Source organism: uncultured Roseobacter sp., from assembly GCF_947501835.1.
Taxonomy (GTDB): Bacteria; Pseudomonadota; Alphaproteobacteria; order Rhodobacterales; family Rhodobacteraceae; genus Roseobacter.
The window spans coordinates 114,751-172,421 of record NZ_CANMXR010000003.1 but is presented as its reverse complement, the minus strand read 5'-3'; the positions used below and the strand labels follow the sequence as shown (position 1 = coordinate 172,421).

The 57,671-nt window shown below is 59.5% G+C and carries 50 protein-coding genes and 1 riboswitch (2 of these 51 only partly in view); of the genes, 28 read left to right on the top strand and 22 right to left on the bottom strand.

Annotated features, from left to right (window positions below; all coding sequences use genetic code 11):
- Positions 1 to 7 carry the final stretch of an ABC transporter permease gene (locus Q1A20_RS07550; protein WP_299402653.1) on the top strand. 788 nt of this gene lie to the left of the window's left edge, so 7 of the gene's 795 nt are visible here — the last part of the coding sequence; its start codon lies off the left edge, out of view; its stop codon occupies positions 5 to 7.
- A gap of 169 nt (positions 8 to 176) precedes the next feature.
- On the opposite strand, the gene Q1A20_RS07545 is transcribed toward Q1A20_RS07550, so the two are convergent.
- Complete coding sequence (locus Q1A20_RS07545; RefSeq protein ID WP_299402652.1) at positions 177 to 2,024, bottom strand: hypothetical protein; 1,848 nt, start codon at positions 2,022 to 2,024, stop codon at positions 177 to 179.
- A 231-nt stretch (positions 2,025 to 2,255) separates the two neighbouring features.
- On the opposite strand from Q1A20_RS07545, the gene Q1A20_RS07540 reads away from it, so the two are divergent.
- The 9 genes from Q1A20_RS07540 (at position 2,256) to Q1A20_RS07500 (ending at position 11,324) form a co-directional block, all read left to right on the top strand.
- Positions 2,256 to 3,383, top strand: a complete 1,128-nt coding sequence (locus tag Q1A20_RS07540; RefSeq protein ID WP_299402650.1) for an MHYT domain-containing protein — start codon at positions 2,256 to 2,258, stop codon at positions 3,381 to 3,383.
- Between the two features lie 113 nt (positions 3,384 to 3,496).
- A complete protein-coding gene (locus Q1A20_RS07535; RefSeq protein ID WP_299402647.1) occupies positions 3,497 to 4,351 on the top strand; it encodes a xanthine dehydrogenase family protein subunit M in 855 nt (284 codons plus the stop codon).
- A gap of 12 nt (positions 4,352 to 4,363) precedes the next feature.
- Positions 4,364 to 4,858: a (2Fe-2S)-binding protein gene (locus Q1A20_RS07530; protein ID WP_299504451.1), complete on the top strand. Its 495-nt coding sequence runs from the start codon at positions 4,364 to 4,366 to the stop codon at positions 4,856 to 4,858.
- Entirely contained in the window at positions 4,855 to 7,284 is a 2,430-nt protein-coding gene (locus tag Q1A20_RS07525; protein ID WP_299916637.1) for an aerobic carbon-monoxide dehydrogenase large subunit, read from the top strand. Before Q1A20_RS07530 ends, Q1A20_RS07525 begins: the two co-directional genes overlap by 4 nt.
- Positions 7,285 to 7,338: 54 nt before the next feature.
- Positions 7,339 to 8,214 carry a MoxR family ATPase gene (locus Q1A20_RS07520; protein WP_299916635.1) on the top strand — a complete coding sequence of 292 codons (876 nt, stop codon included), beginning with the start codon at positions 7,339 to 7,341 and terminating at the stop codon, positions 8,212 to 8,214.
- Entirely contained in the window at positions 8,211 to 9,392 is a 1,182-nt protein-coding gene (locus Q1A20_RS07515) for a VWA domain-containing protein (protein WP_299916633.1), read from the top strand. The genes Q1A20_RS07520 and Q1A20_RS07515 overlap by 4 nt, the downstream gene beginning before the upstream one ends.
- On the top strand, positions 9,389 to 10,171 hold the full coding sequence (locus tag Q1A20_RS07510; RefSeq protein ID WP_299916631.1) for an XdhC family protein: 783 nt from the start codon (positions 9,389 to 9,391) through the stop codon (positions 10,169 to 10,171). Before Q1A20_RS07515 ends, Q1A20_RS07510 begins: the two co-directional genes overlap by 4 nt.
- Positions 10,164 to 10,769: a nucleotidyltransferase family protein gene (locus Q1A20_RS07505; RefSeq protein ID WP_299402637.1), complete on the top strand. Its 606-nt coding sequence runs from the start codon at positions 10,164 to 10,166 to the stop codon at positions 10,767 to 10,769. Before Q1A20_RS07510 ends, Q1A20_RS07505 begins: the two co-directional genes overlap by 8 nt.
- Positions 10,770 to 10,871: 102 nt before the next feature.
- Positions 10,872 to 11,324: a CoxG family protein gene (locus Q1A20_RS07500; protein ID WP_299402635.1), complete on the top strand. Its 453-nt coding sequence runs from the start codon at positions 10,872 to 10,874 to the stop codon at positions 11,322 to 11,324.
- Between the two features lie 304 nt (positions 11,325 to 11,628).
- Here the strand turns inward: Q1A20_RS07500 and Q1A20_RS07495 are convergent, their stop codons facing one another.
- The 4 genes from Q1A20_RS07495 to Q1A20_RS07480 form a co-directional block, all read right to left on the bottom strand.
- Positions 11,629 to 12,618: an ABC transporter substrate-binding protein gene (locus tag Q1A20_RS07495; RefSeq protein WP_299402633.1), complete on the bottom strand. Its 990-nt coding sequence runs from the start codon at positions 12,616 to 12,618 to the stop codon at positions 11,629 to 11,631.
- A complete protein-coding gene (locus tag Q1A20_RS07490) occupies positions 12,615 to 13,370 on the bottom strand; it encodes an ABC transporter ATP-binding protein (protein WP_299402631.1) in 756 nt (251 codons plus the stop codon). The genes Q1A20_RS07495 and Q1A20_RS07490 overlap by 4 nt, the downstream gene beginning before the upstream one ends.
- Positions 13,367 to 14,155: an ABC transporter permease gene (locus tag Q1A20_RS07485; RefSeq protein WP_299402629.1), complete on the bottom strand. Its 789-nt coding sequence runs from the start codon at positions 14,153 to 14,155 to the stop codon at positions 13,367 to 13,369. Before Q1A20_RS07485 ends, Q1A20_RS07490 begins: the two co-directional genes overlap by 4 nt.
- Before the next feature lie 4 nt (positions 14,156 to 14,159).
- The gene (locus Q1A20_RS07480) at positions 14,160 to 14,768 is read right to left on the bottom strand and encodes a YkoF family thiamine/hydroxymethylpyrimidine-binding protein (protein WP_299402627.1); all 609 of its coding nucleotides are present in this window, start codon (positions 14,766 to 14,768) and stop codon (positions 14,160 to 14,162) included.
- Positions 14,762 to 14,874: riboswitch (TPP riboswitch) on the bottom strand. It overlaps the preceding gene by 7 nt.
- 311 nt (positions 14,875 to 15,185) lie before the next feature.
- On the opposite strand from Q1A20_RS07480, the gene Q1A20_RS07475 reads away from it, so the two are divergent.
- From Q1A20_RS07475 to Q1A20_RS07460, 4 genes are all read left to right on the top strand, one after another.
- Positions 15,186 to 19,040 (top strand): TIR domain-containing protein, encoded by a 3,855-nt coding sequence (locus Q1A20_RS07475; RefSeq protein WP_299916628.1) that lies wholly within the window; start codon positions 15,186 to 15,188, stop codon positions 19,038 to 19,040.
- 224 nt (positions 19,041 to 19,264) lie between these two features.
- Complete coding sequence (locus Q1A20_RS07470; protein WP_299402624.1) at positions 19,265 to 19,927, top strand: peroxiredoxin; 663 nt, start codon at positions 19,265 to 19,267, stop codon at positions 19,925 to 19,927.
- Positions 19,928 to 19,948: 21 nt separating this feature from the next.
- Positions 19,949 to 20,863, top strand: coding sequence for a sulfurtransferase (locus tag Q1A20_RS07465; protein WP_299916626.1), 915 nt, complete (start codon positions 19,949 to 19,951; stop codon positions 20,861 to 20,863).
- A gap of 380 nt (positions 20,864 to 21,243) precedes the next feature.
- Complete coding sequence (locus Q1A20_RS07460; protein WP_299402622.1) at positions 21,244 to 22,776, top strand: winged helix-turn-helix domain-containing protein; 1,533 nt, start codon at positions 21,244 to 21,246, stop codon at positions 22,774 to 22,776.
- A gap of 37 nt (positions 22,777 to 22,813) precedes the next feature.
- Here Q1A20_RS07460 and pcaC read toward each other — a convergent pair whose 3' ends face one another.
- Together pcaC and pobA are read right to left on the bottom strand one after the other, a co-directional pair.
- Positions 22,814 to 23,218 carry a 4-carboxymuconolactone decarboxylase gene (pcaC, locus tag Q1A20_RS07455; RefSeq protein WP_299402621.1) on the bottom strand — a complete coding sequence of 135 codons (405 nt, stop codon included), beginning with the start codon at positions 23,216 to 23,218 and terminating at the stop codon, positions 22,814 to 22,816.
- 84 nt (positions 23,219 to 23,302) lie between these two features.
- A complete protein-coding gene (gene pobA / locus Q1A20_RS07450) occupies positions 23,303 to 24,472 on the bottom strand; it encodes a 4-hydroxybenzoate 3-monooxygenase (protein WP_299402620.1) in 1,170 nt (389 codons plus the stop codon).
- A 90-nt stretch (positions 24,473 to 24,562) separates the two neighbouring features.
- Here pobA and pcaQ point away from each other — a divergent pair, with 90 nt between their 5' ends.
- From pcaQ to Q1A20_RS07395, 11 genes are all read left to right on the top strand, one after another.
- Positions 24,563 to 25,495 (top strand): pca operon transcription factor PcaQ, encoded by a 933-nt coding sequence (gene pcaQ / locus Q1A20_RS07445; protein ID WP_299402619.1) that lies wholly within the window; start codon positions 24,563 to 24,565, stop codon positions 25,493 to 25,495.
- Positions 25,496 to 25,653: 158 nt separating this feature from the next.
- The gene (locus Q1A20_RS07440; protein WP_299403227.1) at positions 25,654 to 26,238 is read left to right on the top strand and encodes an ANTAR domain-containing response regulator; all 585 of its coding nucleotides are present in this window, start codon (positions 25,654 to 25,656) and stop codon (positions 26,236 to 26,238) included.
- Positions 26,235 to 27,395, top strand: coding sequence for a CmpA/NrtA family ABC transporter substrate-binding protein (locus Q1A20_RS07435; protein WP_299402618.1), 1,161 nt, complete (start codon positions 26,235 to 26,237; stop codon positions 27,393 to 27,395). The genes Q1A20_RS07440 and Q1A20_RS07435 overlap by 4 nt, the downstream gene beginning before the upstream one ends.
- Before the next feature lie 254 nt (positions 27,396 to 27,649).
- On the top strand, positions 27,650 to 29,017 hold the full coding sequence (locus tag Q1A20_RS07430; protein ID WP_298974163.1) for a CmpA/NrtA family ABC transporter substrate-binding protein: 1,368 nt from the start codon (positions 27,650 to 27,652) through the stop codon (positions 29,015 to 29,017).
- Positions 29,018 to 29,089: 72 nt separating this feature from the next.
- The gene (locus Q1A20_RS07425; protein ID WP_299916623.1) at positions 29,090 to 30,163 is read left to right on the top strand and encodes an ABC transporter permease; all 1,074 of its coding nucleotides are present in this window, start codon (positions 29,090 to 29,092) and stop codon (positions 30,161 to 30,163) included.
- Positions 30,164 to 30,168: 5 nt separating this feature from the next.
- Entirely contained in the window at positions 30,169 to 31,860 is a 1,692-nt protein-coding gene (locus tag Q1A20_RS07420; protein WP_299916621.1) for an ABC transporter ATP-binding protein, read from the top strand.
- Between the two features lie 3 nt (positions 31,861 to 31,863).
- Complete coding sequence (gene nirB, locus Q1A20_RS07415; RefSeq protein WP_299916618.1) at positions 31,864 to 34,302, top strand: nitrite reductase large subunit NirB; 2,439 nt, start codon at positions 31,864 to 31,866, stop codon at positions 34,300 to 34,302.
- Positions 34,299 to 34,634: a nitrite reductase small subunit NirD gene (gene nirD, locus Q1A20_RS07410; protein ID WP_299402612.1), complete on the top strand. Its 336-nt coding sequence runs from the start codon at positions 34,299 to 34,301 to the stop codon at positions 34,632 to 34,634. The genes nirB and nirD overlap by 4 nt, the downstream gene beginning before the upstream one ends.
- A complete protein-coding gene (locus tag Q1A20_RS07405) occupies positions 34,631 to 37,207 on the top strand; it encodes a nitrate reductase (protein ID WP_299916616.1) in 2,577 nt (858 codons plus the stop codon). The genes nirD and Q1A20_RS07405 overlap by 4 nt, the downstream gene beginning before the upstream one ends.
- A 69-nt stretch (positions 37,208 to 37,276) precedes the next feature.
- Positions 37,277 to 38,698 (top strand): siroheme synthase CysG, encoded by a 1,422-nt coding sequence (gene cysG, locus Q1A20_RS07400; protein ID WP_299916614.1) that lies wholly within the window; start codon positions 37,277 to 37,279, stop codon positions 38,696 to 38,698.
- Positions 38,699 to 38,759: 61 nt separating this feature from the next.
- Entirely contained in the window at positions 38,760 to 39,176 is a 417-nt protein-coding gene (locus Q1A20_RS07395; protein WP_298974176.1) for a heme-binding protein, read from the top strand.
- Between the two features lie 3 nt (positions 39,177 to 39,179).
- On the opposite strand, the gene Q1A20_RS07390 is transcribed toward Q1A20_RS07395, so the two are convergent.
- The 5 genes from Q1A20_RS07390 to Q1A20_RS07370 form a co-directional block, all read right to left on the bottom strand.
- Positions 39,180 to 39,911, bottom strand: a complete 732-nt coding sequence (locus Q1A20_RS07390) for a cytochrome b561 domain-containing protein (protein ID WP_298974178.1) — start codon at positions 39,909 to 39,911, stop codon at positions 39,180 to 39,182.
- On the bottom strand, positions 39,911 to 40,783 hold the full coding sequence (locus Q1A20_RS07385; RefSeq protein ID WP_298974180.1) for a carbohydrate ABC transporter permease: 873 nt from the start codon (positions 40,781 to 40,783) through the stop codon (positions 39,911 to 39,913). The genes Q1A20_RS07390 and Q1A20_RS07385 overlap by 1 nt, the downstream gene beginning before the upstream one ends.
- The gene (locus Q1A20_RS07380; protein ID WP_298974182.1) at positions 40,783 to 41,700 is read right to left on the bottom strand and encodes a carbohydrate ABC transporter permease; all 918 of its coding nucleotides are present in this window, start codon (positions 41,698 to 41,700) and stop codon (positions 40,783 to 40,785) included. Before Q1A20_RS07380 ends, Q1A20_RS07385 begins: the two co-directional genes overlap by 1 nt.
- Positions 41,701 to 41,772: 72 nt before the next feature.
- Entirely contained in the window at positions 41,773 to 43,110 is a 1,338-nt protein-coding gene (locus tag Q1A20_RS07375; RefSeq protein WP_299402602.1) for an extracellular solute-binding protein, read from the bottom strand.
- A gap of 34 nt (positions 43,111 to 43,144) precedes the next feature.
- On the bottom strand, positions 43,145 to 44,227 hold the full coding sequence (locus tag Q1A20_RS07370) for an ABC transporter ATP-binding protein (protein ID WP_299916612.1): 1,083 nt from the start codon (positions 44,225 to 44,227) through the stop codon (positions 43,145 to 43,147).
- 196 nt (positions 44,228 to 44,423) lie between these two features.
- Between Q1A20_RS07370 and Q1A20_RS07365 the strand changes: the two genes are divergently transcribed.
- Positions 44,424 to 45,461: a LacI family DNA-binding transcriptional regulator gene (locus Q1A20_RS07365; protein WP_299402599.1), complete on the top strand. Its 1,038-nt coding sequence runs from the start codon at positions 44,424 to 44,426 to the stop codon at positions 45,459 to 45,461.
- Here the strand turns inward: Q1A20_RS07365 and Q1A20_RS07360 are convergent.
- The 3 genes from Q1A20_RS07360 to Q1A20_RS07350 form a co-directional block, all read right to left on the bottom strand.
- Complete coding sequence (locus Q1A20_RS07360) at positions 45,458 to 46,468, bottom strand: cytochrome d ubiquinol oxidase subunit II (protein WP_299402597.1); 1,011 nt, start codon at positions 46,466 to 46,468, stop codon at positions 45,458 to 45,460. The genes Q1A20_RS07365 and Q1A20_RS07360 overlap by 4 nt on opposite strands.
- A 2-nt stretch (positions 46,469 to 46,470) precedes the next feature.
- Positions 46,471 to 47,859 carry a cytochrome ubiquinol oxidase subunit I gene (locus Q1A20_RS07355; protein WP_299916610.1) on the bottom strand — a complete coding sequence of 463 codons (1,389 nt, stop codon included), beginning with the start codon at positions 47,857 to 47,859 and terminating at the stop codon, positions 46,471 to 46,473.
- A gap of 128 nt (positions 47,860 to 47,987) precedes the next feature.
- Positions 47,988 to 48,389: a rhodanese-like domain-containing protein gene (locus Q1A20_RS07350; RefSeq protein ID WP_299402594.1), complete on the bottom strand. Its 402-nt coding sequence runs from the start codon at positions 48,387 to 48,389 to the stop codon at positions 47,988 to 47,990.
- Positions 48,390 to 48,528: 139 nt separating this feature from the next.
- Between Q1A20_RS07350 and Q1A20_RS07345 the strand changes: the two genes are divergently transcribed.
- Positions 48,529 to 49,278, top strand: a complete 750-nt coding sequence (locus tag Q1A20_RS07345) for a sulfite exporter TauE/SafE family protein (RefSeq protein ID WP_299402592.1) — start codon at positions 48,529 to 48,531, stop codon at positions 49,276 to 49,278.
- Positions 49,279 to 49,283: 5 nt separating this feature from the next.
- Here Q1A20_RS07345 and Q1A20_RS07340 read toward each other — a convergent pair whose 3' ends face one another.
- The 7 genes from Q1A20_RS07340 to Q1A20_RS07310 form a co-directional block, all read right to left on the bottom strand.
- Positions 49,284 to 50,429 carry an iron-containing alcohol dehydrogenase gene (locus Q1A20_RS07340; RefSeq protein WP_299916607.1) on the bottom strand — a complete coding sequence of 382 codons (1,146 nt, stop codon included), beginning with the start codon at positions 50,427 to 50,429 and terminating at the stop codon, positions 49,284 to 49,286.
- A 4-nt stretch (positions 50,430 to 50,433) separates the two neighbouring features.
- Positions 50,434 to 51,807, bottom strand: coding sequence for an aldehyde dehydrogenase family protein (locus tag Q1A20_RS07335; RefSeq protein ID WP_298974207.1), 1,374 nt, complete (start codon positions 51,805 to 51,807; stop codon positions 50,434 to 50,436).
- A gap of 3 nt (positions 51,808 to 51,810) precedes the next feature.
- Positions 51,811 to 53,175: a glutamine synthetase family protein gene (locus Q1A20_RS07330; RefSeq protein WP_298974209.1), complete on the bottom strand. Its 1,365-nt coding sequence runs from the start codon at positions 53,173 to 53,175 to the stop codon at positions 51,811 to 51,813.
- 150 nt (positions 53,176 to 53,325) lie between these two features.
- Positions 53,326 to 54,360 carry a TRAP transporter substrate-binding protein gene (locus tag Q1A20_RS07325; protein WP_298974212.1) on the bottom strand — a complete coding sequence of 345 codons (1,035 nt, stop codon included), beginning with the start codon at positions 54,358 to 54,360 and terminating at the stop codon, positions 53,326 to 53,328.
- A 47-nt stretch (positions 54,361 to 54,407) separates the two neighbouring features.
- On the bottom strand, positions 54,408 to 55,730 hold the full coding sequence (locus tag Q1A20_RS07320; protein ID WP_299402587.1) for a TRAP transporter large permease subunit: 1,323 nt from the start codon (positions 55,728 to 55,730) through the stop codon (positions 54,408 to 54,410).
- Positions 55,720 to 56,298 (bottom strand): TRAP transporter small permease subunit, encoded by a 579-nt coding sequence (locus Q1A20_RS07315; RefSeq protein WP_299402585.1) that lies wholly within the window; start codon positions 56,296 to 56,298, stop codon positions 55,720 to 55,722. Before Q1A20_RS07315 ends, Q1A20_RS07320 begins: the two co-directional genes overlap by 11 nt.
- On the bottom strand, positions 56,295 to 57,068 hold the full coding sequence (locus tag Q1A20_RS07310; RefSeq protein ID WP_299916604.1) for an N-formylglutamate amidohydrolase: 774 nt from the start codon (positions 57,066 to 57,068) through the stop codon (positions 56,295 to 56,297). The genes Q1A20_RS07315 and Q1A20_RS07310 overlap by 4 nt, the downstream gene beginning before the upstream one ends.
- A gap of 120 nt (positions 57,069 to 57,188) precedes the next feature.
- On the opposite strand from Q1A20_RS07310, the gene Q1A20_RS07305 reads away from it, so the two are divergent.
- Positions 57,189 to 57,671, top strand: the 5' portion of a protein-coding gene (locus Q1A20_RS07305) for a MurR/RpiR family transcriptional regulator (RefSeq protein WP_299402583.1). The gene runs 390 nt beyond the window's last position; 483 of the gene's 873 nt are visible here — the first part of the coding sequence; the start codon lies at positions 57,189 to 57,191; the stop codon falls past the right edge of the window.

Genomic DNA, 57,671 nt, shown 5'->3' with positions numbered 1-57,671 from the left:
TGCATGATCAACCCGGAGCGGCCCGGCTTTGGCCTGCGGATATCCTCCAGGCGACTGATCGATTTTCGACCTGAGCAGCATCCGGTCGAAGCAAGAGCTGTGCGAAGAAGTGCATCTGAACTTGGCGTAGCGCCAGACATAGAGGCCTGAGCCAGAGATGAACGGCCAACACACACTCAAGCTACATGTGCCAGCTTAACCAGTAGCCAAACGTATGTCGCGAGCAGGACTGTGCGCAGCCACTCCGCGTAGGGAAGAGACCAGATCCACCAACCGATGGCGCAAGCGCCAACTGCCAGAATAACCCAGACCAGAGGCGCAACGCTTCCGACGACATGAACCAAGGTTTTGCTGCCTGCCGCGACCGGACTCAGGTTTTTACCGTCAATGCTGTCAGGTATCTTGGGAGTTCTGCCGAGCAGTGCAAATGTCGCTATGGCGTCCCAGTTTTGCTCCACCAGCGCGGCTCCATGCGCCCCACGGCAGATCGGCTGTGCAACCACGATATGCTGCCCGGGCGTGAAGCCATTGTGCCCCGCAGAACCGATGTCCTGCAGTCGCAAATCCTGAAATGCCTTGGGGAAGAAGGCCACAACCCAATCCGCTGTCGCCCTGATGTTTAGCAGGCGCTTCACCTGATCTGGTCTTGCCGACCAGTCGAACCTCCTGCTCACGACGCTGCCCGCAAACACCACGTTCTCAAACCGACATAAGGGATATGATGCCAGAGCCTTGGCCAATAGATAGGTTCCGTTTGAGTGGCCAATATAGGAAAATGAGGCATTGGGATAACGAGCCACGGCCTCACCGTATTGATCCATCAACCACTCGACCTTGCTGCGTCTGCCAGCGGGGCGTAAGAACTCGGCGATGGGGAAGTAGCCGTAGCTGGACGTTTCGGTCGCCACGCGCGCTTTGCGTTTTTCGCGCTTAGCAAGCTCCACCACTCGGCGCGCAACCTTATGGGTCCAATACCCTTTGTCGCGAATACCGTGAATGACGAAGACGACGTCGGTCACAGAATTGTCCTGATCAAATGGCATCTCATCTGAGGGTATAATCTCTACATCGCGGAGCCTCTCGCGCGACCAGGTAAGCGCTTTGGCTAAAACGGCTCGGCGCGCTTCACCCATGGTTTGGGGTCCGTCAGGCGCAGCGTCAGGAACCGGACGACTGCCACTCGCGGAGGTTCCCATTTCTATGACGTTCGCGTGCCCGGAAAACGGAACATCCAGATAGACAAAATCGCTGCCGGCAACGAGGTCGATGTTGTCTTCAGGGGAGACCATGTCGTCGACCGAACCGAGCAGTTGAATAGTCAGCGCCGCCCCCGGATAGTCGCCAGGCTGGCGAGCCCATTGCCGCATCCAGAGCCACTGAAGTCGAAGATTTGTAATGAACGGAGCGCCTTTCCTGATCTGGGCGATGAGCGGTGTCAGTCCGAAAAGCTGCAGGAGTTGTATAAGGATCACCCCGGGCACCCACATCAGCGCCGTTGTTATGGAAAGGTGATGGCTCAGCCTCCAGCCTCGATTCATCCCGGCCAGCAGCACAATCCGCGAGACTTTGTCAGCCCAGTCCAGTGGCTTTTTCCGCCCATGCCTCAGGGAAGTTTCACTATGCTCTTCGTCGCGGCCATCTTCTTTCGGCCTGGGTGCTCTGTCGTGATCACCACATGCAACTATATAGGCATGACGTGCAATAAGACCGCCAAGACTATGCCCAATGAAGGTGATATCTTCGTAGCCTCCGTTCTTGTCCCAAGCCGCGGTTACCTCGCCAATGACCTGCTTTGTGATATCTTCGACGCGCGCAAACGAAAGCAGTCCTGCTGGCATAGCCGGGATCAGGATGTCCGCCTCCGCGAAGGTATCCTCGACGCTCTCTGCATGGTCTGTGAAACACCCGCGAATGGTCCTGGAAACATCGCGTACGCTGGATGTCGTTCCGTTGTAGGAATGCAAGATCACAACAAGCCTACGCGATCGGCTGGAACTGGTCAGAAACTTTGATACCCCTGCCATTAAATAGTTCCTTGTGATTAAATGATCTTTCTCAATTCATATGAATACCGCTAACGTTAGCGTACTGGTGCCGCGTTTTCTACGGCGCAGTGCATTCCTAACCAATCCGCATTCAGAGAAACTCCCTGATCAAATCGACCTAAGCTGCCCCATTGGTGCGCACGTCAGACACCCGCAATGTGCGGCGCGCCCTGTTTGCAAAAAGAAACGGTTTTGGTCATCTTTGCACATATGGAATTTCTGGACGCTACCCATAACGGTTTTCTGGTCGCAATGTCTTGCGTTGTCGCCCTTGTGGCCGGCTTCACCGGGCTTTCGCTCACCCGTGACCTGTCGGAAAAGCCGATGTTTCAAAAAAAGATGTCTATTGCGCTTGCGTCGATTGCTTTGGGTGGCGGCATCTGGGCAATGCATTTCATCGCGATGTTGGGGCTGCAGCTTCCAATCCTGTTCTACTATGACGCCGCGATTACGCTTGTTTCGGCATTGTCTGCGATTTTGCTTGTCGGGGCGGCCTTGATCTTGATGCACTTTGCCGAGCGGACCCCTGCCATCATTTCAATTGCCGGCGGGATTGTGGGCATCGGCATTTTGGTGATGCACTACATCGGCATGGCAGGCTTGGAGTTGTGCCGGGCGATCCACACGACATCAGGTGTCATCGTCTCGTCATTTGTCGCCATTGGGCTTTGTGTTCTGGCCTTCTGGATTGCCTATGGCCAAAGGACAAACCGCAATATCGTCTTGGGCACGCTGTGCTTTGCCATTGCCGTGTGCTCGGTGCACTTTTTGGCGATGGCCGGAACCCGCTTTGTTGCTGACCCCAGCCTCTCGGAGTTTGGCCCATCCATGAGCAATGAGACCCTGGCGCTTGGGGTCATCTTTTTCAGCTTTGTCATCTTCGGTGCGTGCCTTTGGGTCAGTGTTACCTACTTGGTTGTTTCGCCTGAGAGAGAGACGGGCCTTCCGGAACCGTCAGCCTTGCACGAAGCGGATCCGACCGCGATGTTGCAAATCCCCTGCGAGCGGGACGGCAGCAAGGTTTTCATCGCGCCCAACGATGTCTCGTTTGTCCGTGCTGACGGCCACTATACACAAGTCTACACGGAGAAAGAGCGGCTCTTTTGCGTCTGGCCAGTGACCGAAGCGACGAAGCGACTGGTCCCAGCTGGATTTCTGAAAACCCATCGCAGCTATCTCGTGAACCCGCGGCGCGTCGCGCGATTTGAGCGGACTAAGGACAAGGGGCGCTGCGTCTTTGAGGGCCCCGATTTGCCACCGGCACCTGTAAGCCGTTCGAAGCTGAAGGCGATACAGGACGCCCTGGCATCGCAGGTCGGCGCAGTTCGTGCGACCTAGGGCGCATTTCGTGCAAAATACCTGTTTTTCATTGATTTTCTAAAGCCGCCGCACGCCGGCGTATGCACTACTTCCCTCAAGCCAGATCAATCGCTTTTTAGGGAGGAGAGCCGATGATTCCAGCGGCATTTGAATACTATCGACCAAAAGATATGGCCGGGGTTCTTGCCATTCTTGAGGAGCATGGTGACGACGCCCGTGTCATGGCGGGCGGGCACAGCCTGATCCCGATGATGAAGCTGCGCATGGCCGAGGTGCCGCATCTGATCGACTTGCAGGACGTCGGTGGCATGTCGGGCATCGAGGTTGGTACCGACAGCATACGCATCGGCGCGATGGTCACGCAATCGGACATCATTGAGGACGCAGGCCTGGCCGCTGCCGCCCCGATCCTGCGCGAAGCCGCCTTGCAGATTGCCGATCCGCAGGTCCGCTACATGGGCACGGTTGGAGGCAATGTCGCAAACGGCGATCCGGGCAATGACATGCCCGGCCTGATGCAATGCCTTGACGCGCGCTTCACTTTGGTCGGTGCCGATGGTGAACGCGACGTTCCGGCACGCGAATTCTATGAAGCGGCTTATATGACCGCGCGGGAGGACGAGGAAGTTCTGACCGCCGTGACGATCCCCCTGCCCAAAGGCGGCTATGCCTACGAAAAGCAAAAGCGCAAGATCGGGGATTATGCGACGGCTGCCGCAGCGGTGCAGATCACCAAAGAGGGTGATGTTTGCGCCTCCGCCGCGATTGCGATGACGAACCTCAGCGACACGCCGGTCTATTCCGAAGCTGCTGGCGCGGCGCTTGTTGGGACTGCGCTGGATGATGCTGCGTTGACAGCCGCGGCCGCCGCGATGCTGAACGACATCGACCCGACCGAGGACAATCGCGGCCCCATCGCATTCAAGAAACACGTGGCTGGCGTCATCCTGCGCCGCGCCATCCTGCGCGCCTGGTCGCGCGCTTAAGGGAGGGATCACATGCCTGACAAAATGCACATCAAGCTCAACGTGAACGGCAAGGATGAGGAGTTCCTCGCCGAACCGCGCGAATTGCTGATCTACACGCTGCGCGAGCGGCTGAACATCACCGGTCCACATATCGGGTGCGAGACATCGCATTGCGGGGCCTGCACCGTGACCATCGACGGCAAATCGGTGAAATCCTGCACCATGTTTGCAGCCCAAGCCAGCGGCAAGTCGGTCACCACCATCGAAGGTATCGGCGGCCCGGATGACCTGCACCCGCTGCAAGAAGCGTTCAAGGAACATCACGGGCTGCAGTGCGGCTATTGCACCCCCGGCATGATCACGCGAGCCACAAAACTTCTGGAAGAAAACCCGAACCCAACCGAGGAAGATATCCGTTTCGGCATGGCGGGCAATATCTGCCGCTGCACCGGCTACCAGAACATCGTGAAATCCATTCAGGCCGCTGCCGCTGAGATGAACGCCGCCAAGGAGGCCGCAGAATGAAAGACGAAGTAGACAACCGCGAAGATCGCGTCGCCAACCTCAAGGGCATGGGCTGCTCGCGCAAGCGGGTCGAAGACGCCCGGTTTACCCAGGGCAAAGGCAACTATGTGGACGACATCAAGCTCGACGGCATGTTGTTTGGCGATTTCGTACGCTCCCCTTATGCACACGCTCGGATCAAGAGCATCGACACTGCCGCCGCGTTAGAGGTGCCCGGCGTCCTGGCCGTGTTGACCGCCGCCGATCTGGAACCCTTGGGCTTGCACTGGATGCCAACGCTTGCGGGTGACAAGCAGATGGTGCTGGCAGATGGCAAGGTTCTGTTTCAAGGCCAGGAAGTGGCCTTTGTTGTGGCCGAAGACCGTTATGCTGCCGCCGATGGCATCGAGCTGGTTGAGGTTGAGTATGAAGAACTGCCGGTCATTGTCGATCCATTTGAGGCTTTGCAATCCGATGTGGTTTTGCGCGAGGATCTGGTGGGTGAGGATGGTTCGTTGCCCGATGGCGCACACGGACCGCGCAAGCACCCCAACCACATCTTCACCTGGGAGGCAGGGGATAAGGAACCGACCGAAGAAGTCATCGCCAACGCTGAGGTCGTGGCCGATGAGTCCATGTACTACCACCGCACCCACCCCTGCCCGCTGGAGACCTGCGGTTGCGTGGCCTCGATGGATAAGGTCAATGGCAAGCTGACGCTGTGGGGTACGTTTCAGGCACCGCACGCAATCCGTACAGTTGTGTCCCTGATCTCGGGGATCGAAGAACACAATATCCGAGTGATCTCTCCCGACATCGGGGGGGGCTTCGGCAACAAGGTGGGCGCCTATCCGGGCTATGTCTGCTCGGTCGTGGCCTCCATAGTCACCGGTAAGCCGGTGAAATGGATCGAAGACCGCATGGACAACCTGATGACCACTGCCTTTGCGCGGGATTATCACATGACGGGTAAAATCTCCGCCACCAAAGAAGGCAAGATCACCGCGTTGCAATGTCATGTGACTGCTGATCATGGCGGGTTTGACGCCTGTGCCGACCCGACCAAATTTCCGGCAGGCTTCATGAACATCTGCACCGGGTCCTATGACATCCCGACCGCCTACCTGGAGGTCGATGGCGTCTATACCAACAAGGCCCCTGGCGGCGTCAGCTATCGCTGTTCTTTCCGGGTGACGGAGGCGGTGTATTTCATCGAACGTATGATCGAAGTGCTCGCCATTGAGCTCGACATGGACGCGGCAGAGCTGCGCCGGATCAACTTCATCAAGAAGGAGCAATTTCCCTATACCGCCGCCCTCGGCTGGGAGTATGACAGCGGCGATTATCACACCGCATGGGACAAGGCGCTTACGACGGTCGACTACGAGGGGCTGCGCGCCGAACAGGCGCAGCGGGTCGAGGATTTCAAAGCTGGCAAGACCCGCAAGCTCATGGGGATCGGTCTCAGCTTCTTTACCGAAATTGTCGGCGCGGGGCCGGTCAAGAATTGCGACATCCTTGGGCTGGGCATGTTTGACAGCTGCGAAATTCGCATCCACCCGACAGGGTCCGCGATTGCGCGTCTGGGCACCATTTCCCAAGGTCAGGGGCATGCCACGACGTTTGCGCAAATCCTGGCCTCGGAGATCGGCCTGCCTGCAGATAGCATCACCATCGAGGAAGGCGATACCGATACCGCACCCTACGGTCTGGGCACTTACGGGTCTCGCTCCACGCCCGTCGCCGGCGCGGCGACAGCCATGGCCGGGCGCAAGATTCGCGCCAAGGCGCAGATGATCGCGGCCTATCTGCTCGAAGTCCACGACAATGATGTGGAATTCGACGTGGACCGATTTGTCGTCAAAGGCGCGCCGGAGAAGTTCAAGACAATGAAGGAAATCGCCTTCGCCGCTTACAATCAGGCGATCCCGGGGATTGAACCGGGGCTGGAGGCGGTCAGCTACTATGACCCACCCAACATGACCTACCCGTTCGGTGCTTACGTCTGCGTCATGGACATCGACGTCGACACCGGCGTGCCGGAAATCCGCCGCTTCTATGCGCTGGATGACTGCGGCACGCGGATCAATCCGATGATCATCGAAGGTCAGGTGCATGGCGGTCTGACCGAAGCGCTTGCCGTCGCGCTGGGACAGGAGATCGCCTATGACGACATGGGTAACGTGAAAACCGGCACGCTGATGGACTTCTTCCTGCCGACCGCCTGGGAAGTGCCCAACTACGAGACCGACTTCACCGTCACCCCAAGCCCGCATCACCCGATCGGGGCCAAGGGTGTCGGAGAAAGCCCGCATGTGGGCGGGGTGCCGTGTTTCTCGAACGCGGTGCAGGATGCCTTCCGCCCCTTCGGCAACCGGCACACCAACATGCCGCATGACCATTGGCGGATCTGGCGGACGGCGAATGAGCTGGGCTTGCACGACTGAGGAAACCAATGTGGGCATCCAGGCCTGCGGGTGCCCACCGCGCGGGATTTGAGAATGACTTGGACCGATCTACAGACCGCTCTGGCAGCGGATGGGTATGTTGCATCTGACGATCTGACGGTTGCGATGCATCTGGCATTGACGCTTGACCGGCCCTTGCTGCTGGAAGGGGCCGCGGGCGTGGGCAAAACCCAACTCGCCAGCAGCATGGCAACGCTGCGCGATACCAAACTGATCCGCTTGCAATGCTATGAGGGGTTGGATGCCGCGCAGGCGATCTATGAGTGGAACTACCAACGGCAGCTTCTGACGATCCGCGCCGCCGCTGAAGACGGCGAAACCGGGCAATCAGTCGAAGCGCGCATCTTTTCGCGTGAGTTTCTGCTGGAGCGCCCCCTGCTGGCCGCGATCACGCAAGACATACCTCCCGTTCTGCTGATTGACGAGATTGACCGCGCCGACGAGGAGTTCGAAGCCTATCTGCTGGAAATCCTGTCCGAATTTCAAATCACGATCCCGGAGCTTGGTACCGTCTCGGCGACAACCAAACCCATCGTGATCCTCACCTCCAACGGCACGCGCGATTTGTCGGATGCGCTGCGCCGCCGCTGCCTTTACGCATATGTGGACTATCCCGACCGGGAGACCGAACTCGCGATCCTCAACGCCCGCTGTCCAGGCGTTGAGGCACGGTTGGGCGAACAGATCGTGGGGTTTGTGCAGAAACTGCGCGCGGAAGATCTGCAGAAAACACCCGGTATTGCCGAAACGCTCGACTTCGCCGCCGCTCTCATGGGGCTTGGCATCGCAGACCTGACGGCGGATCCGGCGGCATTGCAACACACGCTCAGCACCTTGCTGAAGACCCAAAGCGACCGCGCCCATATCACCCCAGAGGTCGCAGGCCGCATCGCCGGGCGCGCCGCATGAGCCGCGTCACCCGCTTTGCCAGTCGTGATCCCGGCCCGGCAGCGCGGGTCGTCGGGTTCATGGCGCATCTGCGGGAAAACGGATTGCGCCTTGGTGTGTCCGAAACTGATCTCGCGCTGGCTGCCTTATGCGAGGTGGACGCGAGCCTGCCGGAACACAGCCGTCAGGCTTTGAAAGCGGTCTGTACGGGGTGCAAAGAAGAGATCGACCAGTTTGACGCGCTTTTTGACAGCTATTGGTTGGACGCGGGCCGCGTGAAACAGAAGATCGTGCAAACCCCAGCTGGCAAGGGCGATGACGGCGTGCATTCGTCCCGCGAAGCGCAAGGCGACGACGCCAGTGGAGCCGGGTCGGCGAATGCGCCCGATGGCGGTGACGGTGAGGCAGAAAGCGAGGGCGAAGGCCGGTTGATTGCGACGGAGGTGCGCAATCTGATGCGCAAAGACCTTCGGGATCTGGTCCGTCCCGAAGACATCGCAGAGGCGGAAGGGGTTGCGCGCCGGTTGGGCGCCGCCCTGCGCGACCGCCGGTCCCGCCGCCGGATCGCCGCGCGCAAGGGGGACCGGTTGCATTTTCGCAGGACCATCCGCGCCAGCCTTGCGACCGGAGGCGAGCCGGTACGGCTGCTACACAAACACCGCCCCGACCGACCCCACAAGATCGTGGCGCTGTGTGATGTCTCGGGCTCGATGACGGTCTATGCGCAGGTGTTTTTGGCGTTTCTGGCCGGGCTCATGCGCAGTGATCCCACGGCAGACGCCTATCTCTTCCACACCCGTCTGGTCCGCATCACCGAAGCCCTACGCGACAAGGATACCCTGCGGGCAATTGGACGCATGTCTTTGATGGCGGACGGTTTTGGTGGCGGATCCGAGATTGGGCCGTCTCTGGCTCGCTTTGCCAGAACCTACGCCAAGCGCTTTGTCGATGGGCGCAGCGTCGTCATGATCCTTTCGGACGGCTACGACACGGCCCCGCCCGACGTTCTGGACGCGGCCCTCGAGGACTTGAAAAAGCGCGGCTGCAAGATCATCTGGCTCAACCCGCTGAAAGGGTGGCGCGATTACGCGCCCGTCGCGGCAGGCATGGCGGCGGCGCTCCCACATCTTGATCTCTTTGCCTCCGCCAACACGCTGGACGATCTGGCCGCCCTTGATCGGGAGCTGACAGCGCTATGACACCGGCAGAAATCCTTTCCTCTGATCTGGCCGAAGCGGCGGAAACCCTGCGCGCACAGGGTGAGCCCTTTGCCTTTGCAACCATTGTGCGCACCGCCGGGGCGACAGCGGCCAAGCCCGGCGCAAAAGCCCTGTTGAGCAGCGATGGCACCATTCTGGAGGGCTGGCTTGGCGGCGGCTGCACGCGCGGCGCTGTCAAACGCGCGGCTGTCGAGGCCTTTAAAACAGGGGCGCCGCAACTGGTGTCCGTCGCCCCGGAAGAGCTGCTGGCCGAGAAAGGGATCACCGCCGGGGAGGAGGTGGACGGTACGCGCTTTGCCCGCAATGGCTGCCCCTCGCGTGGCAGTGTCGATATTTTCATCGAACCTTGCCTGCCGATGCCGGTGCTGACGGTCGTTGGAAACTCGCCGGTGGCCAACGCTTTGTCAGCACTCGCGCCCAGTTTTCACTGGGACATCAAAAGCGTGCTCGGAGACACCATTACCCACCAACGCCATGCGGTGGTCGTTGCGACACAAGGCCAAGGGGATCTGGACGCGCTCCTGGCCGCATTGCAGGTCAAGCCGAATTTCATCGCCTTTGTCGGCAGCCAGAAGAAATTCGCGGTTCTGGCGGACAAGCTGCGCAAGGCCGGTGTCGGTGACGCGCCGATTGCAACCATCAAAGCGCCTGCCGGCATCGACATCGGAGCCGTAACGCCGGAGGAAATTGCACTTTCGATTTTGGCCGAACTGGTGCAACAGAGACGCCGCGTCTTTCAAGGCAAAGCCGATGACTGATGTCGCCGCGATCATTCTGGCAGCGGGTCAATCGCGCCGTATGGGCGATCAGAACAAGCTGCTCCTGCCCGTCTCCGGCATGCCGATGATCCGACATGTTGTCCTGCAATATCGTGCGGCAATCGCAGGGCCGATTGTTGTCGTCACGGGCCGTGACGCAGCCAGGATTGTAAGCGCGCTTGAAGACATCGACGTCACTTTTGCGTTCAATCCTGACCACGAGATGGGCCAGCAAACCTCGGTTGCCTGCGGGCTGCGTGCCTGTCCGTCGGCGGAACTGGTGCTGATCGGATTAGGGGATCAGCCGCTCTTGAACGCAGGTGACATCAGCTCACTCCTTCGGGCGCATATCGCGGGCGACCCCGCCAAAATCTCCATACCCATTAACGGAGACAAACGCGGCAACCCCATCGTGATCCCGAAGGCACTTCGGCCGCGTCTACTGGAAGACCCTGACCGTCCCGGGTGCATGCGCTTCACCCGTGAAAACCCGGATCTGGTGCAGCGACATGCGCTGAAAGCACAAGGGTTTTATGCCGATGTAGACACACCCGACGCCTATCAGGCGCTGCTGGCCCGAAAGGAAACCGTGCAATGAAAAACTGGATGAACATCCTGCGCCGCCTGCGTCAGAAAATCGCTTTGACGCCGGAACAAGCAGACCACATCAGATTCCCCTGTTGTTAGCAAAGGAAATATCATGGAACTCGCCGACGAAGTCATCATCAACGCCCCAAAAGACCGCGTCTATGCCGCGCTGAATGATCCGGAAGTCTTGCAGCAATGCATCCCCGGCTGTGAGGAGTTGGTCAAACACTCTGATACCGAGCTTGCCGCCAAAGTTGTCCTGAAGGTGGGGCCTGTGAAGGCGCGCTTCAGCGGCGACGTGCAATTGGACACAGCGGGCGCGCCAGATGCGTTTTCGCTCACTGGCCAAGGCAATGGTGGCGCTGCGGGCCATGCCAAGGGCGGCGCAGATGTCACGCTCACCGCTGACGGAGATCAGACCATCCTGCGATATGAAGCCAAGGCCGAGATCGGTGGCAAGCTTGCCCAACTGGGAAGCCGTCTGATCCAAGGCACAGCCAAAAAGCTGGCCGCGAAGTTCTTCAAGTCATTTGCTGACGTGGCCAATGAAGACGCAACTGTCTAAGCGATTGGCTAAGCCGACCACGCGTCGGATATCCTTGTCATGACAGCCCGCTTCGGTCGCAATACCTGCTCCTTCGGCGTTGACTTCCTCGCTTTTGGTTGAAAGGGAGCCAAGCGCAATGTTGGCTCCCTCGCGTTTGTTGAAGCAACGGGGGCGATGGCCAGATACCCATCAAATGAATGGGATGATCGCGATATCCATCTTCACGCGACGCGGGTTTCCAGTCGCCATCTGGCGGCGCGTTGGTGACCCTGGTTGATGCAACCCTCAAGATGAATGCCACTCACCATCTTGATGTTAGCGGTCAGTCTAAAGGCAAGAGGTAGTCATTTGTGAACCAACTTGAGACATCCGGCCTTTCGGTCAGTTGTCTGCCGTCCTCGCCACGCAAAATGCCCGCCTCGAACAAAAACTGTGTGATATTCACGAACATCTCTTCGTCGATCAGACCTACCGGTTCGCCGGGGTCTTGCAGAAATCCGCCCTCGACCAGCGCCACCATCGAGGCGTGTACAAGGTCGGGATTCGACATCATCCCGGCGGTTTCGGCAATCAGTATATCAGCAGCCTCTGCAGGGTTGTTGGCGGCGAATTGATAGCCACGCTGCGCGGCTTGAACAAACGCGCGGGCGGCGTCGGGGTTTTGCTTTAGCCAAGTGCCATTGCCGCCCAAAAATGTCGTATGCTGGTCCGGAACGCCGAAGTCGGCATAGCGAAAGGCGCGTTGCGGACGATCCAGCAGCACCGAGTTCACGCCTTCCCACGTGCTGACCTCCAGCGTGAAATCCACGCTGCCATTGGCCAACGCTTCATAAGCCGACGTCCCCAATGTAACAGTATCGAAAACCCCTTCGCCGCCGTCGTTGCGGATGATGGTTGAAATCAACGCCTCCTCCCACGCGCTGCCGAAACCCGCATAGGTCATCCCGTCCAGATCTGCAGGGCGCTGAATGTCCTCGCGTTCGCCGTTAAAGACCAACCGCCCGGTCTCATGCTGCACGACTGCCAAAACGACAGTCATATCCGCACCGCTCGCCCGCTGGCTGTGAAAACCCACGGCACTGAGAATCCCAAACTCGGCCACTCCGGTGGCCACAAGGGTGCCGGAGGATGTATCCGTATAGGGCAGGATATCGACAACAAGACCCGCGTCCTCAAACCAACCTTTGGCCTGCGCCACATAAAGACCGACGTGATTGGTGTTTGGTGTCCAGTCGAGGGCAACAGTCAGGCGTTCCTGCGCCCAGGCAGGCAAACTCACACAAAGCAAGGCGGCTGCAATCAGGTGTTTCATATCTGGTCTCCGGTTTGATTGAGTAAAATGTCGAGAAGATGCGCCTCCAGGGCGTGGGCTTCGGCTGTGATAGCGCGGTCCATGCGCGGGCGTGCGGTGGACACGGCAACTTCGGCGATCACGCGTGCAGGCCGGCACGACAGCACATAGATGCGGTCGGAAAGTGCTACGGCCTCGCGGACATCATGGGTGACCAGCACCGTGGTCCAGCGCGCAGCACGCCAGCGCTCTTCGAACCACTTCTGCATCCGTGTACGCGTCAGCGCGTCCAGCGCGCCAAAGGGCTCATCCAGCAATTGCACGGGCCGCGCCTGCACAACGGTGCGCAAAAGAGCCGCCCGCTGTCGCATCCCACCCGACAGTTGTGCCGGGTAATGCTGCTCAAACCCGATCAGCCCGAAGTCATGAAGAAACGGCATAACGCGGTCGCGCGCATCCTTGCGGGTCATGCCCTGCACCTCCAGCCCCAAGGTCAGATTGTCGAGGATCCGCCGCCAGGGCATCAGCGCGTCACGCTGCGGCATAAACGCAAAGCCCTGCTGATTTTGCGCCAACGGATGCCCGTTGCAGGTGATCGTGCCGCGGAAGTGCTGCAATGCCCCGGTCAACAGTCGGAAAATGGTGGACTTCCCGGCACCGGACGGGCCAAGGATTGATACGAATTCGCCTTCGGCCACCCGCATCGAAATGTCGTCCAGCACTGCGGTGTTGCCCAAGGTGACAGCGACGGTTTTCATCTCGAGAATGCTCATCTGCCATCTCCCAGGTCGCGCCAGCGCAGGAAGATGCGTTGCAGTAGGGCAGTGACAGCGAACAACACCAGCGTCAGGGCCGAACTGATGACAACGGCCGCCAGCACGAGGTCAGGTCGAAAGCTGTTCTTGGCGTTCAGGATCACAATGCCCAGGCCCGCGCGGGCGCCGACATATTCCGCAAAGATCGCCGCCACGACCGCATAGGTGATCGAAATACGCAGCCCTGCAAAGAAATACGGCATTGCAGATGGCAACCGCGCGCGGCGAAACACTGTGCGGCGTGAGGCGCCCATGGCGCGCAGCAAGTCTTCAATTTCGGGGTCGGTGGCGGCGTATCCATCCAGCAGGGCCACCAACATCGGGAAGAACGTCACAAGCGTCACCAGCAATATTTTTGGTGTCAGATCGAAACCGAACCACAACACGACCAAAGGAGCGATGGCGACAAGCGGCAACGTCTGGCTCACGACAAAAATCGGAAGCAGCGCACGGCGCACGCGCGGTGTGAAATCCAGCACAACGGAGAAGACAAAGGCCACCGTAAGCGACAGGGAAAACCCGGCAAGCGTGGCCTTAACGGTCGGAACCGTGTTGTGCCACAGAATGGCGCGGTTCAGTACCATCTGATCCAGCACCCGCGAAGGTGCAGGCAGCACGAGCGGGGATATCCCCGAGACGCGAACGTAAAGCTCCCAGATCGCGAAGGCGCTGACCAGACTCAGGACGGCGGGAAAGCTACGGGTAAGACCTTCGCCGGGACGGCGAGGCAAGGGGCGATGCATCTGTTCAGCGCTTGGATGGGCTGTTGGCGGATACCGTCAAATCAATCGTGACATGCCCATTGGGGGGGCCGAACTGGCAAAATGCCTGCTCCAGAGTGGCAAAGACCGGGCCTGCATCACTCGCGAGGCGCGTGCAGAAGTTTTTCGACCGATCAAAGGTACCGCTTTGCTTGAGGAATTCGATACAGCCCATGATCTCAGCCATGTGATCGCCTGCCCCCATCACATACAAGGAGAACTGCGCATCCGCCATCTGGCCCTTTTGCGGTGTCGCAGCGATGGCCGTTAGCGCGTTCTGTTGGCGTGACGCCAGCAGCTCTGACGGATTGGCAAGCGCTCCTGTCTGGCAGATCGGGTCATCAGGCTCACCGGGACAGCCGCGTGACAGGGTAGCGCGCAACACAACATGCTGGCCTGAAGCCGCCGCCGCTGCGTAAAGGTCACGCAATGCCGGAAACAGCACCTCGGGCGGTCCGACGATCAGGGTTGAAATATCATCGGTTTCGATCCGCAATCTGTCGCGCCACGGATCAAGGGCGTTGAGCGATGATAGAATGAGATCAACAAACCCGTCTGTCATCGGGTAAAGGGAAACTTGCGCGCCTGCAAACATTTCTGTCCTCCTTGCTACGCTGGCATTATCCAGATCAGCTTTGAGGGTCCGAGGGCATGCGCCCGCATCTCAGCCGCGGCTCTACGCGGCTCCCCTGTGGTGACTTTTTCGTGTCAGATCGACGGAAGAAATGCAAGACCGACCAACCGGCTGGGCTTGATGTCTATTTCTGTAAAAAGAGTTGCCACATCATCAAATGGGGCCGAGCCCCATGGTGCTGCCGTTGAGGCTGGCCTCATAGACAGCAACAAAATCCACCTAAGACCGCATCAACGCCCACGTTTTGTGGTAGCGTTGGGCGGCAAGGCCTTCATCTAAGTTATATTGCTCCAACTTTATTCATCCAGAAAGACGAATTGGTCGCGATCAACTAAACCAGATTTACCGAATAGAGTCCTTTGGGAGAGGACGTTTTGAATGAAACGCATTTTTCTGAGTTACGGACACGATCACACGGCGCTTTTCGCCGCAAAGATAAAATCTGACCTCGAAAACGCCGGGTACGAGACCTGGTTTGACGCGGAACAACTGTGCCCAGGCGGCGACTGGGAGCGCTACATCGAGGAAGGTCTCGAGTGGGTCTCTGAACGCCCGGAGATGGGCTATTTCATCCTCCTGATGACCCCACATTCCGTCAGGCGACCTGATGGCTATTGCCTGAACGAACTGGCGCGGGCGATGGCCCGACAGCTCAAAATCATTCCGGTTCTGGTAGAAACAGTTGAACCACCACTTTCGATTACCCGCATTCAATGGCTTGATATGCGCGATGCGCGGCACGTCGATGAAGACGTATATCAGGTGAAATTTCAACGGCTCCTGCACGCGATCAAAACCGACGATCTGGACTTTGCCGGCACAACACAACGTCTGATCCAACGGCTGGATCCGCTGTCTTTCCAAACCGACATTGCACGCCATCTTGATGGGTTTACGGGCCGCACCTGGGTTTTGGATGAAATCAAGGCCTGGCTGCAAGGGGACGAGCGCGCATTTTGGCTCACGGGAGGGCCAGGTACGGGTAAAACTGCGCTGTCTGCCTGGCTCACGGCGCAGTTGCCCGAGCTTGCAGCCGTCCATTTTTGTCAGCATGGCCATGCCCGCAAGAGTGACGCGCACCGGGCTGTGACGTCTTTGGCCTTTCAACTCAGCATGCGCCTGCCGGACTATCAGGCGCGGTTGAACGCTTTACCGCTTGAAGAGATTCTGTCCGAACAAAGCGCTGAAACTCTGTTTGAAGAGTTGTTCATTCAACCCTTGGCGGGCATCACCTTGCCAGACGGCGAAAGTCTTTTGATCTTGATCGATGCACTCGATGAGGCGTCTCACAACGGTGCAAACCCACTGGTCAACATTGTCGGAAATGACATCGAAAGAACACCTGACTGGCTCCGGTTTCTAGTCACCAGCCGCCCGAATGAACCCGAGGTTTCATTGCCGCTTCAACACTTGTCCCCTTTTCGCCTTGAGGCGCAAAAGCCGAACGGAACGGACCTGGCGGCCTTTCTGCGGAGCAGACTGGAGCAAATACTGGCCACGCCACCCGCCCCGGCAACCATAGATAAAATCGAAAGCCGGTGCGAAGGGTCGTTCCTCTACGCACTTTGGGTTTGCCGCGAAATTGCGACCAAACGCCTTGACCTTGAGGCGACAGATGCCTTGCCTTCCGGCTTTGCAGCCATGCTCTTGCAAACGTTCAAACGCCAGTTTCCAGACATAGGCATCTACAAATCAGCGCAACGCCCGCTGTTTGAGGTTTTGACCACGGCCCGCGAGCCCATGGCCCAGTTGGAGTTGGCACAGATCCTGAACTGGACCGATTACGACGGAGACGAGATCATCGAAAGCTGCGGATCAATTCTCTTTACCGAGGGCGACAAGCTGGCGGTGTTCCACCTATCCGTTCTGGAGTGGTTGTTGGATCGAAAGAAATCCGGCCCCTATGCGGTCGCAGAAACCGCAGGACATCGCAGGCTCGCAGACTATGGCTGGGGGCTGTTTCAATGTAATCCAGCCGTCATGACATCCTATGCCATGACGGCAACCGCCCACCATCTGATGCAGGTAAACCGCATTGAAGAGGCCTGTGCGCTGTTGTTTGATTTCAGCCTGATGCAAAGGCGCGTTGCAGCGGATTTTTTCGGCTTCATCGAAGATTTGCGCATGATGCAAGGGCAGAACGACCTCACAGCCGATGATGCGAAGGCAACCGAAGATATCATAAGCATCTTTGACATGGCCTATGGTCTGCTTTTGGCTGAACCGGATCACTTGGCCTCTCAACTGCAGGCAAGGCTGGTCAATCATGCCAACCCAAGGCTGACGCAACTGGTCGCGCAAGCCTCGGCCAGCGCCAAATCATCGATCTTGCGGGCTCTGACCCCGGCATTGCGACAAGCCGGCGATCCCCTGCGACGGGTGCTGCCCGGCACCGCCGAAAGCCTCGATAGTGATGAGGTCTTTGCGATGTCTGCGGTCGCAGTGGATGAGGCACGTGGCTTGGCAATGGCAGGTGGAGAGATGGGTGTGCTGCATGTTTGGCAGACCTCTACCGGCACCCCCCAATACAAAGAGGCGCTTGAGGACGCGTCATTTTCTTGCTCGGCCTACTGCCAGCAAAGTGGGCGCTGGTTTCTGGGCGATTGGGAGGGCCGCATCACCGTCTTTGATGTCGACGCAATGACGCTGCGTACCGTCCGGGATTCATCGGGCAAGCAGGTGGTCAATATGGCGATCTCGCGGTGCGGAACAAAGCTTGCCGCGATCATAGAAGCAAAAACGGGAGAGACCAGCGCGCTCCAAATATGGAACATTTCGGATAAAGACCCCAAAGCCGTTTCTCTCACCCAAAATGCCGAGTCGCAAGCGATCAGCTTTCTGCCTGACCAACCAAAGCTCGTACTTGCCAACGACAAGACGGTCGAAATCATCGACCCCGATACAGGAGAGACGGAACCCACCGGCATCACGATCACGCAGCCCATCAGGGAAATTTGTTTTTCGGCAGATGGCAGCACGCTGGCTTTGGGCATCAATACGATGCAACTACAGTTGATATCCTGGCCAGAGGGCAGGCCGATCGGGTTGCTGAACGGCGGGCCTGACGGGAAAGAGGGGTCTCATCTCTCAGGTCTCGTTTTCACGAACGCAGATGCAAACCTGCTTTCCTCGGGGTGGGATGGCGCCTTGCGGTTATGGGACACGCAGAGCTTTCGCGAAATCGGATCATGCCCAAACCCCTCACAGGTCTACGGCTTGCACCTCGACCAACAGACAAACCGCGCAATCACCGGTCACAAAGTCGATGGCGCGCGCATCTGGGACATCAAAAACCTGGTCGGCACCGACGCTGTTGAGCGGCATGCCAACGGCGCGCAATTTGTCGTACCTCTCACGGCACATGGGTTGGTGGCGACAGGTGGCGCCCGCACCCCCGGTGATGCCATTCGCATCTGGAACCTGGCCGATGGGCGTTGTCTGAAAACAATCGAGATTTCGGGAGAAGTTTCAGGGCTCAGCGCCACGTCCGAGGGGAACGCGCTTGTGGTTCTGGAAGGCGACAGCATAAGCCATTTGAAGGTGGATTTTGAAGCATCTGATGGTGTTGTCAGCGTCCATAACCGCGCTCCAGAAAGTGCCGTTGGCGAGTGCCCTTCCCGGCTTGATGTAATCAGACTGGCAGAAACTAAACTGGTCAGCCTGCGGAGTGGGTGGCCAGCGACAAAGCTGGTGACCTGGCAAGCGCCCAAGTGGCAGACCGAAACCATAGCGGAATTTAAAACCGCCTATGATCCGTGCCTCGCGCTGACGACCGATGGGCAGCAGTGTGCCCTGGTTCTGGACGATGTGCCGGCCTTGCTCCTTTATGATCTAGGTCCAGGTGGCCAACGTTCGGACGTCCCGTTTCTTTGGGCGGCTGATGTCACGGCCTCGGCTGTCGCGATTTCCGCTGCGGGAGGCCAGATTGCGGTTGGCACCAAAAAGGGTCACGTGCACATCACTGACAGCAACATGCGCCAAACGACAGAACTGCGCCCCGCCGACAACGACTACGTCAGCGCCCTTTGTTTTACCGAAGATGAGGCGCGGTTGATTGTCGGAACTTACGGCGGCCGGGTGGAAGTCTGGGACGTACCATCCTCAAAACGGCTGAGCGCTTTTTGCAACAACGATGGATGGCTGGCGGTCTGGGCGTCCAGCAAACAGCGCCGCATTGTGGCCTGCGACCTTGTCGGGGCGGTGCATTTTCTCGAAATTCCAGCTTTTGCATGAGGCTTCGGTCGCCTTGACGATTTGCGCCCTCATTAGAAGAGCGTTGAAAGATCCAGGACAGCGCGCGGGTGCTCTGGGCAACCGTGCGACCACTCTCTCTCACAAAGCTTTCAGAGTTTTCTCAGAACTTCATCAGGATTGACGAGGGCGGCTTCGATACTCCGTCAGCGCCGGACGCAGGTAAATCACCGCATCCAGCCCAGTAAATATTAAAGGAAAATAAAATGCCCCTCGCCATAAACAGTATCGCACCAGATTTCAGCGCGCAAAGCACGCAAGGCACCATCGATTTCTACGATTGGGTCGGAGACAGCTGGTGCATGTTCTTTTCGCACCCAAAGGATTTCACGCCGGTTTGCACCACTGAAATGGGTGCTGTTGCCCGGATGAAGCCGGATTTTGACCGCCGCGGTGTGAAACTGCTCGCCTTGTCGATTGATACCGTTGAAGACCACACCCGCTGGTCGGATGACATCGAAACCGCCTGTGACATCGCTCCGAACTATCCGATGATCGCAGATACCCATCTGGAGATTGCAAAACTCTACGACATGCTGCCAGCGGAGGCCGGTGACACATCGGAGGGCAGGACCGCTGCCGATAATGCAACCGCGCGCACCGTCTTCGTGATCGGACCGGACAAAAAGATCAAGATGACGATCTCTTATCCGATGACCACGGGACGTGATTTCACCGAAGTGCTCCGCGCCATCGACAGCCTGCAATTGATGGCGCGTCATCAATTGGCGACACCGGCCAACTGGAAACACGGCGAGGATCTGGTGATCGCCCCCTCAGTTTCCAATGAGGAAGCGCAGGCGCGCTTTCCGAACGGATGGAAAACCCCTTTGCCATATTTGCGGCTCGTACGCGCGCTGCAGACCTGATTTATTTTGAAAGGAAATTTCGTGAAACAGGAACTTACACGCCGCAGTTTTGCAATCTTGTCACTCGCCGCGGCCACCACACTGCCCCATCTGCCCGCAGCGGAGACCGTGACCGAAGGCTACGTAAATCCCCATTTGCTTGTCGAGCCTGATGAGTTGATCGGTGCCATTTCCGCGATGACCCCATCGCAGGCTGAGGGCACGGCAACAGCTATCGTTGTGATCGATGTGCGCAAAAAAGACGCCTACGACGCGGGGCATATCCTCGGCGCCCGGCATCTTGATCCCAACGCCGTTGTTGCAGCGAACAGTCCTATCAGCGGATCGCTCAAGACGATCCCGGAGCTTGAACGGTTGCTGAGCCGGCTGGGCATTTTAGCGGACCACCGGGTCGTCCTCTACGATAATCGCGGCGGATTTCATGCAGCACGGATGTTCTGGCTGCTGGAATACCTTGGTCACCAGAACGTCGCGCTCCTGAACGGAGGATATGATGCATGGCGCGCGATTGACGGCCCCACAACCAAAATCCGTTTTCATCACGCACGGGCACGGTTTCAGGCCGCACCGAGCCCCCGGCGGTTTGCCAGTGCGGACTACGTCTTGAAACATCGCTCCGAACCCGGCGAAAAGCTGATCGATGTGCGCCCGACCAAAATGTACACCGATGGTCATATTCCCTGGGCCATCAACATCCCATGGGCGCAAAACCTGGGTGAGGGCAATCGTTTTCTGTCGGCAGAAAAGCTGCGCAAAAACTTCGAAGCGAAGGGGATCGCGATGGACGATAGCGTGACACTACACTGCCAGGTTGGTCTGGCCTCTGCACATAGCTATGTGGCGCTGCGCCTGCTCGGCTACCCCCAGGTGCGGGTCTATCATCGGTCCTGGGCGGAATGGGGGAGCGACCCATCCTTGCCAAAAGTCTCCTCGTAACCAAAGGGCGCCGCGACCCCAAAGAAAAGCGCGGCGCCCCTTCGCCTTGCGGCGGAAATGCGCGTTTTCTGGGCCCAGTGAGCACCACTCACATGTTCGGAAATCGCATCAAACCCAGGTTGAGACAGGGACGTCTCACCAACGTCACCACCGGTCATCGCCAGCTTTTTCGCGGCACGTGAAAGCGTTTCCCTATCCCTCTATGCAGAGTATCGCGGTGTGACCTTCAGGCGTTGAAAACCCCCGGATCGACGCCTCTCAGCAAAATGTGAACACGTAACGGATTCCCAAATGGACATTAATCAACTAAAACAACCAAATTATTTTTATGATTTCAGCCGGTCAAGAATGGACTGGTATTTTAGAAAGGTCACTTTTCCATGGCCGGGGTTTTGCCAGAAACGGCATTCGATGCGAATGCGCGCACCATTTCACTAAACGGTGTCGAGACGAGACTAACACCCAAATCCGCCACCGTGCTGTCGATCCTTCTCGCCGCAAATGGGCGTGTTGTCAGCCGTCAGGAACTGCTGGATCGGGTATGGCCCGACGTTGCCGTTGTCGATGAGGTTCTGACGCAGGCCATTGCCGAGCTGAGACGCGCGTTGGGCGACAACGCCCGCCAACCGCAGTATATCGAGACGGTTGCAAAATCCGGGTACCGCCTTTTGGGACAGATGCAAAGCACAGCGCCCGCGCAAGAAGCCGAACCAGACGCGCCTGAGCTTGAGTGTTCATTTCAGCACCCCTCGCTGGTTGTCGTGCCCTTTGAGGCAATCTCAACCGACACGTCGACCGCCCTCTTGAGCAAAGGGCTGACGCGGGATCTTGCGGCAAGTCTTGCCAAATCCAGGTGGCTCTTTGTGTCCGCCTTTGCCAGTGCCACAGCGTCCGAAGTCGCTCATGTCGAACCTCTCAAGGTGGCAGAGGCGCTGCATGTGCGTTACGCGCTTTGGGGATCGGTGATCATCTCCGGAAATCGCATGCGCGTCATGGCGCGGCTATGTGACCGCAAAACAGCAAGCTTGCTTTGGGCGGAGCATTTTGAGCGCCCCATATCGGATCTGTTCGATGTTTTGGACGAGATCGGCCAGGAAATTGCCAAATGCGTGGAAGCGGTCATCGAAGCACAATTGCGCCGCATCGCGCGCCTGACGCCGATCAAGGATCTGGATGCCTGGGGTCTTTACCACCGCGCGTCAGGCCACAGGTTTGCCGCCGCGCGAGAAACAATCACGGAACTGTCCGAATTATTGGCTATGGCGCGCGCGCTTGAGCCTTCGTCGGCGCGCATTGCCGCGGCTCAGGCGACGCTGCAGTTCCGCAAAGAAATGCTGCTGACCCGACCGACCGAACCACCGCGGCTGGTTTTGGCCCCGGATATGGCCCGCGCGGCCATTGAGTTGGACGAATTTGACCCCGATGCGATGACCGCGCTTGGATCTACGCTGATCGTGTCAGGCTGCCGCGACGAGGGGATGTTCTGGATGAGCCAGGCCTGCCGTCATAACCCCAATTCGGTAAACGCCCGCAACTTGTTGGCCTGGACCTGCCTGATCGCGGGCCACAAAGAAGAGGCGATGACACATGCGGCCTATGCAAACCGGATCAGCCCCCTTGATCCGGTGGGGTACAGTTTTCATTGCGTCATGGCCCAATCTCTCGCGTTAAGCGGAAATGTGAAGGCCGCGATGGTGCACAGCGAACGGGCGGCATCGCACAGAAACGCCAATGTTCAGGTCTACGCTGTCGCCGCGCTCTGCGCCCTTCTTGCGGATCGCGGGGATATCGCAACGCAACATCTGGCGCGGGTGCGGGATGTCACCCCAGACTTTTCCGCGGAGACGTTTTTGAAGTGGTTTCCGTTTTCAGGGTCGGAAAGCGGCCTGATCCGGGAGGCGCTTGCGGCCTAGACGCCGTGACGCCGCCGACACCTATCGCGTCATGGGGTCAGCCCTGACCTTCAGTTTCGCCGCGTGCTGATCGTTCCATCTCTTCAAAGGTTTCTCTGGCCAGCCTCAAGGCGTGATTGGCGCGCGGCACACCGGCATAGATTGCGACATGCTGAAAGGCTTCCAGCACGTCCGTCTTGCTGGCACCGGTACGGGCGGTGGCGCGGATGTGCATCGGGATTTCGTCAAAGTTGCCCAGCGCCGCCAACAGGGCCAGCGTCAGCATCGACCGTTCGCGCAGCGTGATGGCATCGCTGGCCCAGACATTGCCCCATGCGCTTTCGGTAATGAGATCCTGGAATGGTGCGTCGAGCGGCGTCTTGCCCTCTTCGGCGCGATCGACATGGGCGTCTCCCAGAACCTTGCGGCGCAAGGCATTACCCGCTTTCAATCGATCAGACATCCTGTGTCCTCCTGGCCAGTATGACGGTGTCGTGGCGCGCGCCGAGGGCCGTCGACAAATGTCGCTTTGATGCGCTGCCCGGCATCAATAGGGCAATCCCACGTAATTCTGCGCCAAGACGCTCTGCGCTTCTCTATTGGACCGCAGAAATTCGATCTCGGCCTGCTGCATCTTCAGATCAAAGGGGGTCTGATCCGGGAACCGGTGCAAAAGGCTGGTCATCCACCAACTGAACCGTTCCGCTTTCCAGACCCGCGCCAGCGCTTTTTCCGAATACCCTGCAAGGCCCGTTTCATCCCCCGACCGGTAGTACGCTGTCAGCGCCCGGTAGAGATAGTGCACATCAGACGCCGCTGTATTCAGACCCTTGGCGCCCGTTGGCGGAACGATATGAGCGGCATCACCACATAAGAACAACCGCCCCCATTGCATCGGCTCACAGACGAATGACCTGAGCGGCGCGATGGATTTTTCAATCGATGGTCCGGTTACAAGCCTGTCGGCGGCCTCCCTGGGGATCCGGCGTTTGAGCTCCGACCAGAATGCGTCATCCGACCAGTTCTCGACCTGATCGTCGAGGTCGCACTGAATGTAGTATCGGCTCAGGTGCGCATTGCGCATGGAGCAGAGCGCAAAACCACGCGCCGAGCATGCATAGATCAACTCGTCGGACACCGGTGGTGTCTCCGACAGGATCCCAAGCCAGCCAAAAGGATAGATTTTCTCATATTCTCGCCGAACATCCTCCGGTATTGACGTCCGGCTAACGCCATGAAACCCGTCACACCCGGCAATGAAATCACAATCGACCCGGCGGCTTTCGCCATCCACCGTATAGGTCACATAGGGCGCGTCAGACCGGGCATCGTGGAGGGTGACGTCTTCGGTGGTGAATTCGATTTTACCGCCCGCCGCCGCGCGTGCGGCGTAAAGATCGCGGGTGACTTCGGTCTGCCCATATACGGTTACGGGCGTATCAGTGTGCTCCTTGAAGCTGATGCCGAACTGCATGTCCTCGAAAGAGAGGATTGTGCCTTCATGCAAAAACGCCTCACGGTCCAGCCGGTCGGCGACCCCTGCTTCGCGCAGCAGATTGACCAGGCCAACCTCCAGAATGCCGGCCCGAATACGACCCAGCACATGGGCTTTGGTTCTGCGCTCAAGCACGATGCTGTCGATGCCATTTTTGTCGAGCAGTTGGCTCAACAACAGACCCGACGGACCGCCCCCGATGATTACAACCTGCGTCTTCACGTCGAACCCCTCCCGGGCCAAATTACTCGTTTGGTTTTAGCAATAAAAATGAGTATTCAGATATTTAAATTACCGTTTTTGGAAACTATTATGGATCGGCGCATCAAATATCGCCATATAGAGGCCTTTGTCGAAATCGCGCGCGAGGGCAGCTTGAAACACGCCGCGCGGAAGTTATTCCTGACCCAGCCCGCAATCTCCAAAACGCTCAAAGAACTGGAAGGTATCCTGAGCACCACGCTGATGCGCCGCAACCGGGGTGGTGTGACATTGACCAAACAGGGTGCGGTCTTTCTGCATTTTGCGCAAATGTCATTGGCCAGTCTGCAGCAGGGCCTTAACGGGTTGGAAACCGCGGATCATGCGCTCAAGGAACGGCTGAATGTCGGTGCATTGCCCAGCGTCGCAGCCACGCTGATGCCGGAGGTTGTGACCGAGTTTTCGCATCTCGCACCGAACGGGATGCTGCGGGTTCTGGACGGCCCGCATGACTATCTTGTCGACCGATTGCGCTTGGGTGCGCTTGATCTGGTCATCGGCCGCCTGGGCGATCCCGACACGATGCAGGGCCTGACCTTCACACAGCTTTATACCGAACAGGTTGTCTTCGTCGTTCGCACTGGCCACCCGCTGCTGGCAAACCCGGACGTCCAGCGCATTATCGACTATCCGGTGATCTCCCCGCCACCGGCAGCGGCTATCGCCCCGACCGCCGAGCGCTTTTTGATCGCACATGGCATCGGGGAGCTTCCGAACAAGATCGAAACGGTATCCGGCGCACTGGGCCGTGCGTATACGCGACATTCGGATGCGGTCTGGATTATTTCCGGTGGCGTTGTGGCAAATGAACTGGCGGATGGTCTGCTGGTGCAATTGCCGTTTGATACCGCCATGACGCGCGGCCCTGTCGGGCTGATGTCCCGTGCCGACGCGCCTGCCATGCGGGTTCAGCACGTGTTTCATCTTGCTGTGCAGACCGTTTTGGACCGAAACGATCTGGCAACAGGTGCCGACGGGAATTAACGGCCTTTTCGCTCCGCGCATCCTGCAACTCTTCACAAACCGAATAATGCCTATGCGTTGAAGATCATATTTGCACGGATTTTGAGCAGCTTACGCCGCGCAGGGGGCAATCCGCTTCTGATCCCTGTCACTGGCAACCATGGATGCTACGCAACCACATGCGCGAAGACCTCAGCATCCTTGTGGTGGAAGATAACCCCGAAAAAGCATCCCAGATCACCCAGGCCCTGAATGCGGCGGGGTGGTCGGACGTGCATGCTTTGGGGCAAACCGCCCGGCTGGATCAGGCGATCAAATCGCGGCAGCCTGATATCGTTTTGATCGATCTGGCCAACCCGGACCGGGACACGCTGGAACACCTCAGCCAGGTCTCCGACACCAAAGCCCGCGCCGTTGCCATGTTTGTCGACCACACCGATCCCGACCTGACGCAAGCGGCCCTCACCGCGGGCGTCAGCGCTTATGTTGTCGACGGGCTGCAAATGAACCGGATCAGGCCGGTGATCGAAACCGCCATCGCGCGGTTTCAGATCATGAAACAGATGCAATCCGAACTCGACGCCGCAAAACGTGCGCTGGAGGATCGCAAGACCATTGACCGGGCCAAGGGCATCGTGATGCGCCGCCGCGGCCTGTCGGAGGATGAAGCCTACAAGCTGATGCGCAAGACGGCGATGGATCAGGGGCGCAAGGTGATTGATGTGGCCCAGGCGCTGGTCACCGCGGCGGACCTGCTGTCATGATGAAAACAGTGCTGAATTGCGGCTATGTCCCCTTGGTGGACTGCGCCCCGCTGATCATCGCGCAGGAGCTTGGCTTTGCGGCAGAGGAAGGTATCGACCTCAATCTCGTGCAACAACCCTCATGGTCGGCGCTGCGCGATATGCTTGCATTGGGCCATCTGGACGCAGCGCAGATGCTGTCGCCGATGCCCGTCGCGATGTCGCTCGGTCTGGGCGGGCTGAGCGCGGAAATCGATGCGCTGATGGTGCTCTCGGTCAACGGAACGGTCTTCGGCCTCTCCACCCCGCTCGCGCAGAAACTGCGCGCAGCGGATCACGGGCCGGCTTTCGGACAAGCGGCCCAGCTACACAAAAGCCTCAACGCGGCGGGGATAGATCACCTGCGCATTGGCGTGCCCTTTCACTTTTCGATGCACCGGCTGCTGCTGGAATACTGGCTGGCGGAAAACGGGCAGCCGGATTTATCGGTCGACATTGTCGCCGTCCCCCCGCCGCGCATGTCCGATGCGATCAGCCGCAACGAGATCGACGCATTTTGGGTGGGCGAGCCCTGGGGCAGCGTTGCAGTGTCGCGCGAGGTGGCTGAGCTGGTGCTTCCGGGCAACGCGATCTGGGCCTTCGCACCGGAAAAAGTGCTGGCCGCGCGACATCGGTGGATCGAGGATCACCCGACCCGGGTGCGGGGCCTGATGCGCGCGGTACATCAGGCGGCGCGCTGGCTTGATACATCGACAAACAAATCACTGGCCGTTGAGATACTGGCGCGCAGCGAACACCTGAACCTCGCGCCGGATCTCATTGACCCCGCAATCTCCGGCCAGCTGTCCCCCAAGGCAGAGGACCTGCCCACGCAAATTGACCGATTTCTGGTTTTCAACAAACATGCCGCCAACTTTCCCTGGCGCAGTCAGGCCGCGTGGATTGCCAGGCGTATTGGCGCGGCGGCGGATGATATCGCCAAGGCCAAGGCCTGCTTCAGAACGGACCTCTACCGGGACAATCTCGGACCTGTCGGTGTCGATCTGCCGGGTGCCTCGGAAAAAATCGAAGGCGCGATGCGCCATTCAACGGCCGTTTCTTCAACCCGGGGCCATATGATTCTTGCACCTGATGCCTTTTTTGACGGCAAAACCTACGAAAACGGCACCGAGAAATGATCAATTATTGAGCGCTAGCTGCATTGCAGCATTTTTTTGCACCGCAGCACGTCAATTTATTTGATCGCATCCCGGACTAACCGCACAGTCGGGTCAGGGCAAAGATGCCCAAAGTTTTGTGTTGGGTGCCGCTGTAGGCACACATGTTTAACTGAGCAAAGCCGCTCGTACGTTTCACGGTCCTCCCCCGTGATACCTACGTGCGGCTTTTTCTTTTGCGGCCTCTGCGCCTCCGATCTGAAGGGACCAACCTGATGAAGAAAATTCTCACATTATCCTTTACGGCAAGCCTGCTTGCCACTTCGGCCTTTGCCGAATTGCTCGATCTGGAAAAAGACGAGCTGACGTTCGGGTTTATCAAGCTGACCGATATGGCGCCGCTCGCCGTGGCCTACGAAAATGGCTATTTCGAAGACGAAGGTCTGTTTGTCACGCTGGAGGCGCAGGCCAACTGGAAGGTTCTGTTGGATGGCGTGATCGGCGGGCAACTCGACGGTGCGCATATGCTGGCAGGGCAGCCGCTGGCCGCAACCATCGGCTACGGTACCAAAGCGCATATCATCACACCGTTTTCTATGGACCTGAACGGCAACGGCATCACGGTTTCCAATGAAATCTGGGACCAGATGAAGCCGAACATCCCCCTGATGGAGGATGGCCGCCCGCAACACCCGATCAGCGCCAGCGCGCTTGCGCCCGTTGTCGAGGACTACAAGGATCAGGGCATCCCGTTCAACATGGGCATGGTCTTCCCCGTCTCCACCCACAATTACGAAATCCGCTACTGGCTGGCAGCCGGTGGTTTGCAACCCGGGTATTATTCGCCCGATGACATTTCCGGCCAGATCGGCGCGGATGTATTGCTTTCCGTGACCCCACCGCCGCAGATGCCCGCAACCATGGAAGCAGGCACGATCTATGGCTACAGCGTCGGAGAACCCTGGAACCAGCAGGCGGTGTTCAAAGGGATCGGTGTGCCGGTGATCACCGACTACCAACTGTGGAAGAACAACCCCGAAAAGGTGTTTGGCATCACCGCGGAATTTGCCGAAAGCTATCCAAATACGACGCTGGCGCTGACAAAAGCGCTTATTCGCGCCGCGATCTGGCTGGATGAAAACGACAATGCCAACCGCCCCGAAGCGGTCGAGATCCTGTCGCGGTCGGAATATGTCGGGGCCGATTACGATGTCATCGCGAATTCGATGACGGGTACTTTTGAGTTCGAAAAGGGTGACAAACGCGAGATCCCGGATTTCAACGTCTTCTTCCGCTACAACGCCACCTATCCCTACTATTCGGACGCGATCTGGTATCTCACGCAGATGCGCCGCTGGGGCCAGATCGCTGAGGCCAAATCCGATGAGTGGTTTGTAGAGACGGCCAAGGAGGTCTACCGCCCCGACATCTACCTGCAGGCCGCGCGCATGCTGGTGGACGAAGGGATGGCCAATGAGGCGGATTTCCCCTGGGACAGTGACGGGTTCAAGGCCCCGACCCCCGCCGAGGACATCATTGACGGCATCGCCTACGACGGCCGAACCCCCAACGCCTATCTCGACAGCCTGCCCATCGGCCTCAAGGGCGAGCAGGTGATCGTCGGCAACGAGGTTCAGGGCTGATTTCACCTCTCCCTCGCCCTCACGCAGGGCGGGGCATCCCAGCTGTAATCCCTAGTCACAGGATCGCCAGACATGACCGCCATTGACCCCATTTCCCTTGACAGAGACGCCCGGCGCACGCGCCTTTTCGCCCGGATCAACAAGCTCGACAACTGGTTTCAAGTGCTCGGCCTCAGCTGGATGACACCGGTGCTGAAAGCCATCGCCGGGGACAATCCCAAGGCACAGTTTGGCGAGATCTGGCGACTGTTGGGCGTGCCGCTGCTGGCCATCGCGATCTTTCTGGGGGCCTGGGCAAATCTGGCCCCAAAGGTACAGACGTCACTGGGGGCAGTCCCCGGACCGGCGCAGGTTTGGGAACAGGCGGTCAATCTGAACGAAGACGCCAACCGTGCCCGTGAAAAGGAAGCGGCCTTTTACGAACGTCAGGACACACGTAACGCCAAGCTGGTTGCCGATGGTCAGGCCGATAAGGTCAAGCACCGCACCTATACCGGCAAGCCGACCTATTACCAGCAAATCTGGACCTCGATCAAAACGGTTTTCTTCGGCTTTATGATCGCCTCGATCATCGCCATCCCGCTGGGCATCGCCGCAGGTCTTTCGGCCACTGCAAATGCCGCCCTCAATCCACTGATCCAGATTTTCAAACCCGTCTCTCCGCTCGCCTGGTTGCCGATCGTGACCATGATCGTCTCTGCCGTTTACGCCAGCAATGACGGTATGTTTTCCAAATCCTTCCTGATCTCCGCCATTACCGTCACGCTCTGCTCACTTTGGCCCACGCTGATCAACACCGCCCTTGGGGTCAGCAGCATCGACAAGGACCTCGTCAGCGTCTCCCGCGTGCTGAAGATGAACACCTGGACTAAGATCACCAAACTGGTGCTGCCCTCGGCGCTGCCGCTGATCTTCACCGGGCTGCGGCTGAGCCTCGGGGTCGGCTGGATGGTCCTGATCGCGGCGGAAATGCTGGCGCAGAACCCGGGCCTGGGCAAATTCGTCTGGGATGAATTCCAGAACGGCTCCAGCCAGTCGCTGGCCAAGATCATGGTGGCGGTCTTCACCATCGGGATCATCGGCTTCCTCTTGGACCGGGTGATGTATGCCCTGCAGTCCATGTTTACCTTCTCGGCAAACCGGTGAGCGCCATGATCCTGAGCTTTCAGAATGTGGACAAGGGGTTTGGTCAGGGCGCTGCCCGATCCGAGGTCCTGAACAACATCAATCTTGAGGTGCACGAAGGCGAATTTGTTGCGATCCTCGGTTTCTCCGGCACCGGCAAATCCACCTTGATGAACCTGATCGCAGGGCTGGAAATGCCCGACAGCGGCACCGTGTCCTTCAAGGGCACAGCCATCACCGGCCCCGGCCCGGAACGCGGGCTGATCTTTCAAAGCTATTCGCTGATGCCCTGGCTGACCGTGGGTGGCAATGTCGGGCTGGCGGTGGACGCGGTCTTTCCGAAGCTTTCCAAGGCGGACCGTCAGGCGAAGATCGACCACTATGTCGGCATGGTGGGTCTGCGCCATGCCATCAGCCGCCGCCCGGCGGAGCTTTCAGGCGGGATGCGTCAACGTGTTGCCGTGGCGCGGGCGCTTGCGATGAACCCCGAGATGCTGTTGCTGGATGAACCGCTCTCCGCGCTGGATGCGCTGACGCGGGCCAATCTGGCGGATGAAATCCTCGACATCTGGGAGCAGGACAAGAAGACCTGCATCATGATCACCAACGATGTTGATGAGGCCATTCTTCTGGCCGACCGGATCATCCCTCTGAACCCGGATGGCACATTGGGCGACCCCTTCGCGGTCACTCTCCCACGTCCGCGCGACCGGATGGAGATGAACCATGATGCGACCTTCAAGGCCCTGCGCGCCCGGGTCACCGGCTACCTGATGGATGTCGGCATTGCGGCCAAGGTCGAAGAAACGCGCAGCCTGCCCGACGTCACCCCCATTCACGGTGTGCCCACAGCCGTGGCTGAGGCCCAGAAGGGCATGATCGAGGAACGGTTTCTCGATTTCTCGCAACTGCACAAAGTCTATCCGACGCCCAAGGGCCCGCTGACGGTGGTCGAGGACTTCAATCTCAAGATCAACCGCGGTGAATTCATCTCGCTCATCGGTCATTCGGGCTGCGGCAAATCCACCGTGCTGACCATGGCTGCCGGGCTGAACCCGATCTCGAAGGGTGCAATCAAGCTGGACGGCCGCCACGTCGAGGGCGCTGATCCCGAACGTGCGGTTGTCTTCCAATCCCCGAACCTCTTCCCCTGGCTGACAGCCAAGGAGAACGTGGCAATCGGGGTGGATAAAGTTTACCCCCGCGCCTCCCAGGCCGAGCGGCAGGATGTGGTCGAATATTACCTCGAACGTGTGGGCCTTGCCGATAGCATGGACAAGGGCGCGGCAAGCCTCTCCAACGGGATGAAACAGCGCGTCGGGATCGCCCGTGCCTTTGCGCTCTCGCCCAAACTGCTCCTGCTCGATGAGCCCTTTGGCATGCTTGACAGCCTCACCCGCTGGGAGTTGCAGGAGGTGCTGATGGAGGTCTGGTCGCGCACCAAGGTCACTGCAATCTGTGTCACCCATGACGTGGATGAGGCGATCCTGCTGGCCGACCGCGTGGTGATGATGACCAACGGGCCGCAGGCGACCATCGGCAAGATCACCGAGGTGGATTTGCCGCGCCCGCGCACCCGCAAAGCGCTGCTGGAGCATCCGGAGTATTACGCCTACCGGCAGGAAGTGCTCGATTTCCTGGAGGAATATGAGCATGGCAACCAGTCCAAAAAGGCGGCTGTTCCAACCCCCACCCCTAAAGCAGTCGCGGCGGAGTAAGATATGACCGAGAAACTGATCATCATCGGGGCGGGCATGGCCTCGGGCCGGGTGCTGGAACATCTGACCGATGAGGCACCGGATGCCTATGACATCACCCTCTTCAACGCGGAGCCGCGCGGGAATTACAACCGGATCATGCTCAGCCCGGTGCTGTCGGGCGAGAAGGCATACGACGAGATCGTGACCCATGACGATGCGTGGTATGCCGGTGCGCGCGTCACCTGCCGTTTTGGCGAACGCATCGCGCAGATCAACCGTACCGCAAAAACGGTGACGACCGAAAACGGTGACGTGCTGGCCTATGACAAGCTGCTCATCGGAACGGGATCCAATCCTTTCATGATCCCCCTGCCCGGGCATGATCTGCAAGGTGTGATCGCCTACCGCGACCTAGAAGACACGCAGGACATGATAGCAATGGGGCCGGACAATAAGGTCGTTGTCATCGGCGGCGGGTTGCTGGGCCTCGAAGCAGCGGCAGGCATGGCCGCACGCGGCGCTGACGTCACCGTGGTGCACATCATGGGCCACCTGATGGAGCGGCAATTGGACGAAGCCGCGGCCTACCTGCTGCGCAAGGCGCTGGTGGACAAGGGTATCACGGTACGATGTTCGGCCAATTCCAAGGAAATCCTCGGGCGGGACGGGCATGTGCGTGCCTTGCTGCTCGACGATGGCACGGAATTGCCCTGTGATCTCTTGGTGATGGCTGTGGGCATTCGACCCAACACCGCACTGGCGCAGGACGCGGGGCTCGCCGTCGGGCGCGGCATTCATGTGGATGATCAGATGATCACGTCGGACCCCGATGTGCTGGCCGTCGGGGAATGCATTGAACATGACGGGGCGATTTTCGGGCTGGTGGCACCGCTTTACGATCAGGCCAAGGTGGCGGCACAAACTCTGTTGGGCGCGTCTGGACGGTTCGTACAAAAGGAGCTCTCGACCAAGCTGAAGGTCACCGGGTGCGATCTGTTCAGCGCCGGAGATTTCGCGGATGCCGAAGGGCGCGAAGACATCGTTTTCCGCGATCCCGCGCGCGGTGTCTATCGCCGTCTGGTGATCGAAAACAATACGGTCATTGGCGCGGTGATGTATGGCGACACCGCAGACAGCAATTGGTTCTTTGGCCTCATCCGCGACAAGACCGACATCTCGGAGATGCGCGAGACGCTGATTTTTGGCCCGGCGTTTCAGGGAGGGTCCCCCCAGGACCCGTTGGCAGCCGTTGCAGCCTTACCGCGTGACGCGGAAATCTGCGGTTGTAACGGCATTTGCAAAGGGCAGATCGAGGATGCCATCGCGGCAGGCGCCGCTGATCTGGGGGCCGTTCGGGCAACGACCAAAGCATCCGGGTCTTGTGGCACCTGCACCGGGCTGGTCGAACAGGTTCTGGCCGTCACACTGGGTGATGACTTCGTGATGCCTGCGGCAGCCTCGGTTTGTGGCTGCACCGACATGACCCATGAAGATGTGCGCCGGATGATCAAATCGCAAAGGCTCACCTCGATGCCAGCGGTCTGGCAGGAATGCGGGTGGAAGACATCCTGTGGCTGCCACATCTGTCGGCCCGCGCTGAATTTCTATCTGCTCGCGGACTGGCCGCTTGAATACCGCGACGACCCGCAAAGCCGGTTCATCAACGAACGCAAACACGCCAACATCCAGAAGGACGGGACGTTTTCCGTGGTGCCGAGGATGTGGGGCGGGATCACCACGCCGGATGAGCTGCGCGCCATCGCGGATGCCGCGGACAAATACGCCGTGCCCACTGTCAAGGTGACCGGGGGTCAGCGGATTGATCTGCTGGGGGTACGCGGCGAGGACCTGCCGGATATCTGGGCCGATCTGAACGCGGCGGGCATGGTGTCCGGTCATGCCTATTCCAAAGGGCTGCGCACGGTGAAGACCTGTGTCGGCACCGACCACTGTCGTTTTGGCACCCAGGACAGCACCGGGCTGGGGATCAAGCTGGAAAAAACGCTTTGGGGGTCCTGGACGCCGCATAAGCTGAAGCTTGCAGTGTCGGGATGCCCGCGCAATTGCGCCGAGGCCACCTGCAAGGATATTGGCGTGGTTTGTGTGGACAGCGGCTATCAGATCAGCATCGGCGGTGCGGCGGGCATGGACGTGCGGGAAACGACCTTGCTGTGCCAGGTGGCAACCGAAGAGGAGACCATCGATGTGGTCAAGGCGGTCACGCAGCTTTACCGCGAAAAAGCCAAATATCTCGACCGGATTTACAAGTGGATGAACAAGGTCGGGATCGACTGGATCATCTCGCGCGTTTTCGAGGACGCTGCGGAGCGCGCAGCGCTGGTAGAGCGGTTCGAAGTGAGCCAATCGATTTACCGCAAAGACCCCTGGGCCGAGCACGCGACAGAGCGCGCCGAGACCTATCGTCCTGTTGCCGATCTTTCATTGGAGGCCGCCGAATGAGCCATTGGATCGATATTGCCGCCCTTGACGCCATCCCGCAGCGCGGGGCCCGTGTGATCAAAACCGGGTTGGGATGCGTTGCGGTGTTTCGCACCGGGGCGGACGAGGTTTTTGCGCTGGACAACGCCTGCCCGCATAAAGCCGGACCTCTGGCTGAAGGGATCGTGCATGGCAAGGCCGTTACCTGCCCGCTGCACAACTGGGTGATTTCACTTGAGACCGGTCAGGCGCAGGGCGCCGATGAGGGTCAGGTCGCAACTTATCCCGCGCGGGTGGAGAAGGGGCGTGTTCTGCTGGACGCGACCTTTTTGCGCGCGAGAGCCGTGGCATGAGCCTGACGCGCACCGCCTGCCCCTATTGCGGCGTGGGCTGCGGGGTTCTGGCCGCCGCGGATGGCACCATCAAGGGCGATCCAGAGCATCCCGCCAACTTCGGGCGCCTGTGCTCAAAGGGCTCGGCGCTCGGCGAGACCCTGGATCTCCAGGGTCGTCTTCTCGCCCCGCAGATCGGCAGACGTCGCGCGCGTTGGGATGAAGCGCTCGATCTGGTGGCCAGCCGGTTTGCGGATGCCATCCGTGACCATGGCCCAGACAGCGTCGCCTTCTATGTTTCCGGTCAATTGCTGACTGAAGATTACTACGTTGCCAACAAGCTGATGAAAGGCTTCATCGGATCCGCCAACATCGACACCAATTCACGTCTGTGCATGGCGTCGTCCGTCGCCGGGCACAAACGCGCCTTTGGCACGGACACGGTGCCCGGCACCTACGAAGATCTGGAGGAGGCCGACCTGATCGTTCTGGTCGGCTCCAACCTGGCCTGGTGCCACCCGGTCTTGCATCAGCGCATCGCAGCGGCAAAAGCCAAGCGCCCCGACCTGCGGGTCGTGAATGTCGATCCGCGCCAAACGGCCACGTCTGAACTGGCGGATATGCACCTGCGCATCGCACCGGACGGGGACATCGCGCTCTTTAACGGGCTGTTGGCCCATCTGGTGGATACCGGCGCCACCGATCAAACCTATGTTCAGGATCATGTGGGCGGCGCACGCACCGCCATTGACGCCGCGCGGTCGACCAACCCCTTGGACAGCGGCCTGACAAAGGGGAATCTACAACGTTTTTTTCAACTGTGGGCGCAGACAAAAAAGGTCGTCACCGTCTATTCGCAAGGGGTCAACCAATCCGCCTGCGGCACGGATAAGGTCAACGCGATCCTGAACTGTCATCTGATCACAGGACGTATCGGCAGACCCGGATGCGGCCCCTTTTCGGTCACAGGGCAGCCCAACGCCATGGGCGGACGTGAGGTGGGCGGGTTGGCCAATATGCTCGCCAATCACCTCGACATCGAAAACCCGGACCACCGCGACGCCGTTCAGACCTATTGGCAAAGCTCGACGATCTGCACCAAGCCAGGCCTCAAAGCCGTCGATCTCTTTCAGGCCTGTGCCAGTGGTCAGATCAAGGCGCTATGGGTGATGTCCACCAATCCCGCGGTCTCAATGCCGGATGTCAGCGGCGTGGCGCGTGATATTGCAAACGTCCCCTTTGTGGCCGTGTCTGACATCATGGCGCGCACGGATACCGGTGATCTGGCGGACGTGCGCCTGCCCGCGACCGGTTGGGGAGAGAAAAACGGCAGCGTGACCAATTCGGAACGGAGGATTTCGCGACAGCGAGCCTTTCTGCCAGCCCCCGGCGAGGCACGCCCCGATTGGCAGATCATCTGCGATGTGGCTGCACGGATGGGTTGGAGGGACGCTTTTGCTTATACGTCACCTGACGCCATTTTTGCGGAATACGTCGGGCTGGCGCGCGCGACACGTCACTTCGGGCGCGATCTTGATCTGAGCGTGTTTGAAAACGCCGACTATGAGGCTTTGCGCCCCACGCAATGGCCTGAGAACGGCAAGCGTTTCTTTGCGGACGGCAAGTTCTTTCATCCGGATGGCAAGGCCAGAATGCTTCCCATTGCCACCCCCCGTCGGATGGCGCAGCGTTTTACGCTGAACACAGGCCGGAACCGCGACCAGTGGCACACGATGACGCGCACCGGGAAATCCGCACGACTGGGGACACATCTTGCTGAACCTTATGTGGAAATTCATCCGGGCGATGCCGCCAGCCTGGGGATCAAAGCGGCAGATCTCGTTCAGGTGGACAGCCTGTATGGCCGCGTTGTGCTGCGCGCTCTGATCACCGACCGCGTGGCCCCGGCACAGCTCTTTGCCCCAATGCACTGGACAAGACAGCGCGCCGCTGCTGGCCTGATCAATAGCGTCATCGCGTCGGACGTCGATCCGGTCTCGGGTCAGCCAGCCCTGAAATCGAGCCTTGTGACGGCCAAAAAGTTCAATGCCAAATGGTTTGGTTTCGCCGCCAGTGTCAACGAGATGGTCCCGCACGGACCCTATGCCGCAGTCGCCAAAACGCAAAGCGGTTGGCAAATGGAATTGGCCGACACCGACATGCCCGTAGACTGGGAAACCCATGCGCGGCAGATCATCGGTATCACCTCAGGCGAAATCGCGGTAGTGGAGATCCCGATCTCCGGCGTGGTTCGGCTTGCTATTGTCGAGGATGGTCTGCTCAAGGCAGTGTTTTTTGCGGCAACGGAACCGGTCGCCCTGTCCCGTAGCGAAGCGGTCGGGCTGCTGGGGACACCCGTGGATGCGCTCACTGCGCTTGCCGGTCGGCCAACGGCGGGGCGCAGGGATCCGGGTGTGACCGTTTGCGCCTGCTTCAATATTGGCCGCAACACGCTGCTGGAGGCGGCGAATGCGGGTGCCGCGAGTATTGACGCATTGGGTGAAATGACCTGTGCGGGCACGAATTGCGGGTCTTGCAAACCGGAGTTGGCGGCCCTTTTGCAACAGGTGATCAAACCGATGGCCGCAGAATGACACCCTGATTTCGAAAACCCGCCCTCCCGTTGCATGCCCAAAAGGCGCTGCTCAAGAAAGGCAAGTCACGTGAAGACATTCCCAATGTTCCTGCAAATGGCCGGGCGACGCGTGGTCATCGTCGGCGGGGGCGAACAGGCCGCCCAAAAGACCCGGTTGATGCTCAAGACCGACGCGCAAATCCACATCGCAGCACCGGATCTGGACGATGAGCTGACCGCGCTGGCACGCGACGGCCGCGTCCTCCATCAGACCGGGCCTGTCACAGATGAGACCTTTCAGGGCAGCGCGCTGGTTTTTGTCGCGACGGGCTGCCCGGGCGCGGACGCGGCGATCCAAACGCTGGCAAAGGCCACCGGGAGCCTTGTCAACGTGGTGGACCAGCCAGACCTGTGCGACGCGATCACCCCGTCGATTGTCGACCGCGATCCGGTGGTTGTGGCCATCGGGACCGAAGGCACCGCACCCGTTCTGGCACGTCAGATCAAGACACGCATGGAGCAGGTGCTGGAGCCGGGCCTGGGACGTCTTGCGGCCCTCGCCGGTCGCTTGCGCCCTGCAGCCGCCGCGCGTCTTGCCCCCCGCGAAAGGCGCGACCTATGGCGTTGGGTGTTTGCCGGTCCTGCGCGTGAAGCCCATGCGCGGGGCGCCGAACGGGATGCCGCCCGCATGATCAAGGACGCCCTGCAAACGGGTGATTTCGGCGCGGGCACAACGGGCAGCGTCGCGCTTGTGGGGGCCGGACCCGGGGCGCGGGATCTGATCACACTGCGCGGCGTCCAGCGCCTGCAGGAGGCGGACGTGATCTACTATGACCGTCTGGTCGATCCGGGCATCCTCGAACTGGCGCGGCGCGACGCCGAACGCGTCTACGTGGGCAAGGCGCCCGGATGCCATAGCTGGCCGCAGGACCGGATCAGTTCTGTTTTGGTCTCATCAGCACGGCAAGGCAAGCGATGTGTGCGCCTGAAATGCGGCGACCCCGGTATTTTCGCCAGAGGCGCCGAGGAAATCACCGCCCTGGAAGCGGCTGGCATCCCCTTTGAGATTGTCCCCGGCGTGACGGCGGCGAGCGGTGCAGCAGCTGCCTGCAATGCGATGCTGACCGAGCGTGGTGAGGTGGATACCCTGGTCTTGACCACCGGACACCGGCATGACGGACCGCATGCACCGGCCTGGCTGGCGCATGTGCAGCCTGGCGCTTCCATCGCGCTTTACATGTCGGTGGCCAGCGCGCCGATGATCCAGGATTTGCTGGTGCGGTCGCCCTACGCTGCACATATTGAGGTGACCCTGGTGTCGAAAGCACAGAGCCCCGCGCAAAAGATTGTCTCCTGCCACGTCACGGAATTGGCCGATGCCCTGACGCAAAATGACATGCAGGACACAACGATGATCTTGCTGAAGCTGCGCAAGTCATCTTGCCTGCGAGCGGGTCCACCGGCCCCCGGAACCACAGCGGCACCGGAATTGCGCGCCGTCTCTTCCTAGTGCGCGCAAAACCCTTCATGATGGCGCAGCTTGCATCAACGTTCATCAGAAAGTGCCGCCAATGTCCCCTACTCAACCCTCGCGCATTCTCACCCATGATGCGGTGATGACAATGCTGTCCGCCGCCATCGCCGAAGCGGAAAGCCACGGGCAACCGCAATGCATTGTCATCGTGGATGCGAGCGGCGAACTGCTCGGCGAAATTCGCATGACCGGCGCCAAGTTTCTGAGCCGCAAAAGTGCACGCTCCAAAGCGCTGACGGCGGCCTCGATCCGCGCGGCCACAACCGCGATACCGGACGCCGTGCGCCAAGCCATCGGCATGGCCACGGGCGGACATATGACCGGGCTGCCCGGGGGTCTGCCGATCATGATCGAAGGAGAGTGCATCGGTGGGATCGGGATCGGGTCCGGATCAGGGGATCAGGATGTTGCCGTGGCCACCGCAGCGTTGAAGGCAATCGGCGCGGATATCTGACGCCTAGTTTGCGGGGTCTTTCTCGCGGTATCCGATGCGCCGCGACACCCCGAACCCGATGGGCTTGCGCTTATTGCCGGGGAGCGCCGGATCAGGCCCCCAGATGGCCTGATAGGTATCAACCGCCATGCCCCGGTTTTGCAGGATGACGGAGGCCGCCAACAGGCCGGACCACCAGATGGACAGGCAAAGCCACATCCAATTGGGCGCATTGGCTTGCCAGAGACCGGTCAGGACAGCGGCAACAGAGAGCGCCAGCGCGACGTAGCCTGCAGCCTTGTGAACATACTCGAACGCAAGCCTGCGGGGCGTCATATCATAGTGATCCCCGTGTAATGAACCATCTGGCGCGGGCGCTGTGGGGCCGCCTTTTGTCCCGCGCAGAATGCCGCCACAGACCTGCACAACCGCCAACGCAAGAGCTGCCCAGCCGAGGAAGGCATGCGGCCCCGCCTTGATGGTCAAAGGCGGCGCAGACAGGATCAGCCCCAGCCCCACAACCATCAGCAGGGTGGCGGTATACTGGCAGATGCGGTGGGTGTTCCACCAGAAATGACTGTCCAGGGTGCGCGGCCAGTCCTGTCCCGGCGTAATCTTGAAGTACCGGGCGATGAAAATACCCAGCGGGACCAATACCCCCCAGGCGAGGACCATCACGCGGGCATGCCAGCTCAGATGCCAGCCCACATCATGCGCGCTTGCCGCATCCATGGGGGCAAGCAGCCAGTCCCACATCAGCCTTTCACCGCTCCTGCGGTCATACCGGTAATGATCTGCCGCGACGCGACAAAGGTGAAAATAATGGGCGGGATGGCGAGCAACATGCCAGTGGCCATGATCACGCCCCAGTCGATGTCAAATTCGGTCATGGAATTCACAATTGTGACCGGCACGGTGCGGGAGTTGCGATCCGCCAGCGCATTGGCCAGCAGGAATTCGTTCCAGGCAACCCGGAATGTGAAGATCGCCGCGGCGGCCAGACCCGGTTTGATGAGCGGCAACACCACGAGGAAAAACACCTGAAATGGCCCCGCCCCATCCATGCGCGCGGCTTCTTCGAGCTGGATCGGGACCTGCACGATGAAGCTTTGCAGGATCCAGATCACGAACGGCAGGTTCATCGCCACGTATACTAGGATGATCCCGGCGCGTGTGCCGTCGATCTGGAACTGGAAGGTCCAGATGCCAAAGACGGGCACCAGCAGCACCGCCGGCGGCACCATCCGCATCGCCAGCGTGGCGAGCGACACGCTATCGCGTCCCATGAACCGAAAACGCACCAGCGCATAGGCCGCCATGCAACCGATCACCAGTGTCAGCACGGTCGAGACCAGCGCAATGATCAGCGAGTTGACCAGCGCGCGACCAAAGGTTTTGTCGCAATAGTCGATGTGCGGCGCTTCGTACCAGAGGAAATCGCAGAGCGCCGTTTCATAGTTGCGCAGCGTCGGCATGAAAATGAGCGACGAGGTGTCGGACATGATGTCCACGTTCAGCTTGAGCGAGGTCATCAGCATCATCGCGATGGGCCCGACGGACATGACCACAAGGGCGACAAGCAGCGCGTAAAATGCCGGGTTCTGGCGGTCGTAGGTCTTCGCCGACATCACAGATCCTCCTCAGCAGCTTTGCGCAGCCGCGCGGCGCGGACTTCCATCGCCTTGTTGTAGAAAAACATGCCGAAGGTCAGGATCATCAGCAGGATCAACAGGTAGTTCGACATGGCCGCCGCTTCGCCCAACTCACGGAATTCCGAGGCCGTGCGCGAGATGCGTAAGGATAGGATTTCGGTCGACAGTCCCGGCCCGCCATTGGTCAGCACCAAGATCACTTCAAGCACCTTGAAGGCATCGATCAGACGCAGCAGCAGCGTTACAATCAGCACCGGCAGCATCAGCGGCAGCTTGATGTAGATGACCTGCTGCCAGCCGGTCGCGCCATCGATGCGCGACGCCTCCATCGCCGATTGCGGCAGGGATTGCAGCGCGGCCAGCGAGAGGATGAAGATAAACGGGGTCCACTGCCAGACGTCCGCGATCACCACCGAGGCAAAGGCCCAGTTGCCATCTGAAAGCCAGGGCACCGGATCGAGCCCCATTGATTTCAGCGTGCGGTTAAAGATACCGACGGTGGGGTGATACATATAGCGCCACATCAGGCCGACAACGATGGGTGCGATCATCATCGGCAGGATGAAGAGCGTGCGCAGAAGGGACATGCCGCGGATATTGCGGTCAAGCAGCAGCGCCAGCCCGACGCCCAGAAACATCTCCAAAGACACAACGATGGCGGCGAATTTCAGCGTGACCCAAAAGCTTTCCCGAAAGCTCGCGTCGCTCAGAAGGTTGATGTAATTGCGCAGGCCGACGAATTCAGCTTCGCCGATCCGCTGGCTCGGGTTCCAGTCCAGAAAACTGGCGTAGATCATATAGCCAATGGGGTAGAGCAGCGCGACCGCCATGATGATGGCCGCAGGAGCCAGGAACAGATAGGGTGTCAGCCTGTTGACGTTCGCGCTTTGCATGTCTCAGAAATCCATGGGCGGGGAGTGCGCCGGGCGACCTGTGCCGCCCGGCCAGCGTTTGGGAGGAAACGCTTACTGCCAGGTGTAGTATCCGGCCTCATCCATGATGGCGCGGGCCCGTTCGGCCACACCATTAAGCGCTTCCTGCGGGTCAAGCCCCTCGGTCAGCACCTGGCTCATGGTGGTCCCGATGTCGGCATTGATCTTGCCCCATGTGGGAATGATCGGGCGCCAATCGGGGTCGGCATATTTCAGCGCCTCGCCAAAGGTTGCGGAATAGGGATACTTCTCGTTCAGTTCCGCGTTCTCATAGGTGGAGAAGCGCGACGGGTTGCCGCCCGCCATGGCCACCATCAGGTCACCTTTCTTGGAGGTCAGCCACTGCATCAGCAGGAAGGCCGCTTCCTTGTTCTGGGCGTTCTTGGGAATAGCAATGCCGAACCCACCGGTTTGCGAGCCACGACGCACACCTTCGGGGTGCAGCGCATAGCCGACGTTGCCCGCTACCTTGGACTTGCTGGGATCTTCAAACCCTGCGGCAAAGGCGATGGAATCCATGAACATGGCCGCCTGGCCTTGGCTGAAGGCTGCCGCAGCTTCTGCCGGGCCGAATGTCTGCGACCCTTCAGGGCCGCAATCCACGATGGTCTTCAGCGCATTTGCGGCGGCGACACCCGCCTCATTGTTGATGATCGGTTCCCAGTTGTCGTCAAATACGCGCCCGCCCAGAGGGGCAAGGTGCAGCAGGAACGCGTGGCTGGCCTGGTGACCGGAGGCTGCGCGCGACGCCATGCCGCCCATGCCCGGTTCGACCTCGGGGATCTTGCACGCCGCGTCGAGCAATTGATCGTAGGTCTCAGGCGTTGCGATCCCGTGCTTTTCAAAGATGTCTTTGCGGTAGGCCAGCACCGATGTTTCAGACCCGAAAGGAATGCCGAAAAGCGATCCGGTTTTGCCCGGCAGATAGCCTTTCTTGCCGCCTGCGATCCCGATATTGGCCACATAGCCGTCAATCAGATCTTCGGCGTCATAATTAGGGTCCGCCAGCTTCGGATTCATGAAAAACCGCGCCAGGTTTTCCAACTGATCGGCAAAAACGTAATCCGCCTTGGAGAAGACCACATAGGCGATCATGTCGTAATCGCCCTCGTCCTTGGTCAGCTCCAGGGTCTGCCGCTCACGCATCTTGAGGTATTGCAACTGGTCCACTTCGACCTCAATGCCCGTCTCCTCGGTGAAGGCGGGCAACACCTTCATCATCGCGTTGTAATGCGGGTGCGCCGGTACGTTGATCACAAGCGTGGTGCCCGCGTAGGGCGCATAGGGCCCGCCGTGACCATCGGCCAGCGCCAGTCCGGCCATGGAAACCGACAGCGCGGTGCCCGTCAGGATTGTCTTGAGTGATAGCATTCTTCAGTCCTCCCTAGATGCTATTTCTGATGTGTCAGAGCTTGAGCCCGGACGTCTTATCGAAAATCATGAGCTCATCGGTGAGCACGCCAAAGGTCTGCGTGGTCCCGGATTTCACAGGAGCCGCGCTTTGCGTCTCAACCAGGATTTCGCCACCGCCACAGCGTGTGACCAGAACCGATTGCGCGCCCAGATATTCGGAAACAACAATGCGCAACTCGATGGGTGCACCCTGCGTCAGATCGGTAGTGAAACTCGACGGGCGCAGGCCCAGCGTGATCTGGCGGTCCCGTGCGTTCTGAACCCGGGCGCTGGTTTCGGCATCCAGCGGCAGATGGAAGCCATCCCCCCGCACCCAAACGGTGTCCTGTTCCGAGACCAACTCCCCATCAACGAAGTTCATCGTCGGTGAGCCAATGAACCCCGCGACGAATTTATTCGCCGGTGATTTGAAAAGCTCCTCTGGCGAGCCCTGTTGCTGGATCAGCCCATCGCTCATCACCACAATCCGGTCACCGAGCGTCATCGCCTCGACCTGATCGTGGGTCACATAGACCATGTTCTTGTCGATGGTGTCGCGCATCTCGGCCAGTTCGGCACGCATCTTGCCCCGCAGCTTGGCGTCCAGATTGGAGAGCGGTTCATCAAACAGGAACGTGCCCGCGTCGCGCACCAATGCCCGCCCCATCGCAACCCGCTGCCGCTGCCCACCCGAAAGCTCCGCCGGTTTGCGGTCCAGCAGATGCGCGATGTTCAGCATCTCGGCGACGCGCTGCACTTTCTCTTCGATCTCCGGCTTGGAGACCCGGGCCAAACGCAGCGCGAAGGACATGTTCTTGGCAATATTCATGTGCGGATAAAGCGCGTAGTCCTGAAAGACCATCGCCAGATCACGCTCCTTGGGATCAAGTTTGCTGATCGGTTTGTCATCGAAATAAATCTCGCCGCCCGACAGGGTTTCCAGCCCGGCCAGCATCCGGAGTGTCGTCGATTTCCCACATCCGGACGGACCGACGAGCACCGTGAATTCACCATCGTTCAACGCCAGGTCAAAGGGTGGCAAAACTTCAACGGCACCGTAGCTCTTGGCGACCTGATCAAAGACAATTCGTGGCACGCAAGTCCCCCCAAATGCGCTCGCACCTGCTCGTGAAATGAGCCCAAGCGATTACAAATAGAGTGCCCGCCGTGAGGAAATTCAGGAAGGACAAAAACCGAAAACTACGTTAACGTTAACGCAAATCACGTGTTACACGCTGAAAATAATGATAAATCTGAACCGAAGTAGAGAAGAGAAGAAAGCGCTACCAGGGATGTCCAGCCAAGCAAAACCAACAAAAATCGAGGATGTCGCCCGCAAAGCCGATGTCAGCATCATGAGTGTATCCCGCGCCATCCGGGGGGTGGAAGGGGTTTCGGAGAAGAAGCGCGCGGAAATTCTCAAGATCGCCCGGCAGATGAAATACATGCCCAATAGTGCGGCACGTTCCCTCGCCGTGGCGAACTCAAATCTGATCGGCATATCGCTGCCAACCTTCGCCGGAGAGGTCTTTGCCGAGATCCTGAACGGCATGCGCCAGACCTTCGATACGGCGGGCTATTCCAGCGTGATCGATACCACTGAATACAACCGCGAGGCTGAGCTCAATTGGGTGCGCCGGTTGTTGTCCTGGCAGCCGGCGGCGATTATTCTGACCGGTATCGATCACCACCCTGAAACCCGCGAGCTGCTCAAGGCCTCCCCCATTCCAGTGCTGGAGATTTGGGACCACACGGATGATCCCATCGATATCTGCGTCGGCATCGATCACTTTCAGGCGGGCCGGATGATCGGCGAGCATGCGATCTCCTTGGGGTATCAGCGGCCTGCCTTTGTCAGCACACCGCGGGGGCATGACAAGCGCGCCGATGCCCGCCTCGAAGGCATTCGCGATGTCTTTGCCGAACAAAGATCAACCGCGGTGATTGCGGAGCGCCCGGCGCTTGGCAACGCTTTTGTCACTGGGTTTGATGGCACCGCCAGCCTGTTGTCAGACTATGCGCCGGATGTGATCTGCTATCTGAACGATCACATGGCCTTTGGCGGTTTGATGTGCTGCCAGGCAAAGGGATTTTCGGTGCCAGAGGACATTGGCGTCATCGGGTTTAATGCGCTCGATCTGGCCTCCGTCTTGCCGATCAAACTGACCACCGTGCGGACTCTGCGGCGATTGATGGGCATCACCGGCGCGCGCAACCTCTTGGCGCGGATCAACGGCGTGCCCACCGAACAGAGCAAGGTTCTGCCCCTGGAATTCCAGGCGGGTCAGACCACGCGGCTGCAGACCGACAACGACCGATTGAGGGGCTAATCGTATCTGAGCTCCGTCGCTTTGCCGCGGAAGATATAGTAGGACAGCACCGTGTACCCCAGGATCGCTGGAAGCACGAAAAGCGTGCCCAACAAGATGATGAACAGACTTTCCGGGGCAGCGGCGGCCTCGTAGATGGTGATCTGCTCAGGCACCACATAGGGGTAGAACGAATAGGCCATCCCCGCAAAGGCAAGCGCAAAGAGCGCCATGGCCGCGACGAACGGCCCCCAGGTCATGCGGTCCTGAACCTTCGCCAGCTGATTGATCTGCCACCACAGATATACGACCAGCGCGCCGGACAGGATCGGCATGGGTGACAGGTATAGAAATTCAGGCAGGCTGAACCATTTGTCGAAGATGCGCGGGCTGACGAATGGCGTGGCGAGGGAAATCGCGCCGATACCCAGGATCAGACCCCAGATGCCCCCCTTTGCCCACCGCACCGCGTGCATCTGTAAGACTCCGTCGGTCTTGGCGATCAGCCAGGCGGCACCGATGAAGCTGTAGCCCACAGTCAGGAACACCGCCGTCAGCAAGGCAAATGCCACATGAGACACCGTCCACGTCAGACCCATGACATACATGCCGAGCATGAACCCCTGGCTCATGGAGGCCATCAGCGATCCTGCGAAGAATGCTGCGTTCCACCTCGGTTTCTGCGACAGCGGTGCCTTGGCCCGAAATTCGAAGGACACGCCGCGCAGGATCAACCCGACAAGCATGATGAATACCGGCAGGTAGAGCGATGTCAGAATGATGCCGTGCGCGGGTGGAAAGGCCACCAGCAGCAGACCAATAGCCAGCACCAGCCAGGTTTCATTGGCATCCCAGAACGGCCCGATGGACGCCACCAGCCGGTCTTTTTCAAGATCATCGGCCAGCGGCATCAGCAGTCCAACCCCAAGGTCGAAACCATCCAGGATCACATAGATCAGGATGGACAGCCCCATCAGTGCGGCAAAGGTCCAGGGCAGCCAAATGGCGGGATCGCCAAACATCTCCATGGCTATTCTCCCGGGTGCAGCACGGCCACTTCGGCTTCGCCGCCGCGTGGGTAGGTGCGTGTTGAGAGCGGCTCGCCACGTGACGCCTTGCGCGCCAGATAGGTGATGACCGCGATGTAGGCGATGATCAGTGCGGCGTAGATGACCAGATAGCCGATCAGAGTGCCCAGCACCATGCCCGCAGGCACGTCACTGACGGCGTCCTTGGTGCTCAGAACCCCTTGCACCAGCCACGGCTGACGCCCGATTTCGGTGGTATACCATCCCGCCAGCGTCGCAATCCAGCCGCTGAAACTCATCGCCGTAAAGGCATAGAGCGGCAGCGCGGGCATGTCGCCAGCGCCATATCTGCGCAGGAAATAAAGCCCGGCCCAGGATAGTGCCAGCATCGCCAGGCCGGTGCCCACCATCACACGGAAGCTGAAGAACACTGGGGCCACGCGCGGGTGCAGCGTAGTACCATCTTCGGCCACAAAGTCGTTGAGCCCCGGCACAACGCCGTCTGCCTTGTGGGTGAGGATCAGGGAGGCGCCGTTTGGCACGGCAATCTCGAAGCGGTTCTCGCGCGCGTCTTCATCCGGCAGGGCGAAGAGCACCAGCGGCACATTCGGCCCGGTTTCCCAATTGGCCTCCATCGCGGCAACCTTGGCGGGTTGATGCTCCAGCGTGTTCAGACCATGGAAATCGCCCGCTAGAATTTGCAGCGGGATCAGCGCGGCGGCGGTAATGATGCCAAACCGCAAGGTCGATTTGACGCTCTCCGCCCGGTCGCCCCAGAGCAAGCGCAGCGCAGAGATGCCCGCGATCAGGAAGGCAACGGTGAGACCGGATGCCAGCATCATGTGCACAAAGCGATAGGGCATGGAGGGGTTGAACACGATCTCCCACCAATTGGTGGCAAAAACGATCCCGTCACGCAATTCATAGCCCTGTGGCGTGTGCATCCACGAATTCAACACGATAATCCAGAAGGTCGACATTGTGGTCCCGAAGGCGACAAGGAAGGTCGCCATCGTATGTACCCAGGGTTTCACCCGTGAGGCACCAAAGAGCATGATCCCGAGGAAGACCGCCTCCAGAAAGAAGGCCGTCATCACCTCATAGGCCAGCAACGGCCCCGCCACATTGCCAACGGTTTCCATGAAACCCGGCCAGTTGGTGCCGAACTGGAAGGACATGGTGATGCCCGACACGACCCCCATCGCAAAAGACAGCGCGAAGATCTTGACCCAGAACATATAGGCGTCCATCCATTTGCTCTCGCCCGTCGCATTAAAGCGCAGCTTGAAGAACAGCAGGACCCAGCCCAAAGCGATCGTGATCGTTGGGAACAGGATGTGAAACGATATATTCGCACCAAACTGGATGCGAGACAGGAGTAAGGTGTCCACGGGATCATTCCTCGATTGTCGAGTGTTAGACGAGTCGTGTCTGTATCCCGCAAGATAGTTTTCGAAGTCTGAAAATCAGGGCCGTGCGACGAATTGCGCCTATTGCCAAAGGCCTGACGGGGCGTTGGTCAATCTTTCGGGTCTGGGAACGCGACAGGGCCACCCTGTTTCTCCCAGGTCGAAAACCCCTCTTTCAGATGCGCGGCGTCAAAGCCCATGTCCTGCAAGGTTGCGGTCGTCAGCGCAGAGCGCCAGCCCGAGGCACAATGGAAGACGAATTTCTTATCTTCGGCAAAAACCTCTTTGAAATAAGGGCTATCGGGGTCCACCCAGAACTCGATCATCCCGCGGGGTGCGTGAAAACTACCCGGGATGAAACCGCTGCGTTGCCGCTCCCGCACATCGCGGATGTCGACGACAACGACGTCTGGATCCTCCAGCATGGCGATCAGATCCTTGGTCTCGATTTCCTCAATACGGGCACGCGCATCTGCGACCATTTGCGCAGAGCTGGTTTTCAGGGCGGGCATAGCAGATCCTTTGCGGTGGTAGGTGCAGACGCGACACTGCCACAGCGCAGGACCCGCGACAACGGCCCAGACATGCGATTGACACGCCTGCCGCTTTCGGACGATCTAGAACGGGCAGACACGAGCAGGGCGAAGCACTTTGGACTATTGGACCACTCTCATTGTGGCAGGTGCTGCGTTTCTGTTTTCCGGCGCCGTCAAGGGGCTCGCCGGGATCGGTATGCCCACCGCGGCCATCGCGCTGATGACCCTTTTCCTTGACCCGCGCACGGCCATTGCACTGGTTCTGTTCCCGATGATCGGCTCCAACGCCTGGCAGGTCCTGCGCGCGGGCCAATTGCAGCGCACCGCACGCCGTTATGCCGTCTTTGCCGTCGTGCTGCTGGGCGGCGTGACCCTGACGGCCTTCGCCACGCAGAACACCGGTGATCGTGCCCTGCTGGCGGTGCTCGGTCTGGTGATCCTGTTTTTCGTTGCCGTTTCATGGCGTGGATTGGTGCCGCCCCTGCCCACGCACCATGATCGGTCCGCACAGATTGGCTTTGGCCTCTTGGCGGGCGTGGTGGGCGGCATGACAGCCGGTTGGGGCGCGCCGCTGGCCATGTATCTGGCCACCAAACAGGTCAACAAGGACGAATTTGTGCGCGCCACGGGGTTCCTGATCTTTGTCGGCAGCCTGCCGCTTTGCCTGGCCTACATCCAGCTGGGGTTCATGACCGGCCCGCTTGCCGGGGCGTCGGCCTTGATGCTGATCCCCACGCTCGTCGGCTTTTCACTGGGCGAGATCTTCCGCAACCGACTGTCGGCTCAGGCGTTTCGCGAAGCGATTCTGATCGTTTTTGTCTTCATGGGGCTGAATCTGATCCGCCGCGCCATCTGGTATGGGTGATCCCGTCAGAAACAGCTTTCCAGCAACTCGGTGGTGTTTTTCACGGTCATTTTCACCGGATTGCCGCCACAGCTTGGATCCTGCAGCGCAGATGCCACCAGAGCGTCCATATCCGGCTCGGTCACCCCCAACGCCGTCAGGTTTGCCGGGATCCCAAGCTTGACGTTCATCTCACCCACAAACTTGTAAAACCCATCAAAGCCACCGGAAATGCTGAGGTAATTCGCGGCCCGCGCAAGATGTTTGCGTACCCGGGGCCTGTTGAACATCAGCACCTGCTGCATGACCACCGCATTGGTCGTCCCATGATGCGTGTGGTGCACCGCACCAATGGGATGGGACAGCGCGTGAATGGCCCCCAGCCCTTTTTGAAACGCGGTGGCCCCCATGGCGGCCGCCGACATCATATGCGCCCGCGCCACCAGATTGGTGCCATCCTCAAAGGCGGTCAACAGATTGTCCTTGACCAACCGCATGCCTTCCAGGGCGATCCCCTGGCTCATCGGGTGGTAATGCGGCGAACAATAGGCTTCCAGACAATGGGCAAAAGCATCCATGCCAGTGCCGGCGGTGATCGCTGGCGGCATGCCCACGGTCAGCTCCGGATCGCAAATCACCACGGCGGGCAAGATCTTCGGATGAAAGATGATCTTTTTCTCATGGGTTTCCGAATTGGTGATGACGCTGGCGCGCCCCACTTCGGAGCCGGTCCCGGCCGTGGTCGGCACCGCGACAATCGGTGCAATCGCGTCTGCATCCGCCCGTGTCCACCAGTCGTCGATGTCTTCGAAATCCCACAACGGGCGCGTCTGCCCGGCCATGAAGGCAATGACCTTGCCCAAGTCCAGCCCCGACCCACCGCCAAAAGCCACCACGCCATCGTGCCCGCCCTCGCGGTATATGGCGACACCTTCTTCGGCGTTCTGCTCGGTCGGGTTCGGATCGACATCCGAGAACATGGCCCGACCCAACCCCGCTGTGGTTAAGAGTTCCAGCGTGGCTTGGGTGATCGGCAGATCGGCGAGCCCCTTGTCGGTCACCAGAAGCGGTTTCGTGATCCCGGCAGCAGTACAGGCCTCCGCGATTTCGGAAATACGTCCGGCGCCAAAGCGCACGGCGGTGGGATAGGACCAGTTGGCAACAAGGGACATCAGATCAGGCCTTTTTCAGATGATATGATTTTGGACGTGTCAGATTGTGGTAGCCGATGACAGACAAACCACCCCCCCGGCCCGTATCCTTGCAGCCGGTCCAGCACAAGCCCGGATCAAGGTAATCGGCGCGGTTCATGAAGACGGTGCCGGTTTCGATGCTGTCACCAATCGCTTCGGCGCGCGCGGTGTCTTTGGTCCAGAGCGAGGCGGTCAATCCATAGTCGCTGTCGTTCATCAGGCGGATGGCGTGCGCGTCGTCCTGAACAGGCATGATCCCCACCACCGGGCCAAAGCTTTCCTCTCGCATCACCCGCATCGAATGATCCACGTCTACGAGGATTTGCGGCATCAGATAGGCGCCACTGTCCTGCGGGAAGAGCGCCGGATCGATCAACGCTTTGGCCCCTGCGGCCACGGCATCAGCCGTCTGGCTGCGCACCGCATCGGCAAATCGCACCTGTGCCATGGGGCCCAGCGTGGTTTCAGGGTCCAGCGGATTGCCCAGCGTGTAGCCTTCCACGATCTTCACCGCCTTCGCGACAAACGCATCAAAATGGCGCTCGGTAACGTAGATGCGTTCGATCCCACAACAACACTGCCCGGAATTGAACATCGCCCCGTCAATCAGCGTCGCGGCGGCCGCATCAAGATCGGCGTCTTCCATGACATAGCCGGGGTCTTTGCCGCCCAGCTCCAGCCCCAGCCCGGTGAATGTGCCCTTGGCCGCCGCTTCCATGGCCCGGCCACCGCCGACGGAACCGGTGAAATTCACAAAGCCGAACGCGCGGTCGGCAATCAGGGCAGAGGTGGTCTGGTGGGTCAAGAAGACATTCTGGAACACATCCTCCGGGACGCCTGCCGCGCGGAATGCCTGCGCCATGCGTTCCCCCACCAGAGGTGTCTGGCTGGCGTGTTTCAGCATCACGGCGTTCCCGGCGATCAGCGCAGGGGCCACCGTATTAATCGCGGTCATATAGGGGTAATTCCACGGGGCCACGACCAGAATCAACCCATGCGGCACCCGTTTGATCATGCGCCGAAAGCTGTCGCTGTCCTCCAGCGCGATGTCGGCCAGCGCTGCTTCAGCAATGCCCGCCATATGCCGGGCGCGTTCGTCAAACCCGCCGAATTCACCGCCATACCGGATGGGGCGGCCCATCTGCCAGGCCAGTTCCGGCACGATCTCGTCGTTCATCGCGCCCACGTTGGCCACGCCTTTGAGCACCAGATCAATGCGTTCCCGCAGCGGTCGCGCAGCCCAGGCCACCTGCGCCGCCTTGCCTTTGGCCACCGCTTCTGCGGCTTCAAACTCGTTCAAAACGGGCCGCGTCGCATAGATCGACCCATCGATCGGGGAAATGCAAGTGATGGTCATGGCTCAGGCCCTTTCAAAGCCGCGGGCGATTTCCCAATCGGTCACGGCGCGGTCAAACTCTTCCTGCTCCCACTCGGCGCAGCGGGTGTAGTGGTCGACCACGTCGTCGCCCATCGCCGCCCGCAGCATAGCAGAGCCGCGCAGCGTTTCCGTCGCGGCGCGCAGCGTTTGGGGGATGTCGGCGGCCTTTGCATCCTCGTAGACGTCGCCCTTGGTCGGCGGGGCAAGCACCATCTTGTCCTCAATGCCCTTGATTCCTGCCGCCAACATCGCCGCCTGCGCCAGATAGGGGTTCAGGTCCGACCCGCCGATGCGGCATTCCACGCGCACGCCTTTCGTGCCATCGCCGCAAAGGCGGAAGCCTGCCGTGCGATTGTCCACCGACCAGACGGTTTTGGTGGGCGCAAAGGTGCCCTTGGCAAAACGCTTGTAGCTGTTCACATACGGGGCCAGGAAGAACGTATAGTCCGGCGCGTAGGCAATCAGCCCGGCCATATAGTGTTTCATCAGCTCGGACATGCCAAGGTCATCCTTCGCATCGTGGAAGGCAGGCGTGTCGCCTTGCCAGAGCGATTGATGCACATGAGAGGAGCTGCCGACCTTATTTGCCGCCCATTTCGGCAGGAAGCTTGCGGCATGCCCGCGTGCCCATGCGATCTCCTTGACGGCATGTTTCGCAATCGTGTGGTGATCGGCGCAATCCAGCGCTGCGGCGTAGCGAATGTTCAGCTCCTCCTGCCCAGTCTCCGCCTCGCCCTTTGTATTCTCCACCGGAATACCTGCGGCATAAAGGTGATTGCGCAGGGGCCGCATGATCCCTTCTTCCTTGGTGGTCTGCAGGATGTGGTAATCTTCGTTATAGCCGCTGATCGGCGCCAGATCGCGGAAACCGCCCTTGCGGATCTCGTCATAGCTCTTCTCGAAGAGGAAGAACTCCAGCTCTGTCGCCATCATCGCGTCAAAACCAAGGGCCTCCAGTTGCGCGATCTGTTTTTTCAAAACCGCCCGTGGATCATGCGACACGGGCGCGTGGCTGTGATGATCAAGGATATCACAAAGCACCATGGCCGTGCCTTCCAACCAAGGCATGGGCCGGATGGTGTTCAGATCAGGTTGCATGACGTAGTCGCCATAGCCAGCCTGCCAGGACGTGGAGGCGTAGCCATCGGGCGTCGCCATCTCCAGATCGGTGGCCAGCAGGTAGTTGCAGCAATGTGTCTCGGCATGGGAGTGTTCCACGAAATTCGCCGCATGGAACCGTTTGCCCATCAGTCGCCCCTGCATGTCGACAAAACAGACCAGAACGGTGTCGATGCTGCCCTCCGCCACCTGCGATTTCAACTGCTCAAAGCTCAGCGTGCCTGCCATGGGATGTTCCGTTTTCTAGAGCGTTTTGATGTCTCTTGGGCATCGCTTATCACTTTTGGCGTTTGACCGAAGGGAAAGGCAGCGAAAAATAATCCCGAATGACATTGAAATGCTGTGGGTCGGGGGCGACGCGTGCCGCCCCCGGTTGGTTTAGGTGTAGCGGTAGGGCCGTCCGGCTTTTACCATATCCGCGTTGTACTTCTTGAAGATATCCACGACTTTCGCCTTGGTTTCGCTTTCGGCGGCAATCTCGTCCCAGAACTTCAGCGCCGCGTCCTCGACCTGCTGCCATTCGGCATCGGGGATCGAGGTCAGCTCCATCTTGGTGCCATTGACCCGCAGATTGGCCTCGCCGCCCCAATACCACCACTGACGGTAATAATGCGACTGGTCCATGCAGACCTTGAGCAGTTCCTGCAGATCAGGCGGCAGCGCGTTGTAGCTTTCCATATTGGCAAAGAACGAGCCCGCCCAGGCGCCGGAGATGTTGTTGGTCAGGAAATAGTTGGTCACATCCGCCCAGCCGACGGTGTAATCCTCGGTGATGCCGGACCACGCGATGCCGTCGAGCTCGCCGGTCTGTACTGCGACCTCGATGTCCTCCCACGGCAGCGTTACCGGCACCACGCCGAACTGCGTCAGGAAGCGCCCGGCGGTGGGGAAGGTAAAGACGCGCTTGCCCTTAAGGTCTTCGAGGCTGTTGATCGGATCCTTGGTGGCGAAATGGCAGGGATCCCAGGCGCCTGCAGAAATGTGTTTGACACCCACGGCGGAATATTCTTCGTCCCAGATCTCGTTCAGGCCGTACTGATTGAAGAGCACCGGTACATCCAGGCTATAGCGCGAGGCAAAGGGGAAATAACCGCCAAAGACGGTGACTTCGGTGGGGGAGGCCATGCTGTCGTCATCCGACTGCACCGCGTCGATGGTCCCGTTCTGCATGGCGCGGAACAATTCACCGGTCGGCACCAGCTGGTCAGCAAAGAAGAGCTCGATCTGCATCCGGTCGCCGGCGATCTTGTTGAAACTGTCGATGGCGGGCTTGATCACATGTTCGGCCAATGCGGGGCCTGCATAGGTCTGCATCCGCCATTTGATCGTCGATTGCGCCAGCGCGGGTGCGGCCAGTGGGGCCGCCGCTGCCCCCGCCGCAGCAGTGGTGAGAAACTTACGTCTTGTCGTCATGGTGGTTCTCCTTGTTGAAATGAACGCCCCGTCGTCCGGGGTCTTGATTATTTTCCGTAAACATATTCTGGCAGCCACAGAGCGATCTGCGGGAAACTCATGATCAGCGCGAGACACACCAGCATCACGCCCACAAAGGGTAGAATGGAGCCATAAATGTCCCGCAGGGTAATCTCCGGCGGCGCCATCGCGCGCATCAGAAAGAGGTTATAGCCAAAGGGCGGCGTCATATAGGCGATCTGCGTGGTGATCGTGTAGAGCACCCCGTACCAGATCAGATCGAAGCCCAGCGCAGCAACCAGCGGCACGTAGAGGGGCGCGACGATCACCAGCATCGCCGTGTCATCGAGGAAGGTGCCCATCAGCAGAAAGCTCAACTGCATCAGGATCAGGATCATCCAGGGGTTCAGGCCCAACTGTTCCGTAAACAACTGATCGATGGCTTTAACCGCCCCCAAGCCGTCGAAAACCGCACCAAACCCGAGGGCGGCGAGAATAATCCACATGAACATGCAGGAGATTGCGAGGGTCTGGCGCACGGAGGTCTCAAAGACTGCGCGGTTCATCCGGCCCTTCAAAACGGCGGCCATGAAGGCCGTGAGCGCGCCGATGGCCGAGCTTTCCACCAGCGATGTCCAACCGTTCACAAAAGGCACCATCATCGCCATAAAGATCACGATGGGCAGCAACCCCGCACGCAGCAGCCGCAGTTTTTCGCCCATCGGAACGGTGCGTTCCTCGGGAGGTAACACGGGGCCGAGAGACGGGTTCGCCTTGCAGCGCAGGTAGATGTAGAGAATGAAGGCCGCGGCCATCATCAGCCCGGGCAGCACCCCCGCGAGCCAGAGCTGCCCCACCGGCTGCCGCGCGATCATCGCATAGAGCACCAGCACCACCGAAGGCGGCACCAGGATCCCCAGCGAAGATCCGGCCTGGATCACCCCTGTGACCATCCGCTTGTCATAGCCCCGCCGCAAAAGTTCGGGCAGCGCAATGGTAGCACCAATGGCCATGCCCGCCACGCTCAACCCGTTCATCGCCGAGACCAGCACCATCAGCCCGATGGTGCCGATCGCCAGCCCGCCCGATACCGGGCCCATCCAGACGTGGAACATGCGATAGAGATCATCGGCGATCTTTGATTCCGACAGCACGTAGCCCATGAAGATGAACATCGGCAGGGTCAGCAGCGGATACCATTTCATCAGCTTCATTGCGGAAGAAAACGGGATGTTCACGCCGCCCGGCGTCCAGAGCAGCACCGCCGCAATCGCCGCCACACCGCCGATCGCCCCAAAGACGCGCTGGCCCGTCATCAGCATCAGCATCATCGAGGCGAACATCAGGATCGCGATCATCTCATACGACATGCAAATCAACCTCGCGCAATGTCGCGATGTCCTTGATCAACTCGGAGATTGCCTGGAGCAGCATCAGAAAGAAGCCTACGATCATGACCGCCTTGATGGGCCAGATGTAGGGCCGCCACGCGGTGCTGGAGCGTTCCAGCCGCCCGATCTCTTCCGACCCCGTCAGCAGGCCCGCGAAATAGCTGAGCGGCTCCTGACCCCAATACCCCAATGAATAAGCGGTGGACCCGAGGCCGCCATAAAGCAGAATGCCCAGATAGAAGATCAGCAGCAGCACGGTGAAGGCATCAAACCACGCCTTCTTGCGCACCGACCAGTTGTGATAAAATAGATCCATCCGCACATTCGCCCCCAATTGCACCGCATAGGGACCGCCCATGATGTAATAGGCGACCATCGCGAATTGCGCGATCTCAAGTGTCCAGAGCGAGGGAAGAAAGAACGTCTTGGAAATCGACGACCAGAGCAAGATGCCCATCATGACAAAGATGCCGTACATCATGATCCGGCCAATCCGGTAGTTCACCGCATCCACGACGCGCACATAAAGACCCGCCAGACGCCTCATGTCTGCGCCTCCACCGCGCGGGTCGCCGCAATCGCCTGTTGCAGCCAGGGTGCGAGCATGTCTGCGATGGCCACCTGATCCCGAGATGTCGCGATCAGATCGTTGCGCACCTCCAGCATGACATTCGGCAGCCCCTGTTTGACCCCATGTTCCTTGAGCGTATGGGTCACGCCGTCCTGCGGGCCGTAAGGTTGATTGCGTTCGGTTTTCAGCGTGGTGTGTTCGGCAGCACGGGCCAGGATCGCATCGGCGAGCCTAGCATCGGCATCGTGAAGCACGCCGAGCTGCACCCCGCGCGGGTGCCCCATATAAACCGGCGTAAAACTGTGAATGGTGATCAACACATTTGCATGTGTGGCCTCCAGCGTTTCGGTGATGGCGGCCCTGAAGGGCGCATAGACTTCCGCGATACGCACCGCTTGGTCGCGTGCGCTCAACGACGCATTGCCCGGAATATCGAACACTTCGCTGCGCGTTGGCATCGCGCCTGCAGCATCCGGTGGGCGATTGCAGTCATAGACCAGACGCGACACGCCACCGGCGACCAAGGCTGCGTCCAGCACCTCCGACAACCGGCTTGCGACCCCCAACGCACCGGGGTCCCAGGCGACATGGCTTTGACGCACGTCCTCGCTCACACCCAAACCGGCGAATTTCGCGGGGATGTGATTGGACGCATGTTCGCAGACCAGCACAATGCCGGAAGCACCGCTCTTGCGGCTCACAATGGCTGGCCTCAAGCCCGCGTCAGACGTGGTGTTTGGCGTCATTCGTCCCCCTGTTGGCACAAACTTCTTGCCGGATCGGGATTCTGTCAACACAATAATGAAACTATCCTTTCAGTTTGCAAGCAACTGTAACAATACTCGTCAAAAAGAAGGCAGCGCCCTGTGGAAGACGCCGAACAGACCATCGCGGACCGTATTCAGGCCCGATTGGAAACCCTGACCCGCGCAGAGCGACAATTGGCGCATTCAATTCTGGAAAACTATCCGGCCTCCGGTCTGGGCCCGATTTCGGCGCTGGCCAATGATGCGGACGTCTCAACCCCCACAGTGGCCCGAATGGTGCAGAAACTGGGGTTCAAGGGCTACCCCGAATTTCAGTCAGAGCTGCGCGAGGAACTGAAGGCGAAGGTCAAAAACCCGATCGCCAAACACGACACCTGGGCCGAAGGCGCCCCATCGGGCCACATGCTCAACCGCTTTACCGAAGCGGTCATCGACAACATTCGCTATTCGCTTGGGCAGATCGACACCGGAGATTTCGATGCCGCCTGCGCGCAGCTCGCAGACACCACCTCAAAACTGCACATCGTCGGCGGGCGCATTACCCACACGATGGCGGAATATCTGTTTTTGCACATGCAGATG

What these genes read in the sequence shown, in the direction of transcription:
- Q1A20_RS07425 (WP_299916623.1), top strand. Translation starts at nt 29,090, where the DNA reads ATGACCGCCATTGACCCCATTTCCCTTGACAGAGACGCCCGGCGCACG.
- Q1A20_RS07390 (WP_298974178.1), bottom strand. Translation starts at nt 39,911, where the DNA reads ATGTGGGACTGGCTGCTTGCCCCCATGGATGCGGCAAGCGCGCATGAT.
- Q1A20_RS07475 (WP_299916628.1), top strand. Translation starts at nt 15,186, where the DNA reads ATGAAACGCATTTTTCTGAGTTACGGACACGATCACACGGCGCTTTTC.
- Q1A20_RS07340 (WP_299916607.1), bottom strand. Translation starts at nt 50,429, where the DNA reads ATGTCCCTTGTTGCCAACTGGTCCTATCCCACCGCCGTGCGCTTTGGC.
- Q1A20_RS07440 (WP_299403227.1), top strand. Translation starts at nt 25,654, where the DNA reads ATGCGCGAAGACCTCAGCATCCTTGTGGTGGAAGATAACCCCGAAAAA.
- Q1A20_RS07460 (WP_299402622.1), top strand. Translation starts at nt 21,244, where the DNA reads ATGGCCGGGGTTTTGCCAGAAACGGCATTCGATGCGAATGCGCGCACC.
- Q1A20_RS07545 (WP_299402652.1), bottom strand. Translation starts at nt 2,024, where the DNA reads ATGGCAGGGGTATCAAAGTTTCTGACCAGTTCCAGCCGATCGCGTAGG.
- Q1A20_RS07385 (WP_298974180.1), bottom strand. Translation starts at nt 40,783, where the DNA reads ATGTCGGCGAAGACCTACGACCGCCAGAACCCGGCATTTTACGCGCTG.
- Q1A20_RS07330 (WP_298974209.1), bottom strand. Translation starts at nt 53,175, where the DNA reads ATGGCAGGCACGCTGAGCTTTGAGCAGTTGAAATCGCAGGTGGCGGAG.
- Q1A20_RS07530 (WP_299504451.1), top strand. Translation starts at nt 4,364, where the DNA reads ATGCCTGACAAAATGCACATCAAGCTCAACGTGAACGGCAAGGATGAG.
- Q1A20_RS07380 (WP_298974182.1), bottom strand. Translation starts at nt 41,700, where the DNA reads ATGCAAAGCGCGAACGTCAACAGGCTGACACCCTATCTGTTCCTGGCT.
- Q1A20_RS07520 (WP_299916635.1), top strand. Translation starts at nt 7,339, where the DNA reads ATGACTTGGACCGATCTACAGACCGCTCTGGCAGCGGATGGGTATGTT.
- Q1A20_RS07405 (WP_299916616.1), top strand. Translation starts at nt 34,631, where the DNA reads ATGAGCCTGACGCGCACCGCCTGCCCCTATTGCGGCGTGGGCTGCGGG.
- Q1A20_RS07325 (WP_298974212.1), bottom strand. Translation starts at nt 54,360, where the DNA reads ATGACGACAAGACGTAAGTTTCTCACCACTGCTGCGGCGGGGGCAGCG.
- nirB (WP_299916618.1), top strand. Translation starts at nt 31,864, where the DNA reads ATGACCGAGAAACTGATCATCATCGGGGCGGGCATGGCCTCGGGCCGG.
- Q1A20_RS07360 (WP_299402597.1), bottom strand. Translation starts at nt 46,468, where the DNA reads ATGGAGATGTTTGGCGATCCCGCCATTTGGCTGCCCTGGACCTTTGCC.
- nirD (WP_299402612.1), top strand. Translation starts at nt 34,299, where the DNA reads ATGAGCCATTGGATCGATATTGCCGCCCTTGACGCCATCCCGCAGCGC.
- Q1A20_RS07480 (WP_299402627.1), bottom strand. Translation starts at nt 14,768, where the DNA reads ATGTTTGCAGGCGCGCAAGTTTCCCTTTACCCGATGACAGACGGGTTT.
- Q1A20_RS07420 (WP_299916621.1), top strand. Translation starts at nt 30,169, where the DNA reads ATGATCCTGAGCTTTCAGAATGTGGACAAGGGGTTTGGTCAGGGCGCT.
- Q1A20_RS07395 (WP_298974176.1), top strand. Translation starts at nt 38,760, where the DNA reads ATGTCCCCTACTCAACCCTCGCGCATTCTCACCCATGATGCGGTGATG.
- Q1A20_RS07535 (WP_299402647.1), top strand. Translation starts at nt 3,497, where the DNA reads ATGATTCCAGCGGCATTTGAATACTATCGACCAAAAGATATGGCCGGG.
- Q1A20_RS07540 (WP_299402650.1), top strand. Translation starts at nt 2,256, where the DNA reads ATGGAATTTCTGGACGCTACCCATAACGGTTTTCTGGTCGCAATGTCT.
- Q1A20_RS07430 (WP_298974163.1), top strand. Translation starts at nt 27,650, where the DNA reads ATGAAGAAAATTCTCACATTATCCTTTACGGCAAGCCTGCTTGCCACT.
- pcaC (WP_299402621.1), bottom strand. Translation starts at nt 23,218, where the DNA reads ATGTCTGATCGATTGAAAGCGGGTAATGCCTTGCGCCGCAAGGTTCTG.
- pcaQ (WP_299402619.1), top strand. Translation starts at nt 24,563, where the DNA reads ATGGATCGGCGCATCAAATATCGCCATATAGAGGCCTTTGTCGAAATC.
- Q1A20_RS07505 (WP_299402637.1), top strand. Translation starts at nt 10,164, where the DNA reads ATGACTGATGTCGCCGCGATCATTCTGGCAGCGGGTCAATCGCGCCGT.
- Q1A20_RS07335 (WP_298974207.1), bottom strand. Translation starts at nt 51,807, where the DNA reads ATGACCATCACTTGCATTTCCCCGATCGATGGGTCGATCTATGCGACG.
- Q1A20_RS07375 (WP_299402602.1), bottom strand. Translation starts at nt 43,110, where the DNA reads ATGCTATCACTCAAGACAATCCTGACGGGCACCGCGCTGTCGGTTTCC.
- Q1A20_RS07510 (WP_299916631.1), top strand. Translation starts at nt 9,389, where the DNA reads ATGACACCGGCAGAAATCCTTTCCTCTGATCTGGCCGAAGCGGCGGAA.
- Q1A20_RS07495 (WP_299402633.1), bottom strand. Translation starts at nt 12,618, where the DNA reads ATGAAACACCTGATTGCAGCCGCCTTGCTTTGTGTGAGTTTGCCTGCC.
- Q1A20_RS07350 (WP_299402594.1), bottom strand. Translation starts at nt 48,389, where the DNA reads ATGCCCGCCCTGAAAACCAGCTCTGCGCAAATGGTCGCAGATGCGCGT.
- Q1A20_RS07525 (WP_299916637.1), top strand. Translation starts at nt 4,855, where the DNA reads ATGAAAGACGAAGTAGACAACCGCGAAGATCGCGTCGCCAACCTCAAG.
- Q1A20_RS07500 (WP_299402635.1), top strand. Translation starts at nt 10,872, where the DNA reads ATGGAACTCGCCGACGAAGTCATCATCAACGCCCCAAAAGACCGCGTC.
- Q1A20_RS07435 (WP_299402618.1), top strand. Translation starts at nt 26,235, where the DNA reads ATGATGAAAACAGTGCTGAATTGCGGCTATGTCCCCTTGGTGGACTGC.
- Q1A20_RS07310 (WP_299916604.1), bottom strand. Translation starts at nt 57,068, where the DNA reads ATGACGCCAAACACCACGTCTGACGCGGGCTTGAGGCCAGCCATTGTG.
- Q1A20_RS07320 (WP_299402587.1), bottom strand. Translation starts at nt 55,730, where the DNA reads ATGTCGTATGAGATGATCGCGATCCTGATGTTCGCCTCGATGATGCTG.
- Q1A20_RS07515 (WP_299916633.1), top strand. Translation starts at nt 8,211, where the DNA reads ATGAGCCGCGTCACCCGCTTTGCCAGTCGTGATCCCGGCCCGGCAGCG.
- Q1A20_RS07315 (WP_299402585.1), bottom strand. Translation starts at nt 56,298, where the DNA reads ATGAGGCGTCTGGCGGGTCTTTATGTGCGCGTCGTGGATGCGGTGAAC.
- Q1A20_RS07470 (WP_299402624.1), top strand. Translation starts at nt 19,265, where the DNA reads ATGCCCCTCGCCATAAACAGTATCGCACCAGATTTCAGCGCGCAAAGC.
- Q1A20_RS07490 (WP_299402631.1), bottom strand. Translation starts at nt 13,370, where the DNA reads ATGAGCATTCTCGAGATGAAAACCGTCGCTGTCACCTTGGGCAACACC.
- Q1A20_RS07485 (WP_299402629.1), bottom strand. Translation starts at nt 14,155, where the DNA reads ATGCATCGCCCCTTGCCTCGCCGTCCCGGCGAAGGTCTTACCCGTAGC.
- Q1A20_RS07365 (WP_299402599.1), top strand. Translation starts at nt 44,424, where the DNA reads ATGTCCAGCCAAGCAAAACCAACAAAAATCGAGGATGTCGCCCGCAAA.